This window comes from Thiohalocapsa sp. ML1 (assembly GCF_001469165.1).
GTDB lineage: Bacteria > Pseudomonadota > Gammaproteobacteria > Chromatiales > Chromatiaceae > Thiohalocapsa.
This window is the reverse complement of the sequence record NZ_JABX01000047.1, coordinates 1-43,981: the sequence shown is the minus strand read 5'-3', so window position 1 is coordinate 43,981 and position 43,981 is coordinate 1. Positions and strand designations below refer to the sequence as shown.

Here is a 43,981-nt window from a genome sequence, read left to right as displayed (position 1 = left end):
TGCGGCGGGCGGGAAGAAAAGAGCGCGGCTAAAAGCCGCTCCCACGGCGCCCGTGCGAGAGCCTCGCCCCGTGGGAGCGGCTTTAGCCGCGACGACTGCGGCGGGCGGGAAGAAAGAGCGCGGCTAAAGCCGCTCCCACGGCGCCCGTGCGCGAGACAGGCCCCGTGGGAGCGGCTTTAGCCGCGACGACTGCGGCGGGCGGGAAGAAAGAGCGCGGCTGAAGCCGCTCCCACGGCGCACCTGCGCGAGCCGCTCCCACAGCGCCCGTGCGCGAGCTATGCCCCGTCGCGCAGCAGCACCCCGCGCTCGCGCGCGATCTCGTGCAACGGGTGCGGCGGGCGGCTGCGCGGCCGTACGGCGATGTCGATCTTCTGCTCGCCGAAGACCGCTTCCAGCTCGCGCCGCAGGTCCGAGCGGCGCGCAACGATGCCTTGCTCCACGTCCGTTTCGATGTACAGGTCGATGTCCCCGCCGCGCTGGCAGTCGTCGGCGCGGGAGCCGAACAGCCACACCTCGGCCTCGTCGCCAAAGCGCTCGCGCACGGCTCGCAGCAGCGCAGGGATGGTGGCCGGGTCCAGTCTCATGGCTTAAGCACGGGGCGGCAGGGACAAGCCCACCCGCTCCGCCGCGTAGCTCGCCGTGGTGCTCAGCACGCCCAGCAACTCCCGGGCGCCGCCGACGGCGAGGGTCAGCGCCTCGGCGCGCTCGCTCGCGTGCTCAGGATAGTCGCGCATGAAGGCGTCGCGCACCTCCCGCAACCGTTTCCATGCCTGAAACGACGCGATGATGCCCCGCTTCTCCATCGCGTTGAGGACATCGAGCTGCGAGCCGGGCTGCTCCTCTTCCAGCAGCAACAGACTGCGAAACACCTTGCCGGCGAGCAGATCCTGCAGGTCTGCGAACCGCACCCGAAACGCATCCAGGCGTTCCTTGCCTTCGTCGTCAAGCTGCTCAAGCCGGGTGCCGTCCAGCGGCAACAGGTATGCGGTGCGCCTCAGCGAGGTCTTCAGGTTCTCGGCCACCCGAATGGCTTCGCGCAGGTTGGCGACGAACAGGGCCGCGAGCTTCGGATCGTACGATTGCGCTGGTTCCGTCATGGCCCGGTTCGGCGTCGCTGGGGGCTGCAAAGCATGCTGGCCAACTGCATCCGCCACGCGTCACCGCAGGCCGCGGCCATCGTGCCGGCCGGTCGCCGCCGACGTTGCCTCGCAGAGGATAGCAGTCGCGAAATGCTTGGTTCCGCGTTCGGGCGTTTCGTCGACTGCGCGCCGAGGTGGCCGCAGCCGCGACAGCAGCTCAGAAGCCGGCGCCGGCGCCAGGGTCGCGGCTCGCAACCGCGTGCACAAGCCGCACCGCTCGGCGTCCGCCGCGTACTGTACAGAATCCTGACACCCCCGCTAAGCCTGTGCCGGACCCGGCGCCGAGGACGCGACGCGGTCCGAGCCGAGGGCGCTGCCCGCACAGCAGGCTGCCGATCTCTCGGCACCGCCGAGTCGACAACGCCGACAGTCGGGGCAGTGTGCGGTCTTGACCCTTACGCGGGGGTAGCAGAAAGCCCGTGCGCTGGGTAAGCTCGCGCCCATCTTGCGATCAGGTCGGCCTCGGTCTGCCGGTGGAGTGCGTTACTGTCGGGCAGATAAGGCATCAGCGGCCCGGAGCCGTGACCGCCGGGCCAGACCGACGCTGGCACGCTCTCGAGTACATCGTCGCCCGCAGGCTAGGTCCGTGATCGACGACTGTAAAATTTCACGACACCCGGATCTGGTCCGCGCAAGTCAATGAACAGAAACAAGTTATTGTCTGTCTTTGGCCGCCGGCAAGCACTGCCCCGGCGCTGCCGGCGGGCTGCGAAGCCCCTGCGTGCGCCATATGCCTGCCAGAGTGTCAGGATTTTTTACAGTCTCGGAGCCCGCGCGGCGGGTGAGTTCGATGTGTTGCTGTAAGCGCATGATTCAAAGGGCCCAGCAGGATATGGCATTCCCTTTGCATGCTTTAGGGGGAAATCCGATCGGCGGAGCAGGTGTAAAGAATCCGCTTCCGGCGGCCCCCGGTACGGCGGCCAGGCTTGCGCCGCGAGATCTCCAGCAAGCACAGGATCGCGGCGGACCAAAGCCTTCTTTAGGAACTGCCGGAAGCAGAAGTGACGCGAGTGATTCCGTCGCGACGAGGGAGACGCCGCCCGGCGGCGTGCCAGTGCCCTAGGCCCGTCGCGGCACGTGCTACACGTTAAGAAACTTCAGTAATTTTTGTGACCACGGAGCTTGAGCGATGCGACTCCTGACCATGACCCAGGGTACGTACACAGCACCGGCGCCAGCGGCGCGTCGGGCATCCCTAGCCGTCGCGATCAGCGCGGTCCTGGCGGGCGCCGTCGGTGTCCGTGCGAACGCGGCGGAGATCTTTCTGCAGGGAGCCGATGGCCCCAACGAGTCCTCCTTCACGACGACGACCAATAGCTGGGGCGCCGGAGGAGCCAACGACCCTAATCACCCGAACGCCGACGACGACTACAACTCCAATGGGTACCTCCTGCGTACACCTCGGGTCAGCACGCCGGAAACCTTTGCCGGCAAGTCCTTGACCATCGGCGGCGGTGCGGGCGGGGCGACCGGAGTCATGGTTCTGCTGTCCGGCGGCGGTGCGGGCGCAGCTGTAACCGTGGACGATCTGCGGGCAAACAACGGCCGCCTCTCCGTTTCCAGCGACACGTCTCAGACACTCAACGGTGTCGTAACCGTGCTCGCGGGCGGCCTCGAGATCAACGGGAGCCAGGCCAACCGCACCATCGATATGGGCGCGCGACTCCGCGGCTCGGGCGGCATCACGGTGCGGGCGATTCAAGGTGCCGGGGGCACAGTCGTCTTCCGCGATGCGACCAACGATTACACGGGTAACCTGACGGTCGAGAGTGGCGCGATACTGCGCCAAAGTGTCTCCGGTGCGTTGTCGAGCGCGGGCTCCGGCGTCGTTAACGTGGCCGGCACGCTGCAGCTCCGCACCGGCGCCGGTGAGGCAACCGCAAGCACCGATGCGTCGATCAACGGCCTGACCGGCGGTGGCACAGTCACCAATGGCAACACTGCCTCCACGCTCACCATCGACGGCGACGGCACAACCGTGTTTAGCGGCGGTATCAGCGGCTCGCAGTTCGGTATCACAAAGACGGGCAGCGGTTCGCAGACCTTCGCGGGCGACAACACCTACGAGGGCGAGACCACCGTGCAGGGTGGCCGCCTCATCGCCGCCAGTGCCACCGCCCTCGGCGACACCAGCGGCGGCACGACCATCGACAGCGCCGGCGGCACCGTCGAGCTGGCTGGCGCGACCACCAGCGAGCCCTTCACGCTGGAAGCCCGCGTCGACGACAGCACTGCGCACCTGGACGCGACGGGCGCCAGCAGTTCCGAGATCGACGCATCCGGCTCCATCACGCTGGCCGACGGCGACGGGGACGATCCTGCGCACTTCAATATCACCACCAACACCACCACCGGCACGGGCGTCTTCACCATCGCCGCCGAAATCAACGGCACCGGAGCCGCGGCCGCCGAGCAGAACCTCAACTTCGGCGGTGGTGCGGACGGCGAGGGCGTTGTCTCCGGCGCCGTGAACATGGACACCGATGCGACGACGAACCTCAACGTCAGTGCCGCGAGCTGGGACTTCTCTGGCGCGCTCAATGATGTTGACAACCTGAACGTCTCCGGCGGTCTGGCCACGCTGTCCAACACCGCCAAGACCATCGGGACGGTCGATGTCACCGGTGGTACGCTCGACCTCGCCACCGGGCTCACCACGTCCAACACCGTCAGCGTGGGCCCCGGCGGTGCCTTGACCCAGACCGGCTCCAACATCTCCGCGAGCCAATCCGGCGGCTACGATGTTGAGGGTATCGTCAGCCTGAACGGCGATGACGCCACGATGACCAGCCTCACCGGCAGCGGCATCGTGCAGAACGACGACGACGCCGGCAATGGCACCAACACGCTGACCATCGACACCGACACGAGCCAGTCTTTCACCGGCACGCTGCGCGACGGCGACGGCAGCGGGGGCGACGGCACCCTGGCGCTGACCAAGCGCAGCAGCGGCAGTCAAACGCTCTCCGGCAACAACACCTACACCGGCGACACGCTTGTCGAAGGCGGCCGCCTCATCGCCGCCAGCAACACCGCCCTCGGCGACACCAGCGGCGGCACCACCATCGCCTACGCCGGCGGCACCGTCGAGCTGGCGGGCGTGACCACGAGCGAGCCCTTCACGCTGGAAGCCCGCGCCGACGCCACCACCGCCCACCTGGATGCGACGGGCGCCAGCAGCTCCGAGATCGACGCATCCGGCTCCATCACACTGGCCGACGGCGACGGGGACGATCCTGCGCACTTCAATATCACCACCAACACCACCACCGGCACGGGCGTCTTCACCATCGCCGCCGAAATCAACGGCACCGGAGCCGCGGCCGCCGAGCAGAACCTCAACTTCGGCGGTGGTGCGGACGGCGAGGGCGTTGTCTCCGGCGCCGTGAACATGGACACCGATGCGACGACGAACCTCAACGTCAGTGCCGCGAGCTGGGATTTCTCGGGCGCGCTCAGCGACGTTGACAACCTGAACGTCTCCGGCGGTCTGGCCACGCTGTCCAACACCGCCAAGACCATCGGGACGGTCGATGTCACCGGTGGTACGCTCGACCTCGCCACCGGGCTCACCACGTCCAACACCGTCACCGTGGGTCCCGACGGTGCCTTGACCCAGACCGGCTCCAACATCTCCGCGAGCCAATCCGGCGGCTACGATGTTGAGGGTATCGTCAGCCTGAACGGCGATGACGCCACGATGACCAGCCTCACCGGCAGCGGCATCGTGCAGAACGACGACGACGCCGGCAATGGCACCAACACGCTGACCATCGACACCGACACGAGCCAGTCTTTCACCGGCACGCTGCGCGACGGCGACGGCAGCGGGGGCGACGGCACCCTGGCGCTGACCAAGACCGGCAGCGGTACCCAAACGCTCACAGGGACCAACACCTTCGACGGCCTGACCACCGTAGAGGATGGCGCGCTAAACATCCAGAACGCTGCTGCGCTGGGTTCAACGGTAGGCGATACCGACGTCAAGGAGTCCGGTCGGGTCGAGCTGCAAGGGGGCATCTCGGTTGATGAGGTGTTCAACCTTTACGCCACCGACACCGGAAGCGTCCAGCTCTCGAACGTCGCAGATGCGAACAGCATCACGGCTGCGGTGAACCTGGTGGATTCCGACCCGGTCGGCGGGGAGCAGTTCCGCATCGATTCCGAGAGCGGCACGCTGAACCTTGACGGCGGCGTTGTCAGCAGCCTCTCGGGCGGTGACGAGATCCTGAACCTCGGCGGCGCCGGCAACGGCACTGTCGAGAGCCTCTCCATGACGACCGCGGACGCCAGCAGCATCGTCAAGGATGGCGATGGCGAGTGGACGGTTTCGGACGCCACGATCACCAACGCCAACGAGATCGTCTCCCAAGGCGGCGTGTTGGCCCTTGCGGACGCCGCCAACATTGACGGCGATGCCATCTTCAAGCTTGCGGGCGGCACCTTGGCTGTTGAGGATGTCACCGGTGGCAGCAGCTTCGATAGCGACGCCTTCCGGATTAAATCCGGCCAGTCCTTGGTCGGCAACGGTCTGGTAACGGGCGACATCGTCGTCGAGAGCGGCGCCACCGTGGCCCCTGGGAGCTCCATCGGCTCGATGGCCTTCGACGGCAATCTGACCCTTAACGGTACGCTGGAGACGGAGATATCCGACACCCAGATCGACTTCATCGACGTGAACGGCGCGTTCGATATCACCTCCGCCACGCTGGACCTGGTGGTGCTTGCGACACCATTCTTGGACTGGCTGGTGTTGGCGGAATACGACACCCTGCCCACAGCGGAGTTCTTTGAGATCAACATCAGCAGCGGCTGGGAGTACCAGATCGACTACGACTACGACGACGGTGCCAGCAGCAACAACATCGCCGTGTTTGTGACGCGATCGGATATACCGGCACCGACACCCTTGGCGCTGATCGGTCTGGGTATCCTGGTCTGGGCCGGCGCCCGCGGACGCACGCGGGGCGCAAAGACGGCGTGACATCGGTTGGGGCGGCACGACGCCGCCCCAGTCGCTCTTGCGACTTGAGACCCCCGTCCCCGACGGGGGTTTTTCGTTCTGTAGTGGCGAGCTCCTGCCACGGCATGTCGGGCTGGACGCCCCGCCCACAGCACGGCAGCCGAGCCGCCCGCGGCCCGTGGGAGCGGCTTTACCATGAAAGTCGCGCGCGGCGCGCTCCTTAATCTCCCTCTCCCTCTGGGAGAGGGCCGGGGTGAGGGCAACGGCCATGGCGAGCGGCGCCTTTCATCCTGCGGGGTGGCGCTGGTCGCCATGGCCGTTAGCCGCGATCCGGCCCCGCTGGCGCTACACAAGGTTGCGTTGTCGACGCGTAGCAAGTCATGGGCGCCGGGCTCACGCTGTCGCGGCTAAAGCCGCCCCCACAGCGCGGCTTTAGCCGCGACGGCGACCGGCATGCCAAGCGCTAGCAGCGGCCAGAGCAATCGGCTATGTTGGCACCAAGTAGATCGGGACAAGCGATGCAGTTGCCGCGGTGTGGGGTTCGGCGGCCGTGGCGGGCGCTTGTTCCATTACGAGTGATCGTTCCAGAGTCAACGCTGGTCTATGGATTTTAGTGCCCACTGCCGGCAGATGCTCAATGAGCGGGGAATCGCTCTCGAGTGGGCAGAACGAGCAGTGAGTGATCCGATCGAACAGAGGACCGGCCAGACGGTACCCGCCATTATCTCAAGCAAATCCCTGAGCATGGCCATCGATGGCTGCGCGTCGTCATCAGTGATGCCGGCAGCTATCAGACTTGCGTGACGGTGTTTTTCGATCGCAGACTGAGGAAATCGCGATGAAAGTCAAGCTCGACAAAGACGACGATGCACTCTACTTCCGCCTCCAATCCGGCGCGATCATTGAGTCCGAAGAAGTCCGGCCCGGCGTCATTCTGGACTTCGACGAGAACGATCGCGTTATCGGCGTCGAGTTCTTACGGGTTTCCGAGCGCGCCAGCAGCGAAGACCTCACGGTGTTGCAATTCGAGCATGACTGAGGTGGGATTTTCGCCGTTTCCCCGGTAAGGCCCGGCTTCGCATTCATCGTTCCAGCCACCACGGTCCGGTCCGCTGTGCGGACCGCTTGCGTTTGGCGTGCGACGTGGCGGCTAGAGCGCCGTGGGGTCCGCTGTGCGGACCGCTTTGCGTGTGGCATGCGACCTGGCCGGCACAATGATCAAAGCCATCGCATCAGCCGGTCAGCCGAAAACCCTGCGCGACGCACCGAGCCCCGTGGGAGCGGCTTTAGCCGCGACCGAGCCGCGCAGCTTGCGTTGGCGATTCTGAACCACGGCAGCCAACACGCTCACGCCATCGGGGCTGGAAGCCCCTCCCACAGCGCGGCAGCCGAGCCGCGCGCGCGGCCCGTGGGAGCGGCTTTAGCCGCGATCGCCGCGAACCAGCGGCGCAACTCTTGCCGGTGGTGCGTTGTACCTCGCGGTTTACGCGCTCGCGCAGTCGGGGCTGAAGCCCCTCCCACAGCGCCTGCGCCGGGCCGCGCGCGTGGCCCGTGGGAGCGGCTTTAGCCGCGATCGCCGCGAACCAGCGGCGCAACTCCTGTCGGAGGTGCGTTGTACCTCGCGGTTGACGCACTCACGCTGTGGGGGCTAGAGCCCCTCCCACAGCGCGGCAGTCGCGCCGCGCGCGGGGCCCGTGGGAGCGGCTTTAGCCGCGATCGAGCCGTGCAGCTTGCGGCGGCGGTGCGTCGTACCTCGTGGTTGACGCACTCACGCTGTCGGGGCTAAAGCCCCTCCCACAGCGCGGCAGTCGCGCCGCGCGCGGGGCCTCGTGGGAGCGGCTTTAGCCGCGATAGAGCAGTGCAGCTTGCGTTGTCGGTGCGTTTTAGCTCGCGGCGAACGCGCTCACTCTGTGGGGTCGTATAGCACGCCTGCGAAGTGTGGATGCAAGCAGTGCCGGCAGCCGGCGCCCGGTACGCGAAGCACTGGCCGCGGTAGATTTAATCGACTATCTTGGACAGAGGTACGAAGCCCGCAAGCTGCTCGATATGCTCTGATCAGCGTGGCAACCGACGCTCGATTGGGGCGCATTCGTCGGCCCGCAGCACTTAAGGCCGGAGCTATTGCGGGGTTAATTCTAACGCTTCAACGCTGGGTCGCGCATGATTAGCCGCCGGACGTTACGCACAATTGCCATGGAAACCCTCGCCGATGCCGAGGTGTTGCTTCGTCATCAAAGATGGAAAGGCGCGTACTATCTGTGCGGTTACGTCGTCGAGATCGCGTTGAAAGAGCGCATCTGTGAGACGCTGGACTGGTTGGAGTATCCTGAGACGAATAGGGAATTCGAGGCCTTGTCTTCATTTCGAACGCATGATCTAGACATGTTGCTTCGTCTCTCTGGAATTGAGCGCCAAGTTCGCGAACAGATGACCGGAACCTGGGCCGGGATACGGGATTGGAATCCGAAGTTACGCTACGGTGCTCCCGACGTGCAGTCAGAGGACAAAGCCCGAACCATGCTGACACGAACCAAGGTCTTCCTGGAGGCACTATGGATAAACAAACCCTAGAGCATTTCCAGCAATTGGAACAACAGCTTTCCAAGCAATATGGTCCGTTCAGGCTGTTCGGTCTTTTCCATTTCCCGGATAGACTGTGGAGCTGGGATCTGTTGGTATCCGCGCCTTGGCTCGCTGAGCGACCAGCCGACGCGTACGAAATCTTGGCGGATGCGCTGAGCAATGGCGCGGGCGGCTATCTCGCGGACCTCATTGGCGGGCCGCGGGTACTCGACGAGGGTGATCCCATGCTTGATCACCTCCTCGACAGGCTAAGCCTGGAACATGATCTGCATGTGATGCACGATATGGAGTTGTTACAGTATGAAGCTGATCAAGCTTACGTGATTACCTGCCAGCGCCTACACGTCGAAGCTGCCGCGTGAGGGCACTCGGATGATGGCGCCGATCATAAGTCGGCTAGATCATTCCGTGCCCAATCGTCATGTGCGGACCACTTGCGTGTGGCGTGGGACGTGTCCGGCACAATGATCAAGGCTTTCGCATCAGCCGGTCAGCCGAAAACCCTGCGCGACGCACCTAGCCCCGTGGGAGCGGCTTTAGCCGCGACCGAGCCGCGCAGGCCGCGGTCCGCTCGTGACACCGCTCCTGCGGTGTCACGGCCTCTTGGCGCTCTGCGCCGCTCCACAGAGGCAACTTTTGGTGTCCGCCTCAAGCTCGGTGGGCGCAGAGCGCCGCAGACCGCGTGACACCGCGGGAGCGGTGTCACGAGGGGTGTTGACGCCGCGGGCGGTGTGACGGGCACGCTATCGAGGGTACGGTAGGAGCGAATCGGGAAATCGCCTAAGTCCGCCTCCAATCCGGCGTGATCATCGAGCCAGAAGAAGTCCGGCCCGGCGTCATTCTGGACTTCGACGAGAACGATTGCGTCATCGGCGTGCACCGAGCCCCGTGGGAGCGGCTTTACCATGAAAGTCGCGCGTAGCGCGCTCCTTAATCTCCCTCTCCCTCTGGGAGAGGGCCGGGGTGAGGGAAACGGCCATGGCGAGCAGCGCCTTTCATCTTGCGGGGTGGCGCTGGTCGCCATGGCCGTTAGCCGCGACCGAGCCGCGCAGCTTGCGTTGGCGATTCTGAACCACGGCAGCCAACACGCTCACGCCATCGGGGCTGGAAGCCCCTCCCACAGCGCCGCAGCAGTCACCAGAACTTACCGGCCGCGATAATCAGCGCACCGACCGACGTAATGAAGCCAATCAGCCACAGAAAATGCCGGTCGTGGCGCCGGATCATCTCGTCGAACCGGCTGTCCACCTGCTCGAAGCGCTTGTCGACCCGCTCAAAGCCCTGCTGCATCAGCTCGCGCTGGTGCTTCAGCTCTTCCTCCACACGCACCATCCGCTCGCGCAGCTCAGTCTCATAGACCGCGGCGGGCTTGCCCAAGCTCTGCTCGGTCAGCCACTCGGCCATGTGCGTCTTGATGAACGCGATGTCTTCCTGCGAAAGGGCCACGGCAGCTCCGGATCGTTGCGTCCTCGGCAGTATAGCAACTGCGTTACGTGTTGCAAAAAGGCGTGCCGCGCACAGCCCGTGGGAGCGGCTTTAGCCGCGATGGGGCCGCGCTGGAGCTACACAAGCCTTGCGTTGTCGACGCGTCGCAAGTCACGGGCGCCGGGCTCACGCTGTCGCGGCTAAAGCCGCTCCCACAGCGCTGGCGTCGGGCCGCGCGCGTGGCCCGTGGGAGCGGCTTTAGCCGCGACCGAGCCGGGCCGTATCGTCTGCGGTCACCAGAACTTACCGGCCGCGATAATCAGCGCACCGACCGACGTAATGAAGCCAATCAGCCACAGAAAATGGCGGTCGTGGCGCCGGATCATCTCGTCGAACCGGCTGTCGACCTGCTCGAAGCGCCTGTCGATCTGCTCCAAGCGCTTGTCAATCTGCTCGAAGCGCTTGTCGACCTGATCGAAGCGCTTGTCGATCTGCTCCAAGCGGCGCTCGACCTGCGCAAAGCCCTCCCGCATCAGCTCGCGCTGGTGCTTCAGCTCTTCCTCCACACGCACCATCCGCTCGCGCAGCTCGATCTCATAGACCGCGGCGGGCTTGCCCAAGCTCTGCTCGGTCAGCCACTCGGCCATGTGCGTCTTGATGAACGCGATGTCTTCCTGCGTAAGGGCCACGGCAGCTCCGGGTGGGTTGCTTCCTCGGCAGTATAGCAACTGCGTTACGTGTTGAAAAAAGGCGTGCCGGGCACGGCCCGTGGGAGCGGCTTTAGCCGCGATCCGGCCGTGATGGCGCTACACAAGCTTGCGTTGTCGACGCGTCGCAAGCCACGGGCGCCGGGCTCACGCTGTCGCGGCTAAAGCCGCTCCCACAGCGCCGGCGCCGGGCCGCGTGCGTGGCCCGTGGGAGCGGCTTTAGCCGCGATCCGGCCGTGATGGCGCTACACAAGCTTGCGTTGTCGAAGCGTCGCAAGTCACGGGCGCCGGGCTCACGCTGTCGCGGCTAAAGCCGCTCCCACAGCGCTGGCGCCGGGCCGCGCGCGTGGCCCGTGGGAGCGGCTTTAGCCGCGATGCGGCCGCGCTGGCGCTGCACAAGCTTGTGTTGTTGACGCGTCGCAAGTTGCGGGCGCCGGGCTCACGCTGTCGCGGCTAAAGCCGCTCCCACAGCGCTGGCGTTGGGCCGGGCACGGTCCGTGGGAGCGGCTTTAGCCGCGATCCGGCCGCGCTGGCGCTACACAAGCTTGCGTTGTCGAAGCATCGCAAGTCACGGGCGCCGGGCGCACGCTGTCGCGGCTAGAGCCGCTCCCGCAGCGCCGGCGCCGGGCCGGGCGCGTGGCCCGTGGGAGCGGCTTTAGCCGCGACCCAGCCGGAACCCAGCCACGCAGCTCGCGTCGACGGCTCTTCTGAACCTCGTCGGCCAACGCCCTCAAGCCCTCGGGGCTGGAAGCCCCTCCCACACGGCGCGCCCAACCCCATCGGCGCACCCCAGCGGAAATCCCGCAACCGGCATCACAGTTTCAGCCACGGCCAGAACAATACGCCCGGCGCTGTGACAGCGTTCGCAGCGGTGACTCCTGTTTCCCGCGACCCTAAGAACATCCCCTACACTGGGACACTCTGAAAGGACCAGACCGCTAGACGGGAGAAACCAGATGAACGCGCAGCGCAAACCGATCGCCCAGACACTTCTGGGATTATTCTCCTTCATGTTGTGCACCGGAGTCGCCCTCGCCGGCGACACCGCAGCAGCAGACGCGGCGGCAGACAGAGCTGCCCGGCTAGAGGCCCTGCACGACGCCGTCGAGCAGACCGGTAACGTCCGCGTCATCGTCCAATTGGCCGGTGACGACGCCCTGGCGCCGCTGGAGCGCGCCCTCGCGGCCCGCGACCGCGCGCGCCGTGGCCAGCCCGCGAGCAGAAGCAGCGTATTGGCCGCCCGACGCAGCGCCGTCGCGCGGGCGCAGGACGCCTTCATGCTGCGCCACAACCTCGGGCAGAATCTAGCGGAGCGCTTCACCTACTTCCCGTTCGTCACCATCGACGCCGACGCCGCCATGCTCGACGAGCTGGCGGCATCCCCCGCGGTGGCGGACATCGCCATCGACGACTTCAACGAGACCACCTTGGCCTCGACCCTGCCGGTGATCGGCGCAAACATCGCCCATCAGCTCGGCTGGGACGGCGCGGGCTACGACATCGCCATCATCGACACCGGCGTGGACACGGATCATCCCATGCTCGCCGGCCGCGTGGCAGCAGACACCGCCGCGTGTTTCTCCGACCCCTACTACGCCAACGACCATTCCCTGTGCCCGACCGGGCTGCCCAAGTGCACCACGGCGAACGGCGCGCAGATCTCGGACTCCGCCTGCGGCGTCGGTGCCGCCGAGCCCTGTGGCTCCAAGTGCGCGCACGGCACGCATGTCGCGGGCATCGCCGCCGGCAACGGCGCCGAGATCGGCGTCGCCCCCGGTGCCAACATCATCCCCATCAACGTCTTCATCGGCGTGGACTACAGCAACCCGCGCGACGGCATTTACGACGCGGTCGGCGCCTACGACTCCGACATCATCCGCGGCCTGGAGCACGTGCTCAAGCTGTCCACGACCCGCGACATCGCCGCCGTCAACATGAGCCTCGGCGGCGGCATGTACACCACAACCGCCCAATGCGACAGCGCGAAGGGGTCCATCAAGCTCGTCGTCGACGACCTGCGCGCCGTCGGCATCGCCACCGTCGTCGCCGCCGGCAACAACGGCAGCTCCACCGGCATGAGCGCCCCGGGCTGCATCTCCACGGTCATCAGCGTCGGCTCCACGAACGACAACGACCAGATCTCCAGCTTCTCCAACGAGACGCCCGCCATGACCCTGCACGCACCGGGCGCGAGCGTCCGCTCCGCGATGCCCGGCGGCGGCCTGGGCTGGATGAGCGGGACCTCGATGGCCGCGCCGCATGTGGCCGGTGCCGTGGCGCTGCTCCGCGAGAAGGCCGATGCACTCGGCATTCAGGTCGGCGTAGAGAGCATTATTGCTGCGCTGCAGCGCACCGGTATGCCGGTGACAGGCGCAGACCACGACGTCGGTCGGATCATGGTTGACGCGGCTCTTCGGTCCTTGGAACCGGAGGCTCCCATTCGGGTGCTCGTAGACACCGACGTGCCGTCGTTGGGGGGAGCCTCAAACCTGCCGACCGCGACGAGCTGCGAGGCCGCAAGTTCGTCAGTTTCGGTGGTCAGTGGATCATTCGCGCTGATCTCCGACACATCTGCGTACGGGGGACGGGCACATTCCGCAATGGCGGTCGGCGGTGATAAGCGAGTCTGCTTCAAGCCCGTATTCCCGCGCCCAGGTTTCTATGACGTCTACGCGTACTCGCCTGTGGCAACGAGTGTCGAGGTCAGCATGCACAGCGGCAGCGGCACGGCGACGGATTTCCAATTCGTTGCCGCAGACTCATGGCAATGGATCGGAACGCACGTCTTCGACGCCGGACAGTCCGGCTACGTTGCGATCGGTGACAATGCCGGGGGAGCCGTGATCGTCGATGCGCTCCGCTTCGATTACATGGGTCCTGCGCAGGTTGAGGCGACGACCTTGGGCCTGCCGTCAGGAAATGTGGGGAGGCCCTACTTCGCGCAGCTCGCGTCGATTGGGGGGCAGCCTCCGTGCGGCTGGGAGATTACGCAAGGCGCGCTTCCCGATGGGCTGTTGCTCGACGGTGCGACCGGGGTCATTGCGGGCGAGCCGACGGCCGAGGGCGAGTTCCCCCTTACCGCGGAAATCACCTGTGCAACAGGGCTCGCCGACACGACAGTTCCCTTGCTCATCTCGGTCGGTGCGTACACCCCTATCATGCTGGACGCCGATTTCGCGAGCGGGTCTCTCGTGGGTTGGACCGTCGTAGACCAAGGTATCGAGTTTGGCCCGTCGCGATGGGCGGTCGAGTCCGGGGTCGTGACGCAGCGCAGCACCATCCGCACGCAAGGCCAGTTCCCGGTCAACCCGGGCACCTTCCTGCGCTATGACGGCGGTTATGGCTGGGGCGATTATCGGCTCTCGGCGCGCATCCGCTCGGATCACAGCAATCCGCTGGGTCTGCTGTTCCGGCTGCAGAATGACGACAACTATTACCAGTTCATGTGGGCCGGATCGGCGGCGTTGCAGCGGATCACGAAGGTGGTGAACGGCGTCGGCACGGTGCTGGCGCAGCGCAATAATGTGGCCTATGAGGCGGGGCGCTGGTACGACATCGAGATCCGCGTACAGGGTGAGCAAATCGATGTCTTCGTGGACGACGTGAACGTGCTCAGTGCAACCGACGGGGCGCTCGATGGTGGCACGGTGGCGCTGTACTCCTTCTCCAACAACCCGGGCTTCTACGACGACGTGCAGGTGGAGCTGCTCGGCGGCGGCGAGTACCAAGCGCCGGTGATCAGCAGTGTGACCGCGACGCCGGCCGAGCTCTCGAACGGAGAGACAAGCCAGCTCGCCGTGGTGCTGGCGACGGTCCCCTCGCTGGCGTCGAGTGATCAGTTGAGTTTTCAATGGTCGGTCGGTGCCGGCGACGGCAGTCTCAGCGATGCAAGCTCGCCGACCCCCGTCTACACGGCCCCCGCGGTGAGCAGCACGCGCACGGTGACGCTCGCCGTGACGGTATCGGACGGCACAAGCAACGTAGTCGGGAGCGTCGACCTGATCGTCAGTCCGGCGGCAACGCTGACAGACGACTTCAACGACGGGAGCTTCGACGGCTGGACCGTCGTAGACCAAGGTATCGAGTATGGCCCGTCGCAATGGGCGGTTGAGTCCGGGGTCGTGACGCAGCGCAGCACCATCCGCACGCAAGGCCAGTTCCCGGTCAACCCGGGCACCTTCCTGCGCTATGACGGCGGTTATGGCTGGGGCGATTATCGGCTCTCGGCGCGCATCCGCTCGGATCACAGCAATCCGCTGGGTCTGCTGTTCCGGCTGCAGAATGACGACAACTATTACCAGTTCATGTGGGCCGGATCGGCGGCGTTGCAGCGGATCACGAAGGTGGTGAACGGCGTCGGCACGGTGCTGGCGCAGCGCGACAATGTGGCCTATGAGGCGGGGCGCTGGTACGACATCGAGATCCGCGTACAGGGTGAGCAAATCGATGTCTTCGTGGACGACGTGAACGTGCTCAGTGCAACCGACGGGGCGCTCGATGGTGGCACGGTGGCGCTGTACTCCTTCTCCAACAACCCGGGCTTCTACGACGACGTGCAGGTGAGTGGGCTCTGAGCAGAAGCCGAGCCCACCGCGACTTCCCGGGCGGCTGCAACGCCCGGGAGGCTTGCTGCCGGCGCCACGCGAACGTGCCGAATCGCCGCGCCTGTGTGCTCGGCCGTCCCTTCCGCCGGCCGCCGTCGCGAGGCGCGAACATGCATCGTCTCGCGGGACGCAGCAAAAGCGGGCAGCACTCGGCGTCGGCCGCCGGGGCTTCCGTCGGGCGTGAGGGGCGCGTAAGCTCGCTGGCTGGTTCCCTTCGCGTCTTGGCCCTGAAACGTGCATCAGTTCCCCGATATCGCCCCCATCGCGGCCCGACTGCGAGACTATCGGGCGCGTGGGCTATCCGTCTTCGCATCGTCGTCGTTTCAATCCCAAAGCGTCCCTCTGCTGCACATCCTGAGCGGGATCGCTCCGCGCATACCCGTGTACTTCATGGATACGGGCTATCTGTTCCCGGAGACGCTCGCGTTCCGCGATCATCTTGCCGATCTGTTCGGGCTTGACGTTGTCACCGTGCGTCCCGCCACGCCGAAGATCCGTCAGCTTGGCGCGGACGGCCATCTGTTGTTCGCCAGCGATCCGGATAGCTGTTGCCATCTCAACAAGGTGCTGCCAATGGAGCCGATAGTGGCCCGCCATGATGTCTGGGTCAGCGGCATCCGCGCGGATCAGACCGCGGTCCGCAAGGCGATGCTGGCGGAGCAGCAAGGCCCGTATGGCGTGCTGCGCTATCACCCTCTATTGCATTGGACCGCCGCGGACATCGAGGCTTACAGCGGCTTGCACGCCCTGCCGAGCCACCCGCTGGATGCCTCCGGTTATCGCAGCATCGGCTGTGAACCATGCACGCGGCGCCCGCAAGACCGCGACCATGCCCGCGGAGGTCGCTGGCAAGGCTTGGAGAAGAAAGAATGCGGGCTGCATACAGACTTGGCGGCAGCGCCGCCGGGCGCCGGGTTGGGCGCCAAGTTCAAGCGTCTCGCGGCGATCGCAGGAGATTCAGCATGCGAGTCATGATCACCGGCGGCGCCGGTTACGTCGGGCTTGATTTCGTGCGGCGGCTGTCCGCCCAGCCGGAAATCGAAGAGATCCTGGTCTACGACAACCTCAGTCGAGGCAACCACAACATCCTGCTGTTCCCGGGCCCGGCGAATGCAGTTCCGATCCGCCTCATTCGCGGCGATATACTCGATCTGCGGCGGCTGCGCATGGCCCTGGCCGGCGTCGACGTCGTGTGCCATTTGGCCGCGCGCGTCACCACGCCATACTCGGACGAGGGCGTGCACATCTTCGAGCAGGTCAACCATTGGGGCACAGCGGAACTGGTGGCCGCGCTGGAAGATACGGGGGTCGGGCATCTGATCTTTCTCAGCAGTGCGGCCGTCTACGGCTATGCGGATGCGCCGGTTACCGAGCACACTCCACCGAACCCGAAGTCCTACTACGGGGCGAGCAAGCTGCGCGCGGAAGGGCAGTGCCGCAGGCTGATGGAACGCATGGCGGTCTCCATCCTGCGTTGCGGCAACGTTTATGGCTTTGGCGCCGCGATGCGATTCGATGCAGTGATCAATCGCATGCTGGTTGCCGCGCACCTAGGCGAGCCCTTGACCATCGAAGGCGATGGTGATCAGGTGCGTGCCTTTATCCACATAGGAACCCTAATCGAGACCCTAAGCCGATTAGTCCTGACTCCCACCCCGGGTGTTTACAATCTTGCGGAGGTCAACGCGAGCATTGGCCAGGTCGAGACGGAGATCCGAAAGCTTTACCCGCACTGTCAAACGCTCCGCCTGAATCAGCACATTGAGCCTCGCCACCTTTCCATTGCCCTTGGCAGCACACTGAACAACCGGCTGAACCTGCCGACAACCGATCTTGCGGCAGGGCTAGGCGATATCAGCGCACGCCTCGCACTGACTGCGCGCTAAAGCGGACAAGTGGCGCAGCTCCCGCGGATACCGGTTACTTGGTGCCGTCGCCACCGGGCTTGCGGACCACGACGATGTAGAGCCACGTAAAGGACTCATCGCGCAGTATCCCTGATCTAGTCGTGCGCAGAGGCCGGTGCCGGCACGCACCAGCAAGTCCACGATCGGACGTACAAGGCCTCGCCGAAAGCGTTGCAGATAATATCCCGTCTCGGCGCTGAAGGTTGTAAGGAAACCGGATAGGGCGGTGATTTCCTTGATATCGAAACCGACTTTCCCGAACAGATGCTCCAGACCGAAGCGCGTATAGCGGAAAAAGTCGCGCGGAGCCTCGTGCACGTGCCAGAACAGCGGTACCGTGTACATCGCCACACCGCCGGGCTTCAGCACACGATAGGCCTCCGCCAAGGCGTCCGCGGGTTCTTCCAGATGTTCCAGCACGGCCGTGCATAAGATGCAGTCGAAGCTGTCGTCAGGCACCGGTATGTCATAGGCCGTCCCGAACAGATCAACGTCGGTCTGCTCGTGCTGCGAATCCTTGTGATCGAGGCCCACGTACTCGCTCACCAGGTCGCCGAGCAGCAGCGCCTTGCTCTTGTTGCCGCAGCCGATGTCAAGCAGACGACCGGAGAAGAGTTGTTCGCCGTGCGCCCGCAGTGCGCGCGCGCTGATCTTGCGTGCCTGCCAGGCTGGGTGAGAACGCGGGAAAAGATCAAGGTAGCTTCGATAGCTTCGATTGACAGGCGAAGTCGGTGACCTGGCAAACATTCGGAACCTCACGTGCATGCTGCTGAACCTAGGACTCATCCTTCACGCCACTGTGGTGAGAACGATGGGCAAGCTTAAAGGCGCGAGCTGAAACGAGAGTGATACGTACCCAAGGCGTAGGAGCGCGGGGCCAGTCACATCTTGCGGCTAGATCACTGTTTGGCGATGCGTCGAATCAACGCGCGTACGCGATGACCAAGCTTGGTCAGCAATGCGTGGCTGCGGGAGCGCCATGACGGTAACAGACCACCGAGTCCCTGTTCCCCGAGCCATTCCCTGGTTGCTTCTAAGGCGGCCCTGTTGGTGCATAGCGGCCAGCGGGATTCAACGCGGCGAAAAGCGGAAACGGCTGCGTCCGTATTTCCCTTGTGTAAACTCAGACGCACGACGGTCAAAGACACGATCAATGCCCCTTCGGCATCCCCCAACGCGGCGAGACGGGAACTTGCTTGAGCGATAAGCGTCTCGGCCTCGGCAAGCGTAACCTGATCAAAAAGCGGAATTCTTGCCACGTCGTCTGCATTGATGGGCTGGGCGAGACGGAAACTCACGGTGTTGCTCGACAACAGATGGACGATCTCGATCTTTTCGCCGATGATCTCCAATATCGCCGGGATCCAATAGGCCGCCCAGTCCTTGTAATCCTGCATCACGAGCAACGTTGTGCCGGGCAACAGGCTGCGAGCGAATTCGGCCAATACGTATCGAAAACCATCCCATGACTTGGCGCCATCAATAAAGAGTATCTCGACGGGCAATTCGCGCGTCCAGCTTATTAATGGCAGGGTCGGGTGTGTATCCCGATTGGTCTTGGCCCAGTGATCCTGGTGATTGACGTCGTCCGGGATCGATACCCGATGGACCGATAGTAGCTCCGCGTAATCCTGCAGATTCGCCCGGAAATACGCCTCAAACGAAGCGCCGTTCTCAAGCGTGATGGGTGCGCGCTGAGCCATGAACGGCCGCCAGATGAAGTTGTCAAAACAGTGGAGGCGATGGTTGCCGCGATGGCGATTGGCAGCCATGCCTGTGGCGAGGCAGTAACTGCTGCCGCCTAGCCATGGGCCAAGCTCCACGATTGCGCCTGCTCCCGTCCAGTAGCACGAGCCGAGCCAGTTGAGGTACTGCTGCTCTTCCTCCGAAATCATCGTGGGAATGCCGTGGGCGACGCGGAGCTCGGGTCGGCTCCAGGCTGGTGGCGCGCGACGGTGGGTGGCGTTTCTCGGCAACATGCTGAATGGTTACTCGGAAGTCGAAAGTGAAAGCAAGCACTTGCCAGAGGTTGCGGCGTCCGCCGTGCACGGCCCGAAATCCCAGGGCGATGCTTCCGGCCTTGATGAACACTCAGTTGGCGAGTGTGCCGGTGCCAGGAATTGCTTTCCGCGCCCGCTCCTTGTGAGCGCGGATTCGCCTCAAGAGCGCAAACAAGGTTCGCCCCTCGATGATGGATATGAGCAGCACGTACGCGATGAGGCCGAGGGCCACGCTTGCACCAAGTTGAGCTGCGGGTATCCAGGAGTCTGACTGCGTTGCTTGTAAGTGCTGGACAGCCCACGCCATGATCGCGCCTGCGGTTGCGGCGCGCAAAATGGCGTCGAAGTAGGGGCGCATAGGCAGTCGAATCAACCGCCATCGTATCCAGATACCGATGGGGAACATCACGAGCGCAATCGCCAGCGTGACCGCCCAAGCCGCGCCCACGGCACCGAACAGGATACCGATCGGAACGGCGACGGTGAACAACGTCAGTCGCAACACGTTCATGGCAAAACTGATGTCCGCGCGGCCGAGCGCAATCAGCAAGCTGCCGAAGGGGCTGCCGATGCTGTAGAACATGCCGAGCACGGCGAAAGCCCGCAGCAGCGGTGACGCGCCGTGCCATTGCGGACCGAGCAGCGCGAACAACTGGTCTGCCGTCACGAACAGGCCGAAGTAGACGGGCAGCATTACGATCGCGGTAATGCGAACAAGGTCGACAAATGCATTGCGCACGCGGGCCGGGTCGTTCTGTATCTCTGCAAATGCCGGAAACGCAACGCGCGTGACCACGGCGTTGAACAGCGCGTAGGGTACGGACATGAGGCGATAGGCGACGTTGTAAATGCCAAGCGCATGGCTGCCGAGCAAACCCCCAACGAGGATCTTGTCTAAGTTCGTCGTGAGCAGGCCCAGGAGCTGTTCGGCCCACTGGAATGCACCGAATCGCCAATAGCCGCGGAGATCTCGCAGGCGGAAATGCAGGCGCGGTGGCCAGCGCCGCCAACCGATGCGGACGAGCCAAACCGTGCGCAAGACGTTGCCGGCGAGCGCAGCAAATACCAGCGCATAGACGCCGGCACCGGCCAAGGCCGCAACAACCGCCAGCAGCAAGCCCAAGCCGGCCGTGGCGATCTCGATGCGCGCCAGGGTTGAGAAGTCCATTTCCTTTTGCAGCAGAACCGCGAACTGCTGGCCGAACGGCGAGAACAGCAAGGCCAGCGCGGACCAGCGAAGAACCGGACCGAGCTTGGGCTCCCGGAACAGCTCTGCAATGATCCCGGCGCATGTAAGCACGGCCAGAAACAGCACCAACCCGAGTGCTGCGGTTAAGACGTAGAGCGTCGAAAGCCGGTCTGGGTCCGCCTCTTGCTTGTAGATCAGCGCGTTGCTGATGCCGGCGTTCGCGAGCGTTCCGCCGGCTTGCATCACGACCGCCGCGAGGGCGATCAGGCCAAAGTCGGTCGGATCCAGCAAGCGGGCCATGATCAGCAGCTGTGCGACTTGCAGCACGCCGAGGATTCCGGCCGACAGGCTGGTCCACTTCACGCCGACGGCGGCGCGCCGGAACAGGGTCACGGTCGCGGGGTGGGCTTGGCCGGCCCTCCGTCGGCCCTGCCATATGTGCGCTTGAAGACAACCGCGGCCGGGTCGCCCTTGGCAATTACGTCGCGGGGCACCCGTCCGCCGACACGCACAACGCTGTTCGGGCCGACCCAGCTATCCCGTCCGACGTGCGCACCCGGCAGCACGATGACGTTGGAAGCGATGCCTGCGCCATTCTCCAGACGCACCATGCCGCGCAGGACGCATTGCTCCTCCGGCCGGGCGCCCTGCGAGTACTTGTAGATCCGGTTTGGGTCCGACCCCTTATGGTGATACGACTCGGACAGGACGACAGAACCGGGGCCGACACCGCACTTCTCGCCGATGCGCACGCCGCCATAGGCGAGCAGCAGTGCGGCAAAGGCGATGCGCGAATCGTTGCCGACCACGAGCTGGGGCTCTCCCGCAGCGGGCGATGGACCGACACACCGGATATCCCGGGGGTCGTCCCGGGCCCCGCTGCCCGCGTGGAGGATCGCATTTTCGCGGATCATTACATTATCGCCAAACGCCATCTGATCCAGCCCGGTCAATACGACACCGGGCAGGATCGTGAGATCCCGTCCGCACGACGCAAACCTAGGCGTGTAGTAGGCTCGGCGCAGCAGGACGCCGGCCTCTGCCGGCAGATGCGTGAGGACGAGTTGGAACATCGCGCCCGGCAGCAGCCGCAGCACCCGGAGCAAGACCCTAGGCTCCATCGGGGGCTCAGTCGCCGTTGATGCGGGCTACAATGAGATTGACGGTGTTGATGGCGTCGATCTCCGCGTCAGGAACAGAGACCCCGTAGCGCTCCTGAATGGCGAGGAAAATGGTTGCGACGTCCAGCGAATCGATGCCGAGGTCGGACAGGGTACGGTCATAATCTCCCGCGCCGACGTGGGCGGACGTGCCGCTGTCGTTGATCAATGCCGCAATATCGGCAGCCGTGACATTCATGCAGAGTTCTCCTTGGATTGAGGAACACGTTCGAGGAGGCAGGTGGCCCATGACAGACCGACGCCGAAGCCCGAGAGCAGAACTCGCTGCAGCCCGGGCCGGAACAGCAAAGGAGCCAGCAGCAATGGCAGGGATGAGGATACAGTGTTGCCTTGATCGGCTAGATTCGAAGGCACCCGTTCCGGCGGAAGGCCGACGCGCCGCGTCAGCGTGTCGACAATGTACTTGCTGCCCTGATGAAATAGGAATATGTCGACATCATCCGTGGCCAAGCCAGCACCCGTGAGCACCTGCTGAACCTGCTTGGGGACCTCTACGGCGGAAAAGTTGAAGACGGCGCGGCCGTTCATGCGCAGCGTGCCGGCGTCATTCACCAGGCAGGCCCCTTCACTGCCCCGGGTGGCAAAACGGAAGCCGTGCGGCACCCACATTTGCGGCGCGGTGCGCGCCTTGAGCAAGGTCACCGTTGCGGCATCGCCGAACAGCAGCGCCGTACTCTTGTCCGCGGGATCCAAGATCTTGGAATAGGGGTCCGCCGTAAAGAAGAGGCCGGTGCTGAGCCCGTTCGCGGCCATGAACGCCTGGCAAATGGACAAGCCATAAACGTACCCGGAACAGCCGAGCGCGATGTCGAAGCAGGCGCAGGTGTCCGGGGCGCCGATGCGGCCCTGGACGACGGCTGCGCTGTGCGGTATTCCGTGTCCGTCGGGGTTCTGAGTGCAGACGACGATGAGCTCGACGGATGCGGGCGGCAACGCAACTTGTTCCATGAGTCGGGAATATGCCGCGACGCACAAGTCGGCGGTGTCCTCAGTGGCACCCATGCGGGAAACGCGGACGACCCCAAGCTTGTCGCGGATGAACGCCTCATCGATACCGAAGCGTTCCCGCTTGTCGAGGTTTGATTCTCGTCCGGCGGGGACGTAGCTCGCGATTGTGGCAATGCCGATGGCCATTTTTGCCCCCTAGACGCGGGAAAAGAAGATATCACCCAGCACATCGTCACCGACGCGAATGGCCGAGCGAGTCAGGCGATTGTTGAGATTCTGGAGCAGTTGGATCTCGACGGGGTGGACGTCGTCGTCCCTGAAGATGCGCCTCAGAGATAAGCGCGAAAAGATCCAGCGCCTTTCCTGCGGCGGCAGGAGGTGGTTGTGAAGGGCCTTGGTCATTGCGACCGCGATCTCGATCGGGCTGAACGGCGGTGGGCTGTTCGTGCAAATCCGTTCGCCGTCCAGCGCACAACACGCGATGATGGCCTCTTCCGGATAGGGACGGCGGCAGTCGACCGCAGTTTCGGTTTCCTCAAGCCAACCGCGCAGCGGGGTTTCAGCACCTAGTTTAAAAGTCGCGATAACATTAGTCGGAGGACTCTTGTTTGCATCGATGACCAGGTTCAATTGATGCCTGGCAAATGCATGGATGCCGATTTGAAGCGGCAGGCTCGATATTTTCGGTCCGACAACCGGCCGCAAAGCGGCCGTCACTGCGGCATACATGTCGGTACCGTGCAAATAATCGCGCTCACCCTTGTAGCAGAGTTGGAGTGTTTGTTGCATGGATTCTACCTGCACTGGCCGGCACCTCAGAATTGGCCCACGATCCGGCGGGTCGCTGCAATCACGCGGTCCACGTCGCTCTCTTGTAGGTGGGGAGACAAGGGTAAGCTCACCGTTTGGCGACCGATCCGCATCGCGTGTGGATAATCCTCGGGCTGCCAGCCGAACGCGTCGCGATAGTACGGGTGCTCGGGAATGCTCGTATAGTGTACGCCGACACCGATCCGTGCGGCGGTCATGGCGTCGAGAAAACCATCTCGGCTGATGCCGCAGCGTTCCGCGTCGATGAGGATCGTATATAGATGACGTCCGTGCCGGGTGCCGTGGGCGGGCTTGGGCGGCAAGACAAGGGGCAGGTCGGCAAAGGCGGTGTTGTACGCGTTCCAGACAGCTTCGCGCCGTATGAGCCAGGCTTCGACGCGGGCAAGCTGATGGATGCCGATCGCCGCCTGAATGTCCATCATGTTGTACTTGAACCCGCACTCGGTGACCTGGTAGTGGCGGTAGCCGGCATCGCTGAAGCGCCGCCAAGCGTCTTTTGACATGCCGTGCAGCGCGAGAACCTTGATGCGCGCGATGTCCTTCTCCCGCTTCGCGATGACCATGCCGCCCTCGCCGGTGACCACGTTCTTGGTCACGTAGAACGAGAAGCAGCCGAAGTCGCCGAAGGTGCCTGCCTTGCGGCCCTTGTACTCGGTCTCGATGGCGTGGGCGCAGTCTTCGATGACTGTGAGCTGGTGACGGGCGGCGATGTCCATGATCGCGTCCATGTCGCAGGGCCGCCCGGCGAAGTGCACGGGCACGATGCCGCGGGTGCGCGATGTGATACGCCGCTCGATGTCCGCCGGGTCGATATTCATTGTAGCGGGGTCCACGTCGGCCAGCACCGGTGTCGCTCCGGCGTGGATGATGGCGTTGACGGTGGCGCAGAAGGTCTGGGCACTGGTGATGACCTCGTCCCCGGGGCCAAGGCCGGCGGCGAGCATGCTCAGATGCAGCGCGGCTGTGCACGAGTTGACCGCGGCGGTGTGCTCGACGCCCTTATAAGCGGCGAACGCGCGCTCGAAGCGCGCCACTTTGGGCCCGGTGCCGAGCCAGCCGGATCGCAGGGAGTCGACAACCTCGTCGACCTCCGCGGCTTCGATGAGCGGGGAGCCGAAGACGAGAAAGGGCCGGTCGGATTGTGAAGTTGCCATGGGTGGGACGCTGGGCGAGCAGTGTCGGAAGTATACCGGACCAAGCGGGAACCGGGCTGAATGCGGCATCCCGCGGGCACCGCTTTGCACCGGACTAGGCCGCCGATGGAGCCGTGCCTAAGGGTTAAGGAGACACTGGCGCGCCAAGCATGGCGCGCTGAGGTCTAGAGCCGAGCCCGAGCGCGGCAAGCAGTCCAGAATACGGCCGATCGGCGCGCAGCGCGAGTCTGTCGTCCCGATCGTACCCTGGGGTTTTCATCTGGGGTTCGCACAGACCTCTTCGTACAAAGCCCTGAGCTGCTTGGCGTTATCCTTGACGTCGAAGGCGGCTTCGACGTGGGTCCTGGCCGCATGTGCGAATCGATCATACTCGACCTGGTCCATGTCATAGAAGCGCCGGATATAGGCCGCGAGGGTGTCCACATCGCGCTCGGCGGACAAGAGGCCTGTCGTCCCGTGCACCACTTCTCCCGGGATGTCGCAGTGGCGCGTGGCGATCACGGGCATTCCGCTTGCCTGGGCGTCAAGCAGCACAATGGGTGCGCCGCCTTCGCAATCGCGATCTCGGCTGTAGGTGCTGGGGTGAATAAAGACGTGAAAGTCCGAAAACAACTCGTAGAGCGCCTCATAGGGTACGGCGGGCGCAAAGCTGACTCGATCCGAGATTCCGGCGCTTACCGACTCGCGTCGCAAAGACTCCATGATCTCGGCACCTTCGGCGTCGCGCGCTGAACCGACGAAAACGAGCTGCATGCCCGGGCACTCGCGACACGCCATCGCGAAGGCGCGCAGGGCGTAAATATGCCCCTTCTTCTCTACATAGGTGGCAACCTGCAACAATTTGAGCGCGGCGCGGTCCTTCTTCCGTCTGACGGGTACAATTCGCTCTGGCAGGATACCTAATGGACAGACCCGAACTTTCTTGGCGGGCGCACCAAGCGAGCACAACGCTTTCGCACCATGTTCGCCTTCGCAGAGGAACATGTCCGCTTGCTCGAATATGATGCGGTAGCGATCTCTCCAAGCGGGGTGGCTTTGCGGCACCTTTTCGTAGTCATACCCATAGAATGAAACGACGTGGCGAGCCCCGAGTGCTTGCGCGAATTGACGAAAGTTCCAACCCGCTGTGGCGAAGTGGCTGTGCAGGATGTCGACGTCGCCGATACGGGCTTTGAGCAAGCGAGGATATGCCAGGCGTCGGGCGAGGCGCACCCCCCGGTCGGCTAACGCAGCGAACCGTGAGGTGCTGTTCCATTCGCCTTCGCGCAAAGGAAACTCCACGTATGTAATGTTCGAGAAGAAGAAATTTGTCTTGAGGAAACGGGCGGCTGCGACGAAGAGCTCCGCAGCGGGGGTGTGGGTGATGATGTTGCCGGCCCAGTTCATCGTGGCCGGGAGGTAGTCGTTGAAGGCGTGTAGGATTCGCATGCGGTAGGGGCGGTGGCGGTGGTGCTGGAAATCGGTGCCGACGCAGGGGCGTGAGCGGCGGCGGACTCGCTGCGCAGCCTATGGCGTTCACTGTCCCGGCTTGCGTTTGCGGCTGATGCCGGGCGTTGGGTGCCCGCAAGGCCGGCTCACTCGGTCGTTTGGGCTCGCGACGGATCCCGGGAGGCGATAGCGGAGATCTCGGCCAGGACTCGCGGGTAGTTGAGGGCGGCGTTAAAGTGTTCTCTGATGAATTGTTTCGAGCGCGCTCGGAACTGCATCCGGTCGGCATTGGTCCGGAGACTGAGCAGCGCGTCGCCGATGACCTGGGCACAAGCGTCCGGCGCGATGAGTGCGCCGCTACCTGAGACAACGAGTGACGATACGCCGCCCACGTCCGGCGCGACGGCGGGCACGCCGTAGCCCATGGCCTCCATGATGGAGACGGGTACGCCCTCGGATTCGCTGGTATTGACGAAGACATCCACGGGGTGCTCCTCGTAGAGCTGCCGCACCGCTGCATTTGCTTGGTGGCCGAGGAACGCAAACTCAACATTGGCCAGCGGGCCAAGGCATCGGGCGGCGGCTGATCGCATTTCATCACAGAGGGGGCCGTCGCCGATGTGAGTCCAGTGTATCGACAATTGCGGGTGTGTTGCAGCTAGATGTGCTAGGGCCGCAATAATCCGGTCCATGCGCTTGACTGGTACGCAGAAGGATACGGAGAGGACATGCAGTTGGCCGGGCGGACTCACGTCGCAGGTTTGTCGCGGTATGGAAACACCGAGCGGCGCGATGGCGAGCTGTGCTGCGCTTGCGCCATAACGGCTTAGGAAGTAATTGCACGCCTCATTCGACAGCACGAAGATGCGGTCGAAGTATGCGAGAAACTGGCGTTTCAATGGCATGTAACGGCCACGAGCTCGCTCTTCGTACAGATCCACGCCGTGCGCGCGAGAAACGACTCGTCGGCACAAGCCGCGCTGCTTGGCCAGGCAACAGGCATAGGCCATGCTGTCGTTCCAGTAGCAGTAGGCGATGTCCACCGCCCCATTGCGCTTGCAGAATCTCGCGATCTGCGCCGCTCCCAGTAGCGTGTTTCGGGTCTCGAAAAGGGCGCTCAGTGCGCGTTGAACGCTAAACCGATTCGCCGAGACCAGGCTCTTGATCTCTCTGAAGAAAACCGCGGACAGCAGGGCTGGTACCAAGTAGGCGATGCGGATGGCCTTGCTTGGCTGGCGCAGGGCAAGGTCGAGTGTAATGCCTTGGGGGAGCGGGCGAGGCGTTCCTTCTGTGTTGCGCGGCAGAATATAGACGTCGCCGAAATCCGCGGTGGGCCAATACGGCGCCTCAGCTTCCAGGAATTGCTCTCCCGGCGGGTAGGGATAGGAGGCGGTAATGATGGCGATGCTTGGTTTGGCCATGGAGAATCGCCGGTTTTAGTGCTGCATCCGCGAAGGCGGCAGCAGCTTGTTGCGAAGCCCACGCAGCTTGATCGCGAACCAGTACGTGATACACATCGGGGCGACCCTAAGCAGGACGGGATCGCGCGAGCGTCTTGCGGTGCGGCAAAGGTTGACATAATGGCGCTGGTACAGCTTTTGCCCGATGCGCGGGCGCCAGTCTTTGAGCACGCGAAAGCAGTCATCATGATGACGGTGGCGACGGGGCTGCTCCCAGTCCACGTGAACGGTAATGTCTTGCTTGAACGTTGTCTTGTAGCTGCGAGCGAAGCGGGCCTTGAAATCGTAATCTTGGTGTCTGCACAGGCTGACATCCCACATGATGTCCAATGCCGTGTCCGTGCGGACGAGGAGTGATGGTGTGGGGGCCGCTTGGTAATTGAGGCAGTAAGCTTCCATCGATCCGTATGGATGCCAATCGCCGGCGACACGCTGCTCTATCCTGGCGTTTGGGTGGTGGACCGTCATGCCCGAGTAAATGAGATCCGCATTATCACGTGCGAGAATTGAGAGAGAACTGCGGAGATGGGCGGGGCACCACCAATCGTCGGCGTCGAGATAGGCGACATATGGGGTCTTGGCGAGGGCGGTCCCAAGGTTTCTCGCGACGTTGGCATTGCGGCAGCCGGGCACGTAGAGAAAACGTACGGGCTGATTCGCGTATTGTTGTGCAGTCTCGGTCAGCAGGGCGTGTGAAACCCGGTTGTTTGCGAGAACGAAGACTGCCTGCGGCCGCAGGTCTTGGCTGAGGGCCGAACCGATGGCGCGGGTTATCGCGACCGCCGGTGTACCCCAAGGAATCACCACGCTCACGCTGAGATTTGGCTCGTCGTCTAGGGTCGCCACCGTACGGATAGCCTCTAACGGGGTTGCTGCCGGGGATTGAATCCGCCGGTATGGCCTGGATTGTCGGCGGTCGGGCCAAGTTTCATTGCGCGAATGGCCTCGAAAAAGCATCGCTGCGAGCGCAAGCTTGCTGAAATGCCGGAAACGTGGCGCATTTTAGGGGCATCTCGGATAAAGGTGGGCAGCCGGGGCATTGGCCCGTTTACCGCAAGGTTAGGATCGCCAAATGTCGTAGCGGCTATCACGGTGGTCGGAGTCGTGATCAAGACGCTCCGGGTTTGCGGTGCGCCGGGTACTACTCACAATATCCAGCGGGCGACGCTGTGAGCGAGTGCGCGGGTCGTGGTCCACTTGCCGCCGAACACCGTGATCAGGCGGTCGTGTCGCTCCAGTGTGTAATCCCGTGACAGCTTGCTGGGGTGTGCCGCGGAGCGCACCAGCGGCCGTACCCCAGCAAACGAGGCCGCGATGTCTGCGACCGACTTGGCGCGACGAAAGTGGGCATTGTAAGCGGTGAGGAGGTAGTGCGCCTCACTTTCGTGGCAGGCGGGGGGCCAATCTTGGGCGTTGTGGCGCTCTTCGGTGGTGCCCACCAGTGTTCGGCCTTGGTACGGGATGACGAAGAAGACGCGGCTGTCCTGCGGAGCTTGCAGGCAGTAGCCATGGTCAAGGGGTTCGTCGAACAGAATGTGACTGCCCCGAATGAGCTCGAGCCGGCAGCGTGATCGCAGGCCGCTTTGCTGGAGGAGCGCTTCGGCCCAGGGGCCGGCGACGTTGATCACGCGGTCGAAGTGCCTGGTCTCGCCGTTGAAGGTCACCATGCCGCTGGTGGATACCCTAGACACAGCGGCGCCTTCCAGCAGGCGGGCGCCGGCCTGACGGGCTTGGTCGGCGACCCAGAGCCCAAGTGCGAGATCGTCCATCTGGCCATCGAAGAAGCGGAAGCCGCCACGCAAGCCGGCAGGCCGAAGCTCTGGTGCTTGGGCGATGAAGCCGGCTCGGTCCAGTCGCGCATGTGGTGCGATGTTGGTCTTTCCGGCGAGCCGGTCGTAGAGCCAGAGTCCGGTCCGAATGCGCCATGCCGCGCGCGCGCTGGCGGCGTAGACAGGCAGGTATAGGGCTAAGGGCTGCGTCAGTGAAGGTACCTGCGCCAGCCACCACGCGCGCTCGCGTAGGGCTTCTCGCACCAGGCGGATCTGCCCGGTTTCGAGATAGCGCAGCCCGCCGTGCAGCAGCTTGGTGGAGGCGCTGCTGGTTTGGGACATGAGTTGGTCGCGCTCGAACAACGTGACCTGATGAGCCTGTTCCGCCAGCACCCAGGCGATGCAGAGGCCGTTGATGCCGCCGCCGACGATGGCGATCTCGAGGCTGGTGTCGGGCATGGTCTTGGGCGCTGGGGCTGCGTTCCGGCGGCGGCGCTTGGGCCGCCGCCGGCTATTAGCGGTGCATCTCGCGCCGGCGCTCCTAAGGGATTGGGCGGAGTGCGTTGACGATACGGGCCTGGTCGTTGGCGCCGAGGTCGGCGTGCATCGGCAGGCTCATGACCTGCTGGGAGATCCCGGCGGCGATGGGGGTGCAGTCTGGGCAGCAGAGATGGGCGTAGGCGGGCTGCTGGTTCAGCGGGATCGGATAGTGCACGGCGGTCGGGATGCCAGCGGCGTGCAGGCGTTCTTGGACGGCGGGCCGATCCTGCACCAGCAGGGTGTATTGGGCGAAGACGCTGGTGCGGTCGTCGGTGGGCCAGGGCAGCGGCATGATGGGAGCGTCGGCGGCGCCGGCTGCGCTTGCGCTCGTCGCTGGGGTGTCTTGGCGCGCAGTGATCAAATCGTGATAACGCCGGGCGACGGCTTGGCGCTGTCCGACCTCGTGGTCGAAGCGCTGGAGCTTGGCAAGCACGATGGCGGCCTGCAGGGTGTCCATGCGGCCGCCGACACCGATGCGGGTGTGAACGTAGCGTTTGCTCTGGCCGTGGACGCGGATCTCGCGGCAGGCCTGGGCGAGGGCGTCGTCACTGGTGAAGATGGCGCCACCGTCGCCATAGCAGCCGAGCGGCTTGCTCGGGAAGAAGCTGGTGCAGCCGAAGGTGCTCAGGTTGCAGCTTCGTTTGCCCTTGTACATGGCGCCGAAGCTCTGCGCGGCGTCTTCGATGACGGGCAGGTTGCCGTGCCGCGCGGCGATGGCGTTGATGGCGTCCATGTCGGCGGGTTGGCCGTAGAGGCTGACGGGCATGATGGCCTTGGTGCGCGCGGTGATCTTTGCCTCGATCAGGGCGGCGTCAATGTTGCAGGTGTCGGGCTCGATATCGACGAACACGGGCGTCGCACCGAGCAGCACGATGACCTCCGCGGTCGCAACGAAGGTAAATGGCGTGGTGATGACCTCGTCGCCTGGGCCGATGCCGAGTGCCATGAGGCTGATGAGCAGGGCGTCGGTGCCGCTTGAGACGCTGATGCAGTGCTGGGCGCCGGTGAAGGTCGCGAGGCGTCGTTCGAGCTCGCCCACCTCGGGACCAAGGATGTATTGGCCGTGGTGGAGGACGCGGTGGATACCGCTCTCCAGCGAGGGACGAATACTGTCCTGCTGGGCGTTTAAGTCGACGAACGCGATGGAATTGGCAACTGCCTGCTTGCTGCTGTCAATAAAACATTCCGGCGTCGTCGCCCGTTCGCCTGCGCGTTCGAGCATCGGTTTGTCACGGGTAAGAACTGTCGCAGAACCAGAAGGGAATCGATCCAGAGCGCGGATGATCTGTTCATCTTCAGGATCATGACTGCCAAACACATCACCTTCGCTTGCTAGAGCGGCCAACCATTGAAATTCGGCCGTGTGTTGCTGCAATAAAAACCGCGCCCTTGCTCTGGACAGTGCTCTTGAAATAGGGCTGCCTTTATACTCAGCCTGACGAAATAATTCATCGGCAACGACGTATTCCAGGGTTTGAATTGACCCAACATAGACCCAGCATGTCGATCCTATATTTCTCGCCAATGCCACTGAGAACCGACTATTTGCTGATCCAGCCCGATCGACACACAAATCCACAACAACATTGACATCCAACAATACATGTCTCATGCAGGTCGCCCTTGCTCGCGTCGGAGGGCATTGCGAAGCTCAAATGCCCGTGTGCGCTGCTCTTGCTCTCCGGAGTCTTTTTCATTCACGCACGCGGGCAGCGGCATTTTTGATGCCATCTCATTGATCGCCTGCATTCGGGCAACTTCGCGGCGGATTTCTTCGGGAAACGCATTAAGATCGTAGGTTGGAAGCGTCTCTGCCGTGTCGGTCACGATGTCTTCATCGGGGACTTCCACCAGCAGGGTTAAGCGATCACGCTTGAGTTGTATGGGGCGGGTAAACTCGAGTCGCCCGTTTTCATAAATTGCTTTTACTTGCACTGGTTTAACTCTCGTGAAAAATGAGCTTGGTAACGTTTTCTCCTGCACCCATCCGTGATATTCGTGGCTAATACTCCAACGGCAGTGAGATGGTACCGCCGTCACGCGCCGAGAGATAGGCGGCGATGAGCAGTTCGAGGGACTTGAGCCCTTCGCGGCCGTCGGTCTCGGGCTCGGCCTGGCCACGGAGGCTGTCAATGACGTTCTTGTAGTACAGCGGATGGCCAAAGCCGTAGACGCTAGTGGTCTCGTAGTTGGCGGACTTGACCTCTGTGTCGTAGTCGCGCGGCTCGGCAAAGTCCCAGAGCTGGATGTCGTTGACCGCGACGCCGCCCACGCGCACGCTGCCGGTCTCGCCGAGGATGGTGATAGAGCCTTCCAAGTTCTTGGGGTAGGTCAGCATGGTCACGCTCATGGAGCCGAGCGCGCCGTTGCGCCAGCGCACGTTGAGCACGCCGGTGTCTTCGACCTCGATGTCGCGGGCGGTGCTGACCATGGCCTGCACCTTCTCGACCGGGCCGATGAGCCAGTCCAGCAGGTCTACATAGTGGCTGGCTTGGTTCATGAAGGCGCCGCCGTCGAACTCCCAGGTGCCGCGCCAGCGGGCTTGATCATAGTAGGCCTGCGGCCGGGTCCAGAAGACGTTGAGGTGCACCAGGTGGATCCGGCCGAAGCGCTTCTCCTCCACTGCGCGCTTGAGCAGTTGCAGGGTGGCATTGCGTCGGTTCTGCTTGACCACGAAGAGGTGGACGCCGGCCTCGTCGCAGGCCTTGACCATGTGCACGCCATCCTGCCAGCGGGTGGCCATGGGCTTCTCCGTCATCACGTGCACGCCGTGCGCAGCCGCGGTGATGGTCTGCTCGGGATGGAGGCCGCTGGGGGTACAGAGCGCGACCAGATCGGGCTCAGCCGTGCGCAGCAACTCCGCCAGGTGCCGGTAGCCGCGCACGCCATAGCGGTCGGTGTGCTCGGCTAGTGCGGCGGGGTTGGTGTCGCAGACGGCGGCAAGCTCCAGGTCTTCGGCGTGCCGCTCGATGGCGCCGAAGTGGTTCTTGGCGATGCGCCCGCAACCGACGACGGCAATGCGGATCTTGCGCTGCGTGATGGGCTCGGGCATGGGCGTGGTCAGGCCTCGATCGGGTGTTGGCGGGCTTCTGAATACCCGCCGCGGGCGTAGATGATCAACGTTGGCTGCGTTCCGATCAAGTCGCTGCGCAGGGCGGGTGCGCCGCTGCCGAATGCCCGGCACCCGACGGGGCTGCGCAGCCGCCGGGACTATCGATCCAGCGGTTGCACGGCGCCGTCGGTGCAGCGATAGCGCTGCCCGGTGACGGGGCAGGCCGCCTCTGCGCTGCCCGAAAGGGGCAGATCGAGCCGCTCGCCATGCCGACTCATCCAGCCGATGTGACGCGCCGGTACGCCGGCCATGAGGGCATAGGGCTTGACGTCGCGGGTGATTACAGCGCCGGCCGCGATGAACGCAAATTCGCCGAGCGTGACACCACAGACGATGGTTGCGTTGGCGCCGATGGTGGCGCCGCGCTTCACCAGGGTGCGGCGATATTCATCTTTCCGCGTCACCGCCGAGCGTGGGTTGTAGACATTGGTGAACACCATGCTCGGGCCGCAGAAGACATCGTCCTCCAACGTGACGGCGTCATAGATGCTGACGTTGTTTTGCACCTTGCAGTTGTCGCCGATCAGCACGTCGTTGCCGACGAAGACGTTCTGCCCGAACGAGCAATCAGCGCCGATGCGAGCACCGCCGCAGATGTGGACCCAGTGCCAAATGCGGGTGCCGGCGCCGATCTGCGCGCCGGCGTCGATGATGGCTGTGTCATGTGCCGTGAATTCCACGGGTGCATGTCTCCGAAAAATGGAAAAACTGGAGAGCGTCAGCTGCTGAGAAGGCGGACAATCTCCGCTGCTGCGGTACCGGTTCCAAAGAGCTCCCTATCCCAGCAACGTGCTGCGGATACGAAACTCTTGAATGCCGCGACGATCCGTTCCCGGTCCGCGCCAACAAGACAATTGTAGCCGTATTCTACCAACTCTCCCCATTCGGTCTCATCGCGCAGCGTTATGCAGGGCGTGCGAAAGAAAAACGCTTCCTTCTGAACTCCGCCGGAATCCGTCACAACGGCCTTCGCGTGCTTCTCCAAGATGGTCATGTCGCGGTAACCGACGGGTTCAATCACCAGTAGCGACTGACGCACGGCCTCAAGGAGCCCGAGTCGCTCGATCGCTCTGCGAGTGCGAGGATGGAGGGGAAACACTACGGGTAGCAGCTCGGAGAGATCCGTCAAACCACCAATAATGCTGGAGAGTCGGTCGACGCAGTCGGTGTTCTCTGCGCGGTGCACTGTGGCGAGAATGAAGCCTTCACTGCGCAAGCCCAGCTTATCGAGTAGCAGCAGACTATGCGACTCACCCCGCCCAGCGTAGTACAGAGCCGCGTCGAACATTACATCGCCGACTTGGTGGATCGCCGCCGCCGGTATTCCCTCGTGGATAAGTTGACGTGTCGCGCCTACCGTGGGCGCAAAAAGAAGATCCGAGATGTGGTCTGTTATGATGCGATTGATCTCCTCAGGCATTACTCGATTAAACGAACGCAGGCCAGCCTCGACGTGCGCGACGGGTATTCGCAGTTTCGCGGCCGCAAGGGCGCCAGCTAGGGTCGAATTGGTGTCGCCGTAAACAAGAACACGATCCGGGCTCTCCTTCAAGAGAACGTCCTCTATACGGATTAGCATCTCGCCCGTCTGGCGGCCCTGACTTGCAGAGCCGACGCCGAGGTTGTAGTGGGGCGTCGGGATGTCGAGCTCGCTGAAGAAAACGTCCGACATGCCGTAGTCATAGTGCTGTCCGGTGTGGACTAGACGCTCGGCAATGTCGGTACGTTCTTTGATTAGCCTAGAGACCGTAGCCGCCTTGACGAACTGTGGACGCGCTCCGACAATAGTCAGTATCTTGAGTGACATAGGCTAGCTCCAACAAAAAGCACAGTGGGCGTTAGGATCTGCCAATCAAGCAACCTCTGAGTTGCGATCGGGGCGGCGGGCTTGTGGTCCGTTCGTCGGATCGCTTCACAGATCAAATCATAGCCTGGCGCGAAAATTGTGTCACAGGGTTGCGAGTCGAGTGATGCGTCATGATTGGCCTGCCCCGCCGTTCCAGCAATGCAAGTAGCTCTGCATGACAGTCCGACGAGTAAACGCCGCGCCGACCTCGATGGCCTGTTGAGTCGCCGCTTCCCACGCAGGCCGCGCTGCAAGTTCCTTCGCTGAGACATTAAACGTTTTCTTGATCGGGTCATACACGAAGCCGCACTTGTGCTCGCGCACGAAATCGGCCAGTTCTGCAAGCTCGTTGCTGACTATCAACGGTACGCCGCGGGAGAGCGCTTCTGATGCCTTGGTCGAAAAGAGGTTGCATCGTAGCTGAAATCTGTGAAAGTAGCTGCGCTGCTCTGACCGAGATAGTCCGGGTACGATCAAGGCGAGAAGCCCATCGTAATAAGCGTGCATTTCGGAATAGGGCCAGGTTTCGCAAGAGAACTCTGCGAATTGGGGGCGTGCTGCGGTCGCGAAGTGTCCGACCGTGTCGGGAATTGCTCTGCATATCTCCGCCAGCAGTGCGGGGCTGTGCCAGGGTTCTACACTCCCGGAAAAGCCGAGCGCGCGGCGCTGCCACCGCCGGTCGAAATCGACCGTCCAATCGGGGTCACGGTCGAATCCTTGAATCCTGATCAGATCCACTGTGATTCCGCTTTCCTGTCGGATGCGGTCAGCAGCAAACTGTACCGGCAAGAATGCATAGTCCGAATCCTCAAGCAGTTTCAGCTCCCATTCTTTGAGGGAGGCAAAGAGTAGTCGTCCGAGAAGCGGCTTCTGCATTGCGACTTCCTCTGGAAAGATGCTGCGCATGTCGAATGAAACCGGAATCTTATGGTTCTTCGCCGCATTCCGGATACGAAGCGCCAAGTCGGTCGCAAAATAGCTTCGCGCATGAAGAATGACGGGGGCGGACAGATCGTGCTCGTGTCGCAAGCTTTTGTACGCGCTGCCGGCGGCGGCGCCTAGAAAGAGCCGACGGAAAACGGGGAGCAGCAACAACGTGCGCGGTGCGGGGGGAAGCCAGACGATAGAAAGCGGGATGCTGGACTCGGCGCAACGCCTTTTGACCTGTTTGAGGTCGGCGTTGCGCTTGCGGATAGCGGCCGGGTTGAGCGTGACAGGGATCCCGGCGATCCAGGAAACCAGCACGCCCTCCCGCCTCAGGGCAATCGCCGTTTCAAGTACCTGCGAGGCCATGAGTCCTCGCGGCGCAGGTATGGCGGGCGCCGTCACGAATACAACTCGAAAGGGGAGGGTTGTCATGTTCTTAGCGGCCATCTGGAGGACAGGCATCGGACCGGACGGCTTGGTTTGGATAACAGTCGTTCTCAGCCGGATTGCAGCGGAACTGGCACGTGACCGCACCTCGACGCCGACATCCGCATTGCATCACTTTCGCGATGCTCTGGGCTTGCCGGTTTGTGCCGCGCCTATGATGGCCTCTGCCAGGAGTGGATAGCCGCTGCGCAAACTGTATTGCTGCGCAACCGTCGCGCGCCCAGTGATGGAAAATTGCTTACGCAGGTGTTCATGCTCGAGCAGCAGACGCAGCTTCTGTTCCCATTCGGAGATGTCCGTTGCGAGAAAGCCGTTCTCGCCATCGGCAACGATTGTAGTATTGACGCCGACGCGGGACGCGACCGTAGGGATTGCGCATGCCATGTACTGTAACAGTTTGAACCCGCATTTTCCTCGCTCCCATGGACCGTCACGTAGCGGCATGATGCCGATGTCAAAGGCGCGCAGCGCTTCCAGTTCACCGTCTGTGGTCCACCGTGTCCAGCGATAGGTTACACCCGGCAACTTCGGTGGACGGGGGAGCGGGTTACAAACTATTGAGAGGCCAACTTGATAATCCTGCTGCAAGCGGCGAATGACGGGCGCCAACTCTTCCAGGTATGCAAGATTGCCTGACGTACCGATCCAGCCTATCACTAGGGGCGTCCTCGCCGCTACGGTCTCTGGCGCGGGTGTGTAGTGGTCCGTGTCGACGACCGTTGGTACCACCCTGACGCGAGAGTTGAATTGCCGAGCGTAAGTCGCGAGGTACTCGTTGCCTGCGACGACGCATGATACTGCGCTGATAATGCGCGCGGTGCTGTTTTTGTATTCAAACAAGCGATAAAGCCATGAAGCGCGTGCGTTATCCGACGCATGATGGTAGACAAACACGGCATCGTCGAAGTCGAAAATGGAATGCCGGGTGAACTTGACAAAAGCAAGTTCGAGTAGTGGGTAGAAGCGACCCGGGAATAGCGGCTTCTGGATATAGACTACGTCGTAGAAAGGGGTGCGTACGAGGTCTCGTATCCTGGTGAGAAACATCAGCGCAAGTCCGACAGGAATTGCCATTGCGCCAAGAGCCCGGTGCTTCTTGAAAAAAGGGCGGTCATAGAAATACTTTGCAGGTAGCGAGGCGGAAATACGAAAACTTAGGCGAGCATCGGCGGTGAGCTGTGGCGCGTATGCATAAACGCGGAAGCGGCTGCTTGGGGCAAGTCCGCGCACAGGCTCTCCTGCGACGAGAAAGAGCACACGAATGGATTTCTGGGTAGGCAGCATATGGTTGTGAGATTTTGTGCGGAAGTGCGGCCGCGTCGTCGGAGTCGATTCGTGTTGTGCCTGCTGCGCCATAGTGTCGTTACGCGGGTCCCGGTGTGGAGTTGGCGCTGCGTGGTTGGACCGTTGGTCCTTCCGGTGCGCCAGCAGCAGCAAGAAGGCTGGAACGGCGATCTTTTATTGCCTTGTCAGACTGTCTGCAATAGAAGCGAAGCGTTGCGAACTGCGCTAGCACTGGGCGCAGGCGTAGGGGTCCGTGTTGTGGCTTCAGCGGACACTGCTGGCCGAGAGGGGCTGTGTTGAGGCGGGCGCTGACGCCAAGGCAATATACTCGCCGACCATGCGGTCGAGCGAGAAGCGGCTTACGGCGCTCTGCCGTGCGGCGCTGACCATGCTTTTCCAAAGATTCTCGTCGGCGGCAAGCCTATTGGCGGCCGCTGCGAAGGCGGCGACATCATCTACCGGGCAGAGCATGCCGGTCCGGAGGTGATCGACGGCCTCCGGCAGTGATGACGTGTTCGCCGCGATGACCGGGGTGCCGCAGGCGAGCGCCTCCATAACCGTGCGGGCCAGTCCTTCCAGGCGGCTTGGAAAGAGCAGGGCATCGGCGCCGCGGTAGGCCTCGCGGACCTCTTCTAGGGACAGCTTGCCCAGACAGCGCATATTGGCGGGCAGATTGTCGTACGCGGTGCCGAGCCTGCCGCTCGTAAAGGCGAGCTCGAAACCCTGGCCGAGCCGGCGCATGATCTCGATGATCAGGTCGGCGCCCTTGCGGCGAGTGAAGTTGCCGACGAACAGCATGCGGAAGGGGCGGGCCGCCCTATCGTCGAGTCGTGCATCGTGCGGGGCCGGGGTGAAGAAGGTCGTGTCGACGGCGTTTAGGATGGTTTGCGGCCGCGCGACACGCAGGTTTTTGGCGACGGCCTCTGCGGTGTAATCGCTCACGGCAACGCAGACATCCGCCGTTGCGATGCTGCGGCGCAGGAAATGACGCACGAGCGTCTGGTGGAAGATGGTCTGTGCGAGGCTTCGGTAGGGGCCGTAGGCGGGGTCGAGCACGAACAGCCGTTCCACCGTGATGTTGACTAAGCCCCTGCGGTGGAATGCAAAGCCGTTCCAGCTATTGGAAATAATCACGTCGGTGCCGGCGGGCGGGCGCGCCGCTCGCAGCAGCCATGGCGCGTACTGATACTTGTGCGCATAGGCCTGTGCCGTGGCGTCATGACCGGCTTGGCGCAGCCCCTGCGCGAGAAACGCGATGGAGACGTCCGCGCCGCTGCCGCCGCGTGTGTAAGGTAGCCAGAATTTCATGACCCGACGTGGATCGCAGAAACAGCGTCATCGCGCAAACGCCGCGCCCTGCCGGGAATCCCCGGCCCGCAGTTCGGACTTGCCCAATGGCGTTGATGTTGCGCAACGTCCCTGGATTGGCCTGGGTGGTAGCGTTTCCGCCGCGAGCTCAACGCGGCCAGGCAAGGCACAAGGCGTGCTTGAGCACGTGGAAAGCTGTTTTGGTAAAGGCGCAGATGCTGGACCCGTTGCGCTTTGCCGCAGAAGCGGCGCGCCGAGCTCGACGGCTTGCCATGATCGTCTTCATTGATCATTACAGCGTATCGTGCGGCTGGCGGTGGCTTATTACTTCGTGGCCGAGAATACCATTTGGTGCGCATGCTTCGCATCAACCCGCTCTAATATAGGCTGCAGAAAACGCGGGAACGGGTAAACGCCGAACCCGCGGCCCGCTACCGACCGGAACCCGGTCGAGATGAGAAACTGCCGCAGTTCCACGTAACTGAAAACGATGAGGTGCCTGTGCAGTGGCGTGTCGCCTTCAATTGCACCATGATCCTTGAGCGACGTGAGCTTGCGGGAACGGAGCATATCGCTCGAATCCGGGTGGGGCCCGGATGAGGGCATACGTCCGGCAAGGATAAGTGCAGCAGTGAAATAGGTTGCAATATTGGGTGTCAAAAGAACGAGCTTCCCGTCGGGCTTCAGTACGCGATAGCATTCGTGCACAAAATGACAGGGATACAACAGGTGCTCCAATACTGATAGGCCCACGACCGCGGAGAACGTGTTCTCCGCGAAAGGCAGAGGCTTGTTGAGGTCAGCTTGCTCAACACTAAGCCCTTTGCTCTGCGCCGATTCGACACTGGCGCTGTCCCATTCCAGTCCACGGTAGTTTCGAGCCGTCAGATCGAAGTGCTTGCGCAGCTTGGCAAAGGTATTTCCTGATCCAGCGCCGCAGTCGAGCAGTAAGGCATCTTCATGCATGACTTCTGCTAGTGACTGGTAGGCGGTCGCATAGGCTTCCGTCATTGTTCTTGTGTATAGACTTTTCAAGTAATTCTTGAACGCTGGCATTGGTCAGTTTCCTTGGGCCTGGGGGGTATACGAAAAGCCTGGGAAGCGCGGAGTTTGGTTCTTGCTGTAATCGGCTGCTTGGCCGGGAGGTTCCGCGCTTAGCTGCCGCCTGGCCAATTGCATATTATCCATTGCGCTCGCGGTGCGCGATATCGGCAGAAGCGTGACGGCGCTTGGTATTGAGGTCGATCGCGGTCATGAGGGCGTCTGTCAGCCGGCTGCGGTGGGGCTTGAGGCGCGGGTATCCGCTGACTGGGTGTTCGCAGCGAGCGAGCAGAAAAGGGCCTAGAACTGTTCTGCGCCGGTCCTCGCGGGAGAGGCTGGACGCGAGGCTGGACGGAAGTCGACGTTCGACATGCCAGGGATCATGAGATGCGCAGGTCATTGCGGCAGAGCAAAAAAGTTTGTGGATCGCGGAGCGTCGGCAAGCTCCGACATGACATCGCTTTCAGGGTCATAGACCATCGCGCTGTAGCCGGCTTGGCTGAGTATTGCGTGACATTCGTCGTACGAGCTGGATCGTTCGATGAGCAGAAGGGGCCGATGCTGTATGAGCGTCTCGCGCATACCTTGCAGTACTCTGGGCTCGGCTCCTTCGACGTCGATTTTGATGATTTGCGGAGCGAGATTGAGGCTGTCGAACGGGCGTAGCTGGATTCGTATTTCAGCAACCGTCAGGCGTCGGTGGTATTGGGGCTGAATGTGGGCGATGAGCTCCGAGACGACGGACTCGTGCGTTGATGCCCTCGCCAGCAATGGCAAGTCACCCAGTTTGGGAACATAGAGCGTCGCGACAGCCTCCTGGTCGGACAACCCGAACATGCTGTAGCTGTAACGCTTGCCGAGCAGGCGCTTCGCGAAACGCAAGGATGGCTCAAGCTGAGTGTACGGCTCGAAGCTGTGAATTCGGTATGTGCTGTTGAACAGGGCGAAGGAGATGGCGCTTTGGCCGCTGTTCGCGCCGACATCTATGAACAGGCCTTCTTGCCCATTCAGCCGGCGAAAGTATTTGAAGTCCTGCTCATGGGCGCGACGTGAGACATACATCGCGAGCAACTGGGCACGGCGGACGTGATGATACGCGGACTCCGTCGTGATCAGTCGGCGCGCGATCCGGGTGCTGAGAGAGCCCTTACTGCTGGAAGACATTTTGTGGCAACTGTGCGATGTGGGTCGGTGGTTGCTCAGGCCGAGACGTCGATCGATGCGATGTCTTCCTGGTACACACGGACGGTTTCGGAGGCTACGCGGTGCCAAGAGTAGCGAGCCGCGACGGCTGCGATAGCGGTTTCTGCGTACTCGGCGCGGTGCGCCGGGGACCAAGCCTGAATGGCGCTGATGCGCTGCTGCCACTCTGACACATCGTTTTCGGAAACAAGGAAGCCGGTCTTGCCATCGACGATGGCGTCCGTGATTCCCTCGATGTTTGAGGCAATGATGGGGATTCCATCCCGAGCGGCTTCCAGCGCCGCGATGCCGAACCCTTCGACATCGGTCTGATCGCGGCTGCTGCGGTTTGGCATGACTACTGCCAGACATCCAGCGCGCTCGCGATCCAGGCCGGGCTGATCAAGATAGCCGAGTAACTGGACGCGCGGGTTCGCTTGCAGTGCGCTTGTCTCTTTTTGATCCCATGGCTTGCCGACGATATGGAGGGTCAGTGGCGGCGGCAGTTGCGGCAGTACCTGGCTCGCAAACCAGGCGGCGCCCTTGCGAGGGACTAGCCGGCCAACGAACAGGATGTACGCAGGCTCCTTAGGTGGGGACAGCCGCGGCGGAGCATGACGGAGGCGCACGCCCAAAGGCACGGCAGTTACCGGCGCTAAGCCGGTTTCCTGTGCGATGCGGGCGGTGTTGCGACTGTTCGCGATATAGCAATCGACTGCGCGGCTGCTGCGGTGGCATGCCCAGTTCAAGAAGCGGCGGTACAGGGCCGGGCCCAAACCGCGGCGATGACCATAGAGCAGATCCAGGCCGTGAACGGTAATCACGCGCCGAGCCTTGCGGTGGCGCTGCGCATGCAACCAAGCCAGCGGAAAGAGCACGAGATCGCCGAAGTGAACGACGTCGTAGCGACCGCCGCGCAGGAGCAGACTGGCCGCTGTGGAGACAATGAAATACAGCAAGCTGCCAAGATGCGGTGGATAACCGTTGGCTCGGCCCGGTAGAACGCGCTTGCTCAAGGTGACGAGCTGTGACAACTCCGCGCAGAGCTCGGCACTGTAGGTTTCCATGCCTCCAACCGCGGGCGGCCATTTGCGGCTGACGAAGAGCACGCGAAGCGGCAGTTGCGGGTTGGTGGTTTGGTCCATGTGCGGGGGGCTCGTCAGTCTGCGGCTTAGTCAAACCACATTGGTCAGGAAGCGCAGCCTTTCGCGGATCGCCGGCGGGATGGTCACAGCAGCACGCCCTCGTCCAGCGCGATGTCGTGAATCGGCAACCGGCGGAGGTTTGGTGCAAGCAGCACGATATCCACTTGGCGGCCGTGCATGGCGCGCGAGATGCGGGCCGAGAGACCGGCGGCAAGTTGTGCCGGGTGCTCGACGGCCTCGGGCAGTTCCACGAGCAGATCCAGGTCGCCGCCGCGGGCGTCGTCGCGCACGCGCGAGCCGAAGACGCGGACCCGTGCAGTCGGCCCCGCGATGCTGCCGACGCTGTCGCGGATCGCCTGGATGTGTTCTTGACTAAGGCGCATCGTGGTTACGGAGAAGATGGGTCCGCACCGTCCTCGGCCCGCCTGTGCACCGCGTCGGAGCCCAGGGTGGCGTCGCTGCCGAAATGATCCAGCTCGAGTCTGCGGACACGTTCGAGCGTCATTTCCAGCAATTGCCGATTGAATGAGATGAGGTCGGCGACCAGGCCGATCATGAACGTGATGAAACCGAGGATGACCAGCACGCTGCCGAGCAGCAGGGACTGGATGTGGCCCGCGCCGGTGCCGACAAAGTAAAAGAACAAAAACCGGATGATCGGCAGGGCGCCGATGAGGGTCAGCGCCGCACCGAGTATGAAAAACACCCGCAGCGGCTGGTACATGGCGTACATGCGTACCATGGTGCCGAGGGAGTTCTGGACGAAGTGCGGGATGCTCTTGAAGAGGCGCGAGTCGCGGGTCTTGGGGTTGGTGCGGATCGGTACGGAGTCAACATAAAGCTGGCGTTTGCCGGCCTGGATGACGGTTTCGATGGTGTAGCTGAAGCTGGACACCACGTTGAGGCGGATGGCGGCTTCGCGCGAGAAGGCGCGGAAACCGCTGACCGTGTCCGGTACCCAGATGCCGGCGAGCTTGCGCACGACGCCGCTGCCGAGATGTTGCAGGAACTTCTTGAGCGGCGAGAAGTGCGGGATTTTGTCGGTCTCGCGGTCGCCGATGACCATGTCGGCGCGGCCTTCGAGGATGGGCTGCACCAGCTTGGGGATGTCGGCGCCGGCGTACTGGTTGTCGCCGTCGGTGTTGACGATGATGTCGGCGCCACGCACGAGGCAGGCGTCGAGCCCTTTGCGGAAGCTGCGGGCGAGGCCGACGTTGCGCTTGTTGCGGATGACGTGGTCGACGCCGATCTCGCGGGCGACGTCGACGGTGCGGTCGCGGCTGCCGTCGTCGATGACGAGGATCTCGACCGTGTCGATGCCGTCGATCTGCCGCGGGATGTCGGCGACCGTTTCCGGCAGCGTCTGCTCTTCGTTGAAGCAGGGGATTTGAACGATGAGCTTCACGGTGCGGGTCTGCGCGGTGGGTTCGGCGGCGTGGGGGATGCGCGGCGGGGATTATAGCCGTTCTGGCGGTTGGGCTGGGGGCGAGACTTCGACGCGGAGGGGCGAGGGCCGAGGGCCGAGGAGGGCTGCGACCGGTGCGCGGGGCCGCGGAGCGGAGTATCTACGGAGCTAAGCCTGCCGGTCAGCGCTCGCGGAGCGCTTGCACCGCCGTTTCCGACAAGCCCGACGCTGCGGCAATCTGCTCGTCGGTCAACAGGTTCATTGCGATGAGGTTGCGTGCTGTCTCGTTGCGGGCTTCCTCGCGGCCTTCCTTGCGGCCTTCCTTGCGGCCTTCCTCGCGGCCTTCCTTGCGGCCTTCCTTGCGGCCTTCGTCGCGGCCTTCCCGCTTAGCCTCGTTCAAGAAGGACACTTCATCGTGCAAGGCTCGCTCGCGCACGAATGCCAGGCGGCGCGCTT

The 43,981-nt window shown here is 63.1% G+C and carries 36 protein-coding genes and 2 pseudogenes; 8 read left to right on the top strand and 30 right to left on the bottom strand.

Annotation, left to right across the window (positions count from 1 at the left end):
- Window positions 1–275: 275 nt before the first annotated feature.
- Both ML01_RS22230 and ML01_RS22225 read right to left on the bottom strand, forming a co-directional pair.
- Entirely contained in the window at window positions 276–584 is a 309-nt protein-coding gene (locus tag ML01_RS22230; protein WP_058557588.1) for a nucleotidyltransferase domain-containing protein, read from the bottom strand.
- Window positions 585–587: 3 nt separating this feature from the next.
- On the bottom strand, window positions 588–1,097 hold the full coding sequence (locus tag ML01_RS22225; protein ID WP_058557587.1) for a hypothetical protein: 510 nt from the start codon (window positions 1,095–1,097) through the stop codon (window positions 588–590).
- Between the two features lie 1,171 nt (window positions 1,098–2,268).
- Between ML01_RS22225 and ML01_RS22220 the strand changes: the two genes are divergently transcribed.
- From ML01_RS22220 to ML01_RS31480, 5 genes and pseudogenes are all read left to right on the top strand, one after another.
- Window positions 2,269–6,123 (top strand): autotransporter-associated beta strand repeat-containing protein, encoded by a 3,855-nt coding sequence (locus ML01_RS22220; RefSeq protein ID WP_058557586.1) that lies wholly within the window; start codon window positions 2,269–2,271, stop codon window positions 6,121–6,123.
- 817 nt (window positions 6,124–6,940) lie between these two features.
- Entirely contained in the window at window positions 6,941–7,141 is a 201-nt protein-coding gene (locus ML01_RS22215; protein ID WP_058557585.1) for a DUF2283 domain-containing protein, read from the top strand.
- Window positions 7,142–8,295: 1,154 nt separating this feature from the next.
- Complete coding sequence (locus ML01_RS29200) at window positions 8,296–8,673, top strand: hypothetical protein (protein ID WP_156427915.1); 378 nt, start codon at window positions 8,296–8,298, stop codon at window positions 8,671–8,673.
- Entirely contained in the window at window positions 8,655–9,047 is a 393-nt protein-coding gene (locus tag ML01_RS22210) for a hypothetical protein (RefSeq protein WP_058557584.1), read from the top strand. Before ML01_RS29200 ends, ML01_RS22210 begins: the two co-directional genes overlap by 19 nt.
- A gap of 437 nt (window positions 9,048–9,484) precedes the next feature.
- A pseudogene (locus ML01_RS31480) lies at window positions 9,485–9,607 on the top strand (hypothetical protein); the annotation flags it as partial.
- Between the two features lie 212 nt (window positions 9,608–9,819).
- On the opposite strand, the gene ML01_RS22205 reads toward ML01_RS31480, so the two are convergent.
- Both ML01_RS22205 and ML01_RS22200 read right to left on the bottom strand, forming a co-directional pair.
- Window positions 9,820–10,131, bottom strand: a complete 312-nt coding sequence (locus ML01_RS22205) for a hypothetical protein (RefSeq protein ID WP_058557583.1) — start codon at window positions 10,129–10,131, stop codon at window positions 9,820–9,822.
- 272 nt (window positions 10,132–10,403) lie between these two features.
- A complete protein-coding gene (locus ML01_RS22200) occupies window positions 10,404–10,799 on the bottom strand; it encodes a hypothetical protein (protein ID WP_058557582.1) in 396 nt (131 codons plus the stop codon).
- Between the two features lie 974 nt (window positions 10,800–11,773).
- On the opposite strand from ML01_RS22200, the gene ML01_RS22195 reads away from it, so the two are divergent.
- The 3 genes from ML01_RS22195 (at window position 11,774) to ML01_RS22185 (ending at window position 17,307) form a co-directional block, all read left to right on the top strand.
- Window positions 11,774–15,391, top strand: a complete 3,618-nt coding sequence (locus ML01_RS22195; protein WP_058557581.1) for a S8 family serine peptidase — start codon at window positions 11,774–11,776, stop codon at window positions 15,389–15,391.
- A 264-nt stretch (window positions 15,392–15,655) separates the two neighbouring features.
- On the top strand, window positions 15,656–16,396 hold the full coding sequence (locus ML01_RS22190; protein WP_082674552.1) for a phosphoadenylyl-sulfate reductase: 741 nt from the start codon (window positions 15,656–15,658) through the stop codon (window positions 16,394–16,396).
- A complete protein-coding gene (locus ML01_RS22185; RefSeq protein WP_162268082.1) occupies window positions 16,384–17,307 on the top strand; it encodes an NAD(P)-dependent oxidoreductase in 924 nt (307 codons plus the stop codon). The genes ML01_RS22190 and ML01_RS22185 overlap by 13 nt, the downstream gene beginning before the upstream one ends.
- Here ML01_RS22185 and ML01_RS22180 read toward each other — a convergent pair.
- The 26 genes and pseudogenes from ML01_RS22180 to ML01_RS22065 form a co-directional block, all read right to left on the bottom strand.
- Complete coding sequence (locus ML01_RS22180; protein WP_058557579.1) at window positions 17,266–18,093, bottom strand: class I SAM-dependent methyltransferase; 828 nt, start codon at window positions 18,091–18,093, stop codon at window positions 17,266–17,268. The two genes, ML01_RS22185 and ML01_RS22180, sit on opposite strands and share 42 nt — an antisense overlap.
- A 134-nt stretch (window positions 18,094–18,227) precedes the next feature.
- Window positions 18,228–19,223 carry a class I SAM-dependent methyltransferase gene (locus ML01_RS22175; protein ID WP_058557578.1) on the bottom strand — a complete coding sequence of 332 codons (996 nt, stop codon included), beginning with the start codon at window positions 19,221–19,223 and terminating at the stop codon, window positions 18,228–18,230.
- A gap of 196 nt (window positions 19,224–19,419) precedes the next feature.
- Window positions 19,420–20,910 carry an MOP flippase family protein gene (locus ML01_RS22170; RefSeq protein ID WP_058557577.1) on the bottom strand — a complete coding sequence of 497 codons (1,491 nt, stop codon included), beginning with the start codon at window positions 20,908–20,910 and terminating at the stop codon, window positions 19,420–19,422.
- Window positions 20,907–21,623, bottom strand: coding sequence for a hypothetical protein (locus ML01_RS29190; RefSeq protein ID WP_162268081.1), 717 nt, complete (start codon window positions 21,621–21,623; stop codon window positions 20,907–20,909). Before ML01_RS29190 ends, ML01_RS22170 begins: the two co-directional genes overlap by 4 nt.
- A gap of 22 nt (window positions 21,624–21,645) precedes the next feature.
- Window positions 21,646–21,876 (bottom strand): acyl carrier protein, encoded by a 231-nt coding sequence (locus tag ML01_RS22160; protein WP_058557575.1) that lies wholly within the window; start codon window positions 21,874–21,876, stop codon window positions 21,646–21,648.
- Window positions 21,873–22,832 (bottom strand): 3-oxoacyl-ACP synthase III family protein, encoded by a 960-nt coding sequence (locus tag ML01_RS22155; RefSeq protein ID WP_058557574.1) that lies wholly within the window; start codon window positions 22,830–22,832, stop codon window positions 21,873–21,875. Before ML01_RS22155 ends, ML01_RS22160 begins: the two co-directional genes overlap by 4 nt.
- 9 nt (window positions 22,833–22,841) lie before the next feature.
- Window positions 22,842–23,435 (bottom strand): hypothetical protein, encoded by a 594-nt coding sequence (locus ML01_RS29185; RefSeq protein WP_156427913.1) that lies wholly within the window; start codon window positions 23,433–23,435, stop codon window positions 22,842–22,844.
- Window positions 23,436–23,461: 26 nt separating this feature from the next.
- On the bottom strand, window positions 23,462–24,700 hold the full coding sequence (locus ML01_RS22145; protein ID WP_254045357.1) for a DegT/DnrJ/EryC1/StrS aminotransferase family protein: 1,239 nt from the start codon (window positions 24,698–24,700) through the stop codon (window positions 23,462–23,464).
- A 186-nt stretch (window positions 24,701–24,886) separates the two neighbouring features.
- Window positions 24,887–26,059: a glycosyltransferase family 4 protein gene (locus ML01_RS22140; protein WP_058557571.1), complete on the bottom strand. Its 1,173-nt coding sequence runs from the start codon at window positions 26,057–26,059 to the stop codon at window positions 24,887–24,889.
- Between the two features lie 146 nt (window positions 26,060–26,205).
- A complete protein-coding gene (locus ML01_RS22135; RefSeq protein WP_058557570.1) occupies window positions 26,206–27,480 on the bottom strand; it encodes a glycosyltransferase in 1,275 nt (424 codons plus the stop codon).
- 15 nt (window positions 27,481–27,495) lie between these two features.
- Window positions 27,496–28,332 carry a glycosyltransferase family 2 protein gene (locus ML01_RS27820; protein ID WP_162268080.1) on the bottom strand — a complete coding sequence of 279 codons (837 nt, stop codon included), beginning with the start codon at window positions 28,330–28,332 and terminating at the stop codon, window positions 27,496–27,498.
- A 332-nt stretch (window positions 28,333–28,664) separates the two neighbouring features.
- On the bottom strand, window positions 28,665–29,747 hold the full coding sequence (locus tag ML01_RS22125; RefSeq protein ID WP_058557568.1) for a glycerol-3-phosphate dehydrogenase/oxidase: 1,083 nt from the start codon (window positions 29,745–29,747) through the stop codon (window positions 28,665–28,667).
- Between the two features lie 82 nt (window positions 29,748–29,829).
- A complete protein-coding gene (locus tag ML01_RS22120) occupies window positions 29,830–31,440 on the bottom strand; it encodes a DegT/DnrJ/EryC1/StrS aminotransferase family protein (protein ID WP_082674546.1) in 1,611 nt (536 codons plus the stop codon).
- A complete protein-coding gene (locus ML01_RS29180) occupies window positions 31,437–31,763 on the bottom strand; it encodes a hypothetical protein (RefSeq protein WP_156427912.1) in 327 nt (108 codons plus the stop codon). Before ML01_RS29180 ends, ML01_RS22120 begins: the two co-directional genes overlap by 4 nt.
- A gap of 67 nt (window positions 31,764–31,830) precedes the next feature.
- The gene (locus ML01_RS22115) at window positions 31,831–32,880 is read right to left on the bottom strand and encodes a Gfo/Idh/MocA family protein (protein ID WP_058557567.1); all 1,050 of its coding nucleotides are present in this window, start codon (window positions 32,878–32,880) and stop codon (window positions 31,831–31,833) included.
- Window positions 32,881–33,038: 158 nt separating this feature from the next.
- The gene (locus ML01_RS22110) at window positions 33,039–33,620 is read right to left on the bottom strand and encodes an acyltransferase (protein ID WP_058557566.1); all 582 of its coding nucleotides are present in this window, start codon (window positions 33,618–33,620) and stop codon (window positions 33,039–33,041) included.
- Between the two features lie 38 nt (window positions 33,621–33,658).
- A complete protein-coding gene (gene wecB, locus ML01_RS22105) occupies window positions 33,659–34,747 on the bottom strand; it encodes a non-hydrolyzing UDP-N-acetylglucosamine 2-epimerase (protein ID WP_058557565.1) in 1,089 nt (362 codons plus the stop codon).
- Window positions 34,748–34,915: 168 nt separating this feature from the next.
- On the bottom strand, window positions 34,916–36,079 hold the full coding sequence (locus ML01_RS22100; RefSeq protein WP_156427911.1) for a glycosyltransferase: 1,164 nt from the start codon (window positions 36,077–36,079) through the stop codon (window positions 34,916–34,918).
- A 192-nt stretch (window positions 36,080–36,271) separates the two neighbouring features.
- Window positions 36,272–37,516 (bottom strand): glycosyltransferase family 4 protein, encoded by a 1,245-nt coding sequence (locus ML01_RS27815; RefSeq protein WP_082674545.1) that lies wholly within the window; start codon window positions 37,514–37,516, stop codon window positions 36,272–36,274.
- 192 nt (window positions 37,517–37,708) lie between these two features.
- Window positions 37,709–38,752: a glycosyltransferase family 4 protein gene (locus ML01_RS22095; RefSeq protein WP_058557563.1), complete on the bottom strand. Its 1,044-nt coding sequence runs from the start codon at window positions 38,750–38,752 to the stop codon at window positions 37,709–37,711.
- A gap of 324 nt (window positions 38,753–39,076) precedes the next feature.
- Window positions 39,077–39,808 (bottom strand): class I SAM-dependent methyltransferase, encoded by a 732-nt coding sequence (locus ML01_RS27810; protein ID WP_082674544.1) that lies wholly within the window; start codon window positions 39,806–39,808, stop codon window positions 39,077–39,079.
- Window positions 39,809–40,189: 381 nt separating this feature from the next.
- Window positions 40,190–40,957 (bottom strand): FkbM family methyltransferase, encoded by a 768-nt coding sequence (locus ML01_RS22085; protein WP_058557561.1) that lies wholly within the window; start codon window positions 40,955–40,957, stop codon window positions 40,190–40,192.
- 35 nt (window positions 40,958–40,992) lie between these two features.
- Entirely contained in the window at window positions 40,993–42,120 is a 1,128-nt protein-coding gene (locus ML01_RS22080) for a glycosyltransferase family 4 protein (RefSeq protein ID WP_058557560.1), read from the bottom strand.
- Between the two features lie 83 nt (window positions 42,121–42,203).
- Window positions 42,204–42,503 (bottom strand): nucleotidyltransferase domain-containing protein, encoded by a 300-nt coding sequence (locus ML01_RS22075; RefSeq protein WP_058557559.1) that lies wholly within the window; start codon window positions 42,501–42,503, stop codon window positions 42,204–42,206.
- Between the two features lie 5 nt (window positions 42,504–42,508).
- The gene (locus ML01_RS22070; protein ID WP_058557558.1) at window positions 42,509–43,525 is read right to left on the bottom strand and encodes a glycosyltransferase; all 1,017 of its coding nucleotides are present in this window, start codon (window positions 43,523–43,525) and stop codon (window positions 42,509–42,511) included.
- A 181-nt stretch (window positions 43,526–43,706) separates the two neighbouring features.
- Window positions 43,707–43,981, bottom strand: a pseudogene (locus ML01_RS22065) (hypothetical protein); the annotation flags it as partial.

What these genes read in the sequence shown, in the direction of transcription:
- ML01_RS22230 (WP_058557588.1), bottom strand. Translation starts at nt 584, where the DNA reads ATGAGACTGGACCCGGCCACCATCCCTGCGCTGCTGCGAGCCGTGCGC.
- ML01_RS22225 (WP_058557587.1), bottom strand. Translation starts at nt 1,097, where the DNA reads ATGACGGAACCAGCGCAATCGTACGATCCGAAGCTCGCGGCCCTGTTC.
- ML01_RS22220 (WP_058557586.1), top strand. Translation starts at nt 2,269, where the DNA reads ATGCGACTCCTGACCATGACCCAGGGTACGTACACAGCACCGGCGCCA.
- ML01_RS22215 (WP_058557585.1), top strand. Translation starts at nt 6,941, where the DNA reads ATGAAAGTCAAGCTCGACAAAGACGACGATGCACTCTACTTCCGCCTC.
- ML01_RS29200 (WP_156427915.1), top strand. Translation starts at nt 8,296, where the DNA reads ATGGAAACCCTCGCCGATGCCGAGGTGTTGCTTCGTCATCAAAGATGG.
- ML01_RS22210 (WP_058557584.1), top strand. Translation starts at nt 8,655, where the DNA reads ATGGATAAACAAACCCTAGAGCATTTCCAGCAATTGGAACAACAGCTT.
- ML01_RS22195 (WP_058557581.1), top strand. Translation starts at nt 11,774, where the DNA reads ATGAACGCGCAGCGCAAACCGATCGCCCAGACACTTCTGGGATTATTC.
- ML01_RS22185 (WP_162268082.1), top strand. Translation starts at nt 16,384, where the DNA reads ATGCGAGTCATGATCACCGGCGGCGCCGGTTACGTCGGGCTTGATTTC.
- ML01_RS22180 (WP_058557579.1), bottom strand. Translation starts at nt 18,093, where the DNA reads ATGCACGTGAGGTTCCGAATGTTTGCCAGGTCACCGACTTCGCCTGTC.
- ML01_RS22175 (WP_058557578.1), bottom strand. Translation starts at nt 19,223, where the DNA reads ATGATTTCGGAGGAAGAGCAGCAGTACCTCAACTGGCTCGGCTCGTGC.
- ML01_RS22160 (WP_058557575.1), bottom strand. Translation starts at nt 21,876, where the DNA reads ATGAATGTCACGGCTGCCGATATTGCGGCATTGATCAACGACAGCGGC.
- ML01_RS22155 (WP_058557574.1), bottom strand. Translation starts at nt 22,832, where the DNA reads ATGGCCATCGGCATTGCCACAATCGCGAGCTACGTCCCCGCCGGACGA.
- ML01_RS29185 (WP_156427913.1), bottom strand. Translation starts at nt 23,435, where the DNA reads ATGCAACAAACACTCCAACTCTGCTACAAGGGTGAGCGCGATTATTTG.
- ML01_RS22145 (WP_254045357.1), bottom strand. Translation starts at nt 24,700, where the DNA reads ATGCCGCATTCAGCCCGGTTCCCGCTTGGTCCGGTATACTTCCGACAC.
- ML01_RS22140 (WP_058557571.1), bottom strand. Translation starts at nt 26,059, where the DNA reads ATGCGAATCCTACACGCCTTCAACGACTACCTCCCGGCCACGATGAAC.
- ML01_RS22135 (WP_058557570.1), bottom strand. Translation starts at nt 27,480, where the DNA reads ATGGCCAAACCAAGCATCGCCATCATTACCGCCTCCTATCCCTACCCG.
- ML01_RS22125 (WP_058557568.1), bottom strand. Translation starts at nt 29,747, where the DNA reads ATGCCCGACACCAGCCTCGAGATCGCCATCGTCGGCGGCGGCATCAAC.
- ML01_RS22120 (WP_082674546.1), bottom strand. Translation starts at nt 31,440, where the DNA reads ATGAGACATGTATTGTTGGATGTCAATGTTGTTGTGGATTTGTGTGTC.
- ML01_RS22115 (WP_058557567.1), bottom strand. Translation starts at nt 32,880, where the DNA reads ATGCCCGAGCCCATCACGCAGCGCAAGATCCGCATTGCCGTCGTCGGT.
- wecB (WP_058557565.1), bottom strand. Translation starts at nt 34,747, where the DNA reads ATGTCACTCAAGATACTGACTATTGTCGGAGCGCGTCCACAGTTCGTC.
- ML01_RS22100 (WP_156427911.1), bottom strand. Translation starts at nt 36,079, where the DNA reads ATGGCCTCGCAGGTACTTGAAACGGCGATTGCCCTGAGGCGGGAGGGC.
- ML01_RS27815 (WP_082674545.1), bottom strand. Translation starts at nt 37,516, where the DNA reads ATGGCGCAGCAGGCACAACACGAATCGACTCCGACGACGCGGCCGCAC.
- ML01_RS22095 (WP_058557563.1), bottom strand. Translation starts at nt 38,752, where the DNA reads ATGAAATTCTGGCTACCTTACACACGCGGCGGCAGCGGCGCGGACGTC.
- ML01_RS27810 (WP_082674544.1), bottom strand. Translation starts at nt 39,808, where the DNA reads ATGCCAGCGTTCAAGAATTACTTGAAAAGTCTATACACAAGAACAATG.
- ML01_RS22085 (WP_058557561.1), bottom strand. Translation starts at nt 40,957, where the DNA reads ATGTCTTCCAGCAGTAAGGGCTCTCTCAGCACCCGGATCGCGCGCCGA.
- ML01_RS22080 (WP_058557560.1), bottom strand. Translation starts at nt 42,120, where the DNA reads ATGGACCAAACCACCAACCCGCAACTGCCGCTTCGCGTGCTCTTCGTC.
- ML01_RS22075 (WP_058557559.1), bottom strand. Translation starts at nt 42,503, where the DNA reads ATGCGCCTTAGTCAAGAACACATCCAGGCGATCCGCGACAGCGTCGGC.